Annotated in this window: 59 protein-coding genes and 1 tRNA gene (2 of these 60 cut by a window edge); 32 read left to right on the plus strand and 28 right to left on the minus strand. The window is 64.1% G+C overall.

Going from position 1 to position 55,858, the window contains the following annotated elements:
* The 11 genes from rnhA to BMX92_RS00840 form a co-directional block, all read left to right on the plus strand.
* Window positions 1-405, plus strand: partial view of a ribonuclease HI gene (gene rnhA / locus BMX92_RS00790; RefSeq protein WP_093010503.1) — the 3' portion only. 42 nt of this gene lie to the left of the window's left edge; 405 of the gene's 447 nt are visible here — the last part of the coding sequence; the start codon falls outside the window, past its left edge; it ends in the stop codon at window positions 403-405.
* Between the two features lie 432 nt (window positions 406-837).
* The gene (locus BMX92_RS00795) at window positions 838-1,428 is read left to right on the plus strand and encodes a M17 family peptidase N-terminal domain-containing protein (RefSeq protein WP_256213229.1); all 591 of its coding nucleotides are present in this window, start codon (window positions 838-840) and stop codon (window positions 1,426-1,428) included.
* 60 nt (window positions 1,429-1,488) lie between these two features.
* On the plus strand, window positions 1,489-2,151 hold the full coding sequence (locus tag BMX92_RS00800) for a response regulator (RefSeq protein WP_093010507.1): 663 nt from the start codon (window positions 1,489-1,491) through the stop codon (window positions 2,149-2,151).
* 272 nt (window positions 2,152-2,423) lie between these two features.
* A complete protein-coding gene (locus BMX92_RS00805; protein WP_093010509.1) occupies window positions 2,424-3,083 on the plus strand; it encodes a hydrolase in 660 nt (219 codons plus the stop codon).
* A gap of 89 nt (window positions 3,084-3,172) precedes the next feature.
* Window positions 3,173-4,009, plus strand: coding sequence for an alpha/beta fold hydrolase (locus tag BMX92_RS00810; RefSeq protein ID WP_093010511.1), 837 nt, complete (start codon window positions 3,173-3,175; stop codon window positions 4,007-4,009).
* A gap of 23 nt (window positions 4,010-4,032) precedes the next feature.
* Window positions 4,033-4,281, plus strand: a complete 249-nt coding sequence (locus tag BMX92_RS00815) for a DUF1427 family protein (RefSeq protein ID WP_093010513.1) — start codon at window positions 4,033-4,035, stop codon at window positions 4,279-4,281.
* 80 nt (window positions 4,282-4,361) lie between these two features.
* Window positions 4,362-6,206 (plus strand): amidohydrolase, encoded by a 1,845-nt coding sequence (locus BMX92_RS00820; protein WP_093011261.1) that lies wholly within the window; start codon window positions 4,362-4,364, stop codon window positions 6,204-6,206.
* 146 nt (window positions 6,207-6,352) lie between these two features.
* Window positions 6,353-7,258 (plus strand): VOC family protein, encoded by a 906-nt coding sequence (locus tag BMX92_RS00825; protein ID WP_256213230.1) that lies wholly within the window; start codon window positions 6,353-6,355, stop codon window positions 7,256-7,258.
* 1 nt (window position 7,259) lies between these two features.
* Window positions 7,260-7,688, plus strand: coding sequence for a DoxX family protein (locus BMX92_RS00830; protein WP_093010515.1), 429 nt, complete (start codon window positions 7,260-7,262; stop codon window positions 7,686-7,688).
* On the plus strand, window positions 7,681-9,057 hold the full coding sequence (locus BMX92_RS00835) for an alginate export family protein (RefSeq protein WP_093010517.1): 1,377 nt from the start codon (window positions 7,681-7,683) through the stop codon (window positions 9,055-9,057). The genes BMX92_RS00830 and BMX92_RS00835 overlap by 8 nt, the downstream gene beginning before the upstream one ends.
* A gap of 20 nt (window positions 9,058-9,077) precedes the next feature.
* Window positions 9,078-9,779 (plus strand): YoaK family protein, encoded by a 702-nt coding sequence (locus tag BMX92_RS00840; protein WP_093010519.1) that lies wholly within the window; start codon window positions 9,078-9,080, stop codon window positions 9,777-9,779.
* A 1-nt stretch (window position 9,780) separates the two neighbouring features.
* Here BMX92_RS00840 and BMX92_RS00845 read toward each other — a convergent pair whose 3' ends face one another.
* Together BMX92_RS00845 and BMX92_RS00850 are read right to left on the minus strand one after the other, a co-directional pair.
* Window positions 9,781-10,356 carry a TMEM175 family protein gene (locus tag BMX92_RS00845; RefSeq protein WP_093010521.1) on the minus strand — a complete coding sequence of 192 codons (576 nt, stop codon included), beginning with the start codon at window positions 10,354-10,356 and terminating at the stop codon, window positions 9,781-9,783.
* Window positions 10,353-10,964, minus strand: coding sequence for a helix-turn-helix domain-containing protein (locus BMX92_RS00850; RefSeq protein ID WP_093010523.1), 612 nt, complete (start codon window positions 10,962-10,964; stop codon window positions 10,353-10,355). Before BMX92_RS00850 ends, BMX92_RS00845 begins: the two co-directional genes overlap by 4 nt.
* Before the next feature lie 189 nt (window positions 10,965-11,153).
* Between BMX92_RS00850 and BMX92_RS00855 the strand changes: the two genes are divergently transcribed.
* Window positions 11,154-14,084 carry a sensor histidine kinase gene (locus BMX92_RS00855; protein ID WP_256213231.1) on the plus strand — a complete coding sequence of 977 codons (2,931 nt, stop codon included), beginning with the start codon at window positions 11,154-11,156 and terminating at the stop codon, window positions 14,082-14,084.
* A 33-nt stretch (window positions 14,085-14,117) separates the two neighbouring features.
* On the opposite strand, the gene BMX92_RS00860 is transcribed toward BMX92_RS00855, so the two are convergent.
* Together BMX92_RS00860 and BMX92_RS00865 are read right to left on the minus strand one after the other, a co-directional pair.
* Window positions 14,118-14,900 carry a nucleotidyltransferase family protein gene (locus tag BMX92_RS00860; protein ID WP_093010525.1) on the minus strand — a complete coding sequence of 261 codons (783 nt, stop codon included), beginning with the start codon at window positions 14,898-14,900 and terminating at the stop codon, window positions 14,118-14,120.
* Between the two features lie 158 nt (window positions 14,901-15,058).
* Window positions 15,059-16,585: a M23 family metallopeptidase gene (locus BMX92_RS00865; RefSeq protein WP_093010527.1), complete on the minus strand. Its 1,527-nt coding sequence runs from the start codon at window positions 16,583-16,585 to the stop codon at window positions 15,059-15,061.
* A gap of 223 nt (window positions 16,586-16,808) precedes the next feature.
* Here BMX92_RS00865 and BMX92_RS00870 point away from each other — a divergent pair, with 223 nt between their 5' ends.
* The 7 genes from BMX92_RS00870 (at window position 16,809) to BMX92_RS00900 (ending at window position 23,107) form a co-directional block, all read left to right on the plus strand.
* Window positions 16,809-19,628 (plus strand): helicase-related protein, encoded by a 2,820-nt coding sequence (locus tag BMX92_RS00870; protein WP_177184906.1) that lies wholly within the window; start codon window positions 16,809-16,811, stop codon window positions 19,626-19,628.
* Entirely contained in the window at window positions 19,621-19,917 is a 297-nt protein-coding gene (locus BMX92_RS00875; protein ID WP_093010529.1) for an RNA-binding S4 domain-containing protein, read from the plus strand. The genes BMX92_RS00870 and BMX92_RS00875 overlap by 8 nt, the downstream gene beginning before the upstream one ends.
* Window positions 19,918-19,988: 71 nt before the next feature.
* Window positions 19,989-20,246, plus strand: a complete 258-nt coding sequence (locus BMX92_RS00880; RefSeq protein WP_093010531.1) for an antitoxin — start codon at window positions 19,989-19,991, stop codon at window positions 20,244-20,246.
* Window positions 20,243-20,566: a type II toxin-antitoxin system RelE/ParE family toxin gene (locus BMX92_RS00885; protein ID WP_093010533.1), complete on the plus strand. Its 324-nt coding sequence runs from the start codon at window positions 20,243-20,245 to the stop codon at window positions 20,564-20,566. Before BMX92_RS00880 ends, BMX92_RS00885 begins: the two co-directional genes overlap by 4 nt.
* Before the next feature lie 134 nt (window positions 20,567-20,700).
* The gene (fdxA, locus tag BMX92_RS00890) at window positions 20,701-21,039 is read left to right on the plus strand and encodes a ferredoxin FdxA (protein ID WP_004211101.1); all 339 of its coding nucleotides are present in this window, start codon (window positions 20,701-20,703) and stop codon (window positions 21,037-21,039) included.
* Between the two features lie 254 nt (window positions 21,040-21,293).
* A complete protein-coding gene (locus tag BMX92_RS00895) occupies window positions 21,294-21,821 on the plus strand; it encodes a CarD family transcriptional regulator (RefSeq protein WP_093010535.1) in 528 nt (175 codons plus the stop codon).
* 128 nt (window positions 21,822-21,949) lie between these two features.
* Window positions 21,950-23,107 carry a pyridoxal phosphate-dependent aminotransferase gene (locus BMX92_RS00900; protein WP_093010537.1) on the plus strand — a complete coding sequence of 386 codons (1,158 nt, stop codon included), beginning with the start codon at window positions 21,950-21,952 and terminating at the stop codon, window positions 23,105-23,107.
* Window positions 23,108-23,267: 160 nt separating this feature from the next.
* Here BMX92_RS00900 and BMX92_RS00905 read toward each other — a convergent pair whose 3' ends face one another.
* The 10 genes from BMX92_RS00905 to BMX92_RS00950 form a co-directional block, all read right to left on the minus strand.
* Window positions 23,268-23,522 carry a hypothetical protein gene (locus BMX92_RS00905; protein ID WP_093010539.1) on the minus strand — a complete coding sequence of 85 codons (255 nt, stop codon included), beginning with the start codon at window positions 23,520-23,522 and terminating at the stop codon, window positions 23,268-23,270.
* A gap of 80 nt (window positions 23,523-23,602) precedes the next feature.
* Window positions 23,603-24,106: an asparaginase domain-containing protein gene (locus BMX92_RS00910; RefSeq protein WP_093010541.1), complete on the minus strand. Its 504-nt coding sequence runs from the start codon at window positions 24,104-24,106 to the stop codon at window positions 23,603-23,605.
* Between the two features lie 159 nt (window positions 24,107-24,265).
* Window positions 24,266-25,093, minus strand: a complete 828-nt coding sequence (proC, locus tag BMX92_RS00915; RefSeq protein WP_093010543.1) for a pyrroline-5-carboxylate reductase — start codon at window positions 25,091-25,093, stop codon at window positions 24,266-24,268.
* Between the two features lie 4 nt (window positions 25,094-25,097).
* The gene (locus BMX92_RS00920) at window positions 25,098-25,604 is read right to left on the minus strand and encodes a type III secretion system chaperone family protein (protein WP_093010546.1); all 507 of its coding nucleotides are present in this window, start codon (window positions 25,602-25,604) and stop codon (window positions 25,098-25,100) included.
* A gap of 42 nt (window positions 25,605-25,646) precedes the next feature.
* The gene (locus BMX92_RS00925; RefSeq protein ID WP_093010548.1) at window positions 25,647-25,946 is read right to left on the minus strand and encodes an accessory factor UbiK family protein; all 300 of its coding nucleotides are present in this window, start codon (window positions 25,944-25,946) and stop codon (window positions 25,647-25,649) included.
* 42 nt (window positions 25,947-25,988) lie between these two features.
* Entirely contained in the window at window positions 25,989-26,537 is a 549-nt protein-coding gene (locus BMX92_RS00930) for a TspO/MBR family protein (RefSeq protein WP_093010550.1), read from the minus strand.
* 24 nt (window positions 26,538-26,561) lie between these two features.
* Window positions 26,562-29,666, minus strand: coding sequence for an efflux RND transporter permease subunit (locus BMX92_RS00935; RefSeq protein WP_093010552.1), 3,105 nt, complete (start codon window positions 29,664-29,666; stop codon window positions 26,562-26,564).
* A gap of 4 nt (window positions 29,667-29,670) precedes the next feature.
* Window positions 29,671-30,729: an efflux RND transporter periplasmic adaptor subunit gene (locus tag BMX92_RS00940; RefSeq protein WP_093010554.1), complete on the minus strand. Its 1,059-nt coding sequence runs from the start codon at window positions 30,727-30,729 to the stop codon at window positions 29,671-29,673.
* Between the two features lie 97 nt (window positions 30,730-30,826).
* A complete protein-coding gene (locus tag BMX92_RS00945; RefSeq protein ID WP_093010556.1) occupies window positions 30,827-31,564 on the minus strand; it encodes a TlyA family RNA methyltransferase in 738 nt (245 codons plus the stop codon).
* A complete protein-coding gene (locus tag BMX92_RS00950) occupies window positions 31,564-33,594 on the minus strand; it encodes a protein-disulfide reductase DsbD family protein (protein ID WP_093010558.1) in 2,031 nt (676 codons plus the stop codon). The genes BMX92_RS00945 and BMX92_RS00950 overlap by 1 nt, the downstream gene beginning before the upstream one ends.
* Before the next feature lie 77 nt (window positions 33,595-33,671).
* Here BMX92_RS00950 and BMX92_RS00955 point away from each other — a divergent pair, with 77 nt between their 5' ends.
* On the plus strand, window positions 33,672-35,339 hold the full coding sequence (locus BMX92_RS00955; protein ID WP_093010560.1) for an alkaline phosphatase family protein: 1,668 nt from the start codon (window positions 33,672-33,674) through the stop codon (window positions 35,337-35,339).
* 166 nt (window positions 35,340-35,505) lie between these two features.
* Here BMX92_RS00955 and epsC read toward each other — a convergent pair whose 3' ends face one another.
* From epsC to BMX92_RS01000, 9 genes are all read right to left on the minus strand, one after another.
* Window positions 35,506-36,513, minus strand: coding sequence for a serine O-acetyltransferase EpsC (gene epsC, locus BMX92_RS00960; protein WP_093010562.1), 1,008 nt, complete (start codon window positions 36,511-36,513; stop codon window positions 35,506-35,508).
* Window positions 36,514-36,604: 91 nt separating this feature from the next.
* A complete protein-coding gene (locus tag BMX92_RS00965) occupies window positions 36,605-37,933 on the minus strand; it encodes an ATP-binding protein (protein ID WP_093010563.1) in 1,329 nt (442 codons plus the stop codon).
* Window positions 37,930-38,640, minus strand: a complete 711-nt coding sequence (locus BMX92_RS00970; protein WP_093010565.1) for a response regulator — start codon at window positions 38,638-38,640, stop codon at window positions 37,930-37,932. Before BMX92_RS00970 ends, BMX92_RS00965 begins: the two co-directional genes overlap by 4 nt.
* Before the next feature lie 177 nt (window positions 38,641-38,817).
* Entirely contained in the window at window positions 38,818-39,675 is an 858-nt protein-coding gene (locus BMX92_RS00975; RefSeq protein WP_093010567.1) for a TorF family putative porin, read from the minus strand.
* Window positions 39,676-39,970: 295 nt separating this feature from the next.
* Window positions 39,971-41,467 (minus strand): SulP family inorganic anion transporter, encoded by a 1,497-nt coding sequence (locus BMX92_RS00980; RefSeq protein ID WP_093010569.1) that lies wholly within the window; start codon window positions 41,465-41,467, stop codon window positions 39,971-39,973.
* A 3-nt stretch (window positions 41,468-41,470) separates the two neighbouring features.
* Entirely contained in the window at window positions 41,471-42,169 is a 699-nt protein-coding gene (locus BMX92_RS00985; protein WP_093010571.1) for a carbonic anhydrase, read from the minus strand.
* A gap of 179 nt (window positions 42,170-42,348) precedes the next feature.
* Complete coding sequence (locus tag BMX92_RS00990; RefSeq protein ID WP_093010573.1) at window positions 42,349-43,059, minus strand: response regulator; 711 nt, start codon at window positions 43,057-43,059, stop codon at window positions 42,349-42,351.
* Window positions 43,059-43,502: a hypothetical protein gene (locus BMX92_RS00995; protein ID WP_093010575.1), complete on the minus strand. Its 444-nt coding sequence runs from the start codon at window positions 43,500-43,502 to the stop codon at window positions 43,059-43,061. Before BMX92_RS00995 ends, BMX92_RS00990 begins: the two co-directional genes overlap by 1 nt.
* 121 nt (window positions 43,503-43,623) lie before the next feature.
* Entirely contained in the window at window positions 43,624-44,148 is a 525-nt protein-coding gene (locus tag BMX92_RS01000) for a hypothetical protein (RefSeq protein WP_177184891.1), read from the minus strand.
* A 235-nt stretch (window positions 44,149-44,383) separates the two neighbouring features.
* Here BMX92_RS01000 and BMX92_RS01005 point away from each other — a divergent pair, with 235 nt between their 5' ends.
* The 4 genes from BMX92_RS01005 (at window position 44,384) to map (ending at window position 49,661) form a co-directional block, all read left to right on the plus strand.
* On the plus strand, window positions 44,384-45,352 hold the full coding sequence (locus BMX92_RS01005; protein WP_093010579.1) for a magnesium and cobalt transport protein CorA: 969 nt from the start codon (window positions 44,384-44,386) through the stop codon (window positions 45,350-45,352).
* 374 nt (window positions 45,353-45,726) lie between these two features.
* Window positions 45,727-48,528, plus strand: coding sequence for a TonB-dependent receptor (locus BMX92_RS01010; protein WP_093010581.1), 2,802 nt, complete (start codon window positions 45,727-45,729; stop codon window positions 48,526-48,528).
* Between the two features lie 150 nt (window positions 48,529-48,678).
* Entirely contained in the window at window positions 48,679-48,891 is a 213-nt protein-coding gene (locus BMX92_RS01015; RefSeq protein ID WP_093010583.1) for a ParD-like family protein, read from the plus strand.
* Window positions 48,888-49,661, plus strand: coding sequence for a type I methionyl aminopeptidase (gene map / locus BMX92_RS01020; RefSeq protein ID WP_093010585.1), 774 nt, complete (start codon window positions 48,888-48,890; stop codon window positions 49,659-49,661). Before BMX92_RS01015 ends, map begins: the two co-directional genes overlap by 4 nt.
* 78 nt (window positions 49,662-49,739) lie before the next feature.
* On the opposite strand, the gene BMX92_RS01025 is transcribed toward map, so the two are convergent.
* Window positions 49,740-49,816: transfer RNA gene (locus BMX92_RS01025), tRNA-Arg, on the minus strand.
* A 522-nt stretch (window positions 49,817-50,338) separates the two neighbouring features.
* Here BMX92_RS01025 and BMX92_RS01030 point away from each other — a divergent pair.
* The 3 genes from BMX92_RS01030 (at window position 50,339) to BMX92_RS01035 (ending at window position 51,119) form a co-directional block, all read left to right on the plus strand.
* The gene (locus BMX92_RS01030) at window positions 50,339-50,644 is read left to right on the plus strand and encodes an antitoxin Xre/MbcA/ParS toxin-binding domain-containing protein (RefSeq protein WP_093010587.1); all 306 of its coding nucleotides are present in this window, start codon (window positions 50,339-50,341) and stop codon (window positions 50,642-50,644) included.
* 11 nt (window positions 50,645-50,655) lie between these two features.
* Window positions 50,656-50,784: a hypothetical protein gene (locus BMX92_RS27850; protein ID WP_256213232.1), complete on the plus strand. Its 129-nt coding sequence runs from the start codon at window positions 50,656-50,658 to the stop codon at window positions 50,782-50,784.
* A gap of 80 nt (window positions 50,785-50,864) precedes the next feature.
* Window positions 50,865-51,119 carry a hypothetical protein gene (locus tag BMX92_RS01035; RefSeq protein ID WP_093010589.1) on the plus strand — a complete coding sequence of 85 codons (255 nt, stop codon included), beginning with the start codon at window positions 50,865-50,867 and terminating at the stop codon, window positions 51,117-51,119.
* An 80-nt stretch (window positions 51,120-51,199) separates the two neighbouring features.
* On the opposite strand, the gene BMX92_RS01040 is transcribed toward BMX92_RS01035, so the two are convergent.
* The 4 genes from BMX92_RS01040 to BMX92_RS01055 are packed head-to-tail and all read right to left on the minus strand — an operon-like array spanning window position 51,200 to window position 53,570.
* A complete protein-coding gene (locus tag BMX92_RS01040) occupies window positions 51,200-51,685 on the minus strand; it encodes a DUF1178 family protein (RefSeq protein ID WP_093010591.1) in 486 nt (161 codons plus the stop codon).
* On the minus strand, window positions 51,682-52,512 hold the full coding sequence (locus tag BMX92_RS01045; RefSeq protein ID WP_093011270.1) for a carbon-nitrogen hydrolase family protein: 831 nt from the start codon (window positions 52,510-52,512) through the stop codon (window positions 51,682-51,684). The genes BMX92_RS01040 and BMX92_RS01045 overlap by 4 nt, the downstream gene beginning before the upstream one ends.
* A gap of 8 nt (window positions 52,513-52,520) precedes the next feature.
* A complete protein-coding gene (gene grxC, locus BMX92_RS01050; protein WP_093010593.1) occupies window positions 52,521-52,778 on the minus strand; it encodes a glutaredoxin 3 in 258 nt (85 codons plus the stop codon).
* Between the two features lie 42 nt (window positions 52,779-52,820).
* Window positions 52,821-53,570 (minus strand): ComF family protein, encoded by a 750-nt coding sequence (locus BMX92_RS01055; RefSeq protein WP_093010595.1) that lies wholly within the window; start codon window positions 53,568-53,570, stop codon window positions 52,821-52,823.
* A gap of 41 nt (window positions 53,571-53,611) precedes the next feature.
* On the opposite strand from BMX92_RS01055, the gene BMX92_RS01060 reads away from it, so the two are divergent.
* From BMX92_RS01060 to BMX92_RS01075, 5 genes are all read left to right on the plus strand, one after another.
* Entirely contained in the window at window positions 53,612-54,463 is an 852-nt protein-coding gene (locus tag BMX92_RS01060) for a class I SAM-dependent methyltransferase (protein WP_093010597.1), read from the plus strand.
* A gap of 76 nt (window positions 54,464-54,539) precedes the next feature.
* Complete coding sequence (locus tag BMX92_RS27855) at window positions 54,540-54,662, plus strand: ribbon-helix-helix domain-containing protein (protein WP_256213233.1); 123 nt, start codon at window positions 54,540-54,542, stop codon at window positions 54,660-54,662.
* A gap of 15 nt (window positions 54,663-54,677) precedes the next feature.
* Window positions 54,678-54,806, plus strand: a complete 129-nt coding sequence (locus BMX92_RS27860; protein WP_256213234.1) for a hypothetical protein — start codon at window positions 54,678-54,680, stop codon at window positions 54,804-54,806.
* Entirely contained in the window at window positions 54,803-55,096 is a 294-nt protein-coding gene (locus BMX92_RS01070; protein WP_093010599.1) for a type II toxin-antitoxin system RelE/ParE family toxin, read from the plus strand. Before BMX92_RS27860 ends, BMX92_RS01070 begins: the two co-directional genes overlap by 4 nt.
* A gap of 126 nt (window positions 55,097-55,222) precedes the next feature.
* On the plus strand, window positions 55,223-55,858 hold the 5' portion of the coding sequence (locus tag BMX92_RS01075) for a type I restriction endonuclease (protein WP_093010601.1). Its footprint extends 435 nt past the window's final position; the window shows 636 of its 1,071 coding nt (coding positions 1-636); the start codon lies at window positions 55,223-55,225; its stop codon lies beyond the right edge, outside the window.

Below are 55,858 nucleotides of genomic sequence, written 5' to 3' on the forward strand. Positions count from 1 at the left end.
TGCAAGGGCAATCCCGGCCCCGGCGGCTGGGGCGCCGTGCTGCGCTTTGGCGACACGGAAAAGGAAATTTCCGGCGGCGAAGCGCAGACCACCAACAACCGCATGGAAATGATGGCGGCGGTCGAGGCGCTGAATCTGCTCAAAAAGCCCTGTCAGGTAACGCTCTATACCGACAGCAAATATGTGATGGACGGCATCACCAAATGGATTTTCGGCTGGCAGAAGCGCGGCTGGAAGACCGCCGACAACAAGCCGGTCAAGAATGTCGAAATCTGGCAGGCGCTGGTGAAGGCCGCCGCGCGCCACAAGGTGACCTGGCAATGGGTGAAGGGCCATGCCGGCCACCCGGAAAATGAACGCGCCGACAAGCTCGCCTGCGCCGCGGCGGAGAGTTTTCGCCGATAGTGATTGCCATTTCGTAAGTTGAGCGAAGGCGAACTAGCTGGCCCGGTCGATCGCCACTGGAGACGGAGCGGCCCTTTGGCCGTCCGCATTTCGGCGATATCAATGTGGAAACAACCGATCGGGCAGATCTTGAACTTGCGTTCCGGCCCCTTGTCGCCTGTCACGTCAGGCAAGCGGGGACAAGGATCACGCCCTGCTCACGCTAAAGCAGCGTCGAATGCGCGCCTTTCCGGGTCGATGGTCCGATCTTTGGTTTTCGTGCGAGCGCTCCCGTGTAAAACGCACCGCATAGCGCATCCCTTCCTTCCTGACCGAATAGGTCAATAATCTACAAATCGCGTTCGGCCTGACCGCGACGGAGGCCTGCACCTCCCATATCCCGGCAGAGGGGCCGTCATGCAGCATGGTTCCCGATGGAAGGATGGAGCATCTTTGACTGGCATCGCAACGCAGCATGTGGGCAGTTTTCGCGCCATGCACTTCCACACGGGCAGCGTCGATCCGGTTGCTGATCGCGTTGATCTTCTGATCGTGGGCATGCCCGAGATATCCTGCGCATCACAGATCGGAGGCATCACCTGCGCGCTTGATGCGGCACTTTCCGGCACCTTGTCGCATTTGCGGGCTGGCGGCGTGTTCGAGGGCAGATTTGGTGAGACATTGATTTTATCCAGTCCACCTTCGCCCGTGAGATCGAATTCCCTGCTGGTTGTCGGGATGGGAGATGCCGACCAACTCGATGCAGCGAGACTGGGTCGCCTGGCCGCCGTAGCAATGCGCGCAGCAGTGCAACTCGACGTTCGATCCATGGCATGTCTTTTGGGGCCAATCTCGATCGATGCATCGGCAAATGATGTCGCGCAAGCGGCGCGCGAAATGATGATCGGCGTTCTGGGAGCGCTCGACAAACATCAGGATCGCCGAAAGGTCGACGACACTATCTGCATCTTCGATCTTCGGACCCTCCATGCCGACATCGCAACCGACCGATTCAAGGCTGTGCTCAATCAATGGGACTTTTAGCCCGCCCTGGCGTCACACAGATGCATGGACAGTTCCGGCGCAGCGGGCTTAGTTAGAGCCATGCATCCGCGTCCGAATCCTAGTCCGGATATGCCGCATCCAGTATCACCCATCTCGATCCTGGTTGTGGACGACCACGCCCTGCTGAGGGAGGGCGTTCGCGCCATGCTGTCCACGCAGGCCGACATGCACATCGTCGGGGAGGCGGACAACGGCGTGAGCGCGGTTGAGGCCTACGATAAGCTGCTGCCCGATATCGTCCTCATGGACTTGCAGATGGCCGACGGCTCGGGACTTGATGCGATCAAGGCGATCCGGGCCAATCATGCCGATGCCCGTATCATCGTACTGACGACCTATTCGGGCGACGGTCGCGCGCTGAGGGCGCTGCGGTCCGGCGCGATGGGCTACCTGCTCAAGGCCAGCCTCAGGAAGCAGCTTCTCGATGCCATTCGATCGGTCCATGTAGGCGGCAAGCATCTGGATGCCACTGTCGCGACCGCGATCGCCCTGCACGTTCTGGAAGATCCGCTGACCGACAGAGAGATTGCGATTCTGTCGCTGGCCGCATCTGGAAATTCCAACAAGCTGGCCGGCTCGATGCTCGATATCACCGAAGAGACGGTGAAGGGGCATATGAAGTCGATCTTCTCCAAACTGGGCGCCCGGGACCGCACGCACGCCGTCACGATCGCGATCCAGCGGGGCCTCATCGAGGTCTGATCCAGCATGCACAGCGGCAACGCTTTTGTCGTTATGCTCTCTATCACCGCAGCTTGATCCAATACCCCGAACGTCGCGGGAGGCATCATCTTGCGCGTTGGACATCGGGGGCCGGACAGCAACGAATCACCCGTTGCTGAACTGTCACTCCATCTGACATTTCGAAAAATTCGAACATATCGGATAATTTTATCCGAGTATTTCAAATCAAACCTGCGAGCTATCCAATGCTTGCCGCAGCGAGATGCTGCCCGAACGCAAGGAGCCGACTTATGACGATCACCGCCACGCCGACCCCCGGAAAATCCCTCCTCTCGCCCAGCGACCACACCCTCATTCTGATCGATTTCCAGTCGCAAATGTCTTTCGCGACCAAGTCGATCGCACCTGAACTGCTGCGCAACAATGCTGCCCTGATCAGCCGCGCCGCCAAGTCCTTCAACGTGTCGACCATTCTGACGACCGTTGCGGAGAAGAGCTTCTCCGGCCCGATGTTCGATGAGATCACCGATGCCTTCCCCGGTCAGCCCCTGCTCGATCGCACCAGCATGAATACCTGGGAAGATGCCGGCGTGATCGAGGAAGTGAACCGCATCGGCAAGGAACGCATCGTGTTCGCCGGTCTTTGGACCAGCGTCTGCATAGTCGGCCCGGTCGCCTCCGCGATCGATCAGGGCTTCGACGCCTATTTCATCGCCGACGCCTGCGGCGATATCAGCGAAGAAGCCCATGAACGCGCCGTGCAGCGCATGATCCAGCTGGGCGCCAAGCCGATGACCTCGCTCCAGTACATGCTGGAACTGCAACGCGACTGGGCCCGCACCGAAACCTATGACTCCACCACCGGCATCGCCAAGCAATGGGGCGGCGCCTATGGCCTGGGCATCAAATACGCCAAGACCATGTTCGGCGCCTCCGAAGGCAGCCACTAAGTCTGGCGCGGACCGGCGGCTTCTCTCCCTCTCCCCCGGGGCCGCCGGTCCCCCTCCTTCTTCCCCCGACTTTGACAAAGGATCATCCCATGAGCTTCGTGACCACCGACGATGGCGTCGACATCTTCTTCAAGGACTGGGGCAGCAAGGACGCCCAGCCCATCATGTTCCACCATGGCTGGCCGCTCTCGTCCGACGACTGGGACGCGCAGATGCTGTTCTTCCTGTCGAAGGGCTATCGCGTCATCGCCCATGATCGCCGCGGCCATGGCCGTTCGGCACAGGTGAGCGAAGGCCATGACATGGCCCATTATGCCGCCGACGCCGCCGCCGTCGCCCGTCACCTCGACCTGAAAAACGCCATCCATATCGGCCATTCGACCGGTGGCGGCGAAGTCGCCGCCTATGTCGCCCGCTATGGCTTGCCCGAAGGCCGCGTGGCCAAGGCCGTGCTGGTCAGCGCCGTGCCGCCGATCATGCTGGCGACCGATCGTTATCCCGATGGCCTGCCGATGGCTGTGTTCGACGGCCTGCGCGCTGGCCTTGCCGCCAATCGCGCGCAATTTTTCCGCGATGTCGCCGCTGGTCCCTTCTACGGCTTCAACCGGGAAGGCGCGGACGTGAAGCCCGCCGTCATCGACAATTGGTGGCGTCAGGGCATGATGGGTAGCGCCAAGGCCCATTATGACGGCATCAAGGCTTTTTCCGAAACCGACCAGACCGATGATCTGGCCGCCATCACCGTGCCGACGCTGGTGCTGCATGGCGACGATGACCAGGTCGTGCCGTACAAGAATGCTGGCGTGTTGCAGGCGCAGATCCTGCCCAATGCGACCCTCAAAATCTATGAGGACTACTCGCATGGCATGCTGACGGTGAATGCCGACGTGCTGAACGCCGACATCCTCGCCTTCATCCAGGCCTGATAGAACCGAAAAGGAGACCGGCGATGAAAGTCTATCTTCTCTCTCTGGGCGCCGGTCTGCTGGTCGGCATCGTCTATTCGCTGCTGGGGGTGCGCTCGCCCGCGCCCCCGGTGGTGGCCCTGATCGGCCTGCTCGGCATATTGATCGGCGAACAGGTCATCCCGCTCGCAAAGCGCTGGGCCGACAGCCATGAACTGGCCCGCTTCGCCCGCAACGAATGCCGCGACCATGTGCTGGGGCGCCTGCCCGATAATCAAAAGGGCGACGCATGATTACGCGCCGCGACGCCATGGCCGGGGTGGCCGCCTCCGCCCTCCTCTCCCCCTTCTCTGCCAACGCCAAGGAACGCCCCATGACCGACACGATCATCGTCAATGCCAAGGTGACGACGCTGGACCGGAGCAATCCGGTGGCGGAAGCGGTCGCCATCCGCGACGGCAAGTTCCTGGCGGTGGGCAGCGAAGCCGAAGTCCGCGCCGCCGCCCCCGGCGCGACCGTGATCGACGCCAAGGGCCATCGCCTGATCCCCGGCCTGATCGACAGTCACATGCACATCATCCGTGGCGGCCTGAATTTCAACATGGAACTGCGCTGGGATGGCGTGCCGACGCTGGCCGAAGCGATGGATATGCTGAAAGCCCAGGTCGATCGCACCCCGGCCCCGCAATGGGTGCGCGTGGTGGGCGGCTTTACCGAGCATCAGTTTGCTGAAAAGCGCCTGCCGACGATCGCCGAACTGAACGCCGTCGCGCCCGACACCCCGGTCTTCATCCTGCACCTCTATGACCGCGCGCTGCTCAACGCCGCCGCGCTGCGCGTCGTGGGCTATACAAAGGACACGCCCAACCCGCCGGGCGGCGAGATCGTGCGCGACTCCGCGGGCAACCCGACCGGCCTGCTGCTGGCGCAGCCCAATGCGACGATCCTTTATTCGACGCTGGCCAAGGGGCCGAAGCTGCCGCAGGACTATCAGCTCAATTCCACTCGCCATTTCATGCGCGATGTCAATGCGCTGGGCGTGACCGGCGTGATCGACGCCGGCGGCGGCTTCCAAAATTATCCCGACGATTATGAGATTATCGAGAAACTGCATCAGGACGATCAGCTGACCGTCCGCATCAGCTATAATCTCTTCACGCAGAAGCCCAAGGAAGAGCTGGCCGATTTCTCCGGCTGGGTGAAACAGGTCACGCCGGGGCAGGGCGACGATACCTATCGCCACAATGGCGCAGGCGAAATGCTGGTCTATTCGGCCGCCGACTTCGAGGATTTTCGTCAGCCCCGGCCGGACATGGCGCCCAGCATGGAGGGCGACCTCGAACCCGTCATCCGCCTGCTCGCCGAACATAAATGGCCCTGGCGCCTGCACGCCACCTATGACGAAACGATCGGCCGGGCGCTCGACGTCTATGAGAAGGTGAACCGGGACATCCCCTTGCAGGGCATCAACTGGTTCTTCGACCATGCCGAAACCATCAGCGACCGCAATATCGACCGCATCGCCGCGCTGGGCGGCGGCATCGCCGTGCAGCATCGCATGGCCTATCAGGGCGAATATTTCGTCGAACGCTATGGCGCGAAGGCGGCCGAGCGCACCCCGCCGATTTCCCGCATGATCGCCGCGGGCATTCCTGTGGGCGCCGGCACCGACGCCACCCGCGTCGCCAGCTACAATCCGTGGGTGTCGCTGAGCTGGCTCGTCACCGGCCGCACCGTGGGCGGCTTCGCCCTCTATCGTGGCGACAATCGCGTCAGCCGGGAAAAGGCGCTGGCCATGTGGACCCATGAAAACACCTGGTTCTCCAACGAAATCGGCAAGAAGGGTCAGATCAAGGCCGGGCAACTGGCCGACCTCGCGCTGCTGTCCGCCGACTATTTCTCCGTGCCGGAGGATCAGATCGTCCATATCCGATCGGTCCTGACCCTGCTGGGCGGCAAGGTGGTCTTTGGCGAGGGCGACTATGCCCCGCTCGCACCCGACCTGCCCAAGCCCATGCCCGACTGGTCGCCGGTCGCGACCTTCGGCGGCTATCACAAGACCCGTGAAGCCCGCGCGCAACTGGCGTCGGCCTGTGGATGTGCCAGTGCTTGCGGCGTCCATGGCCACGACCATGCCGCCGCCCTTGGCGCCGATGTTCCGGCCGCCGATGTGCAGACCTTCTGGGGATCACTCGGCTGCGGCTGCTGGGCCGTCTGATCGGGTTCCGGCCCCTCCCACAGCGGAAAGGCCGGCTACCAATCATTCCATTAATTCGAACATGATGGTCGATTTTATTCGGATCGATCGAGCGATGCTTGCTGCCTAGAACCCGTCTTGCCCCCTGACTAACCGGAGCCACAGACATGACCCGCGTCACCATGATCCTCGCGACCCTGATGGTCGCCGCCACCCCGATCGCTGCTGTACCGGCAACAGCCAAAACTGCCGCCACCACTGCCGATTATTCGGTCGGCCCGCAATATGACACCACCCATGTCTATGTGCCCGAAGGCCAGTTCGACGCCTTCGTCGCCAGCTTCGTCGCGACCTTTGGCGGCAAGACGTCGAAGCAGGGCGAATTTCAGGTGACGCCCACCCCCAGCCTCACCAAGTCGCAACTGGCGCTGACCCCGGCCGGCACCGTCTCGGTCTTCGGCTTCAAGACGCCGATCCCCTATCCCTTCGGCGATGAACGTACCGGCTATCTGGTCAGCGACATGGACGCAGCCGTCGCTTCCGCCATGAAGCATGGTGCCGTGCGCCGCATCGCCACCTTCCCCGATCCCATCGGCCGCGACGTGGTGGTGCAATGGGCCGGCGGCGTGAACATGCAGCTTTACTGGCACACCGCCAAGCCCAACTATCCCGCGCTCACCACCGTTCCGGAAAACCGCATCTACCTGACCGCCGACGTCGCCGACACATTCATCAAGGACTGGACCGGCTTTGCCCATGGCAAGATCGTCTCCGAAGACCGCGCCGCAAAAGGTGAGGAAATCGGCCAGCCCGGCAAGAGCATCCGCCGCGTCGCCATCGACAGCGGCTATGGCAAGATGACCGTCTTCGTCTCCGACGGCCAACTGCCCTGGCCCTATGGCCGCGACATGACCGGCTATGAAGTCGCCGACCTTGACGCCACCTTGGCCAAGGCGTCGGCGGCTGGCGTAGAAACACTGGTCGCGCCACAGACCGTCGCTGGCCGCCAGAGCGCCATCCTGCGCTTCCCCGGCGGCTATATCGCCGAAGTCCACGCCCCGGAGGCGAAGTAAGATGCGGCCCGACCGCGACCCGCGCTTCGTCGACGCTATCCTCGACTGGAAGCCAACCTGGTTCATCGCCCGGCTGTTGCTGGTCGGCGCCTATCTGCTGGGCGGCATCGTCAAACTGACTGACTGGTCGGCGGCGGTCGCGGAACAGGCGCATTTCGGCATGAGCCCGCCAGCGCTCTGGGCGGCGCTCACCATCGCGCTCGAACTGGTCGGCCCGCTGCTGATCCTGACTGGCCGGCTGGTCTGGCTGGGCGCGGGCATGCTGGGAGTCTTCACCCTGCTCGCCGCCTTCACCGCCAACGCCTTCTGGACGATGCCGATGGGGCAAGATCGCTTCATGGCGACAAATGCCTTTTTCGAGCATCTCGGCCTGATCGGTGGCTTCATCCTCGCGGCGCTCGTCGCCGAACAGGCGCAGCGCCGTGCTTAAGAAAACTGCCTGCCTAGCCCTTTCGCTCTGCGCGTCCGGCCCGCTGGCCGCGCAGACGACCGAGGCCTGGCAGGCGCCGACCCTGTCGATCACCCGCTATGATGAGGACTGGTCCGATCTGGCCGACGCGGAAAAGCGCGGCCACCACTGGACCGGCCCGTTCAAATATATCCCGCTTGGTGATGACAATTGGCTCTCGACCGGCGTGGAAGTCCGGTTACGCAATGAGAATTACCGCAACAACCTGTGGGGCGGAGCCGACGCCCCCGACGACTCCTATCTCTGGGCGCGGGCCATGCCCTATGCAGACCTGCATGTCGGCGCGCCCGACGCGCTCCATGCCCGCGCCTTCGTTCAGCCGATCATCAGCTATGCGGTCGGGGTCGCCCCCGCAGCCGGCCCGATCGACCAGAGCCGCGTCGACATGCTCCAGAGCTTCGCCGAAGTGGGCGTCGGCCCCGTCACCCTGCGCGGCGGGCGGCAGATGCTTTCGCTCGGCACCGAAAGGCTGGTCGGCACCCGCTATGGCCCCAATACGCCGCTGGCCTTCGATGGCGTGCGCGGCAGCCTATTGCTGGGCAAAGGACGCAAACTCGACCTGTTCCTGCTGAACCCGGTGCAACCCGGTCCCGCCAGCTTCGACGATCGCACCTCCGACACCCGCAAATTGTGGGGCGCCTATGCGACGCTGCCAGAACTGGACCTCTATTATCTGCGCTATCGCAACCGCGCCGCGCGCTTCGGCGGGCTGACCGGGCGGGAGGAACGTCACAGCATCGGCGCCCGATCGCATGGCGTGCGCGGCGACTGGCACTGGAATGTCGAGGGCGTCTACCAGTTTGGCCATTATGAAGGGCAGCGCATTGCCGCCTGGACGATCGGCACCGAAGTCGGCCGCACCCTGCGCCGCCTGCCGTTATCCCCCGACGCGACGCTGCGCTTCAACATCGTCAGCGGCGATCGTAACAGCGAAGATGACAGGTTGGGCACGTTCAACGCGCTGTTCCCCAAAGGCAAATATTTCGGCGAACTCTCACCCGTCGGCCCGACCAATATCGTCAGCCTCAATCCCCGCCTCAGCGCGCCGCTGGGCAACGGCTTTTCCGCCAGTCTCGCCGCGATGGCCTATTGGCGCTACGCCCGCAATGACGGCGTCTACGACATTCCCGGCAATCTGATCCGCGCCGCTGGCGACAGCCGCTCCCGCTTCATCGGCAAGGAAGCCGAAGCGACGCTTGCCTGGCAGGCGACGCCGGAGCTGGAACTGTCCACTTCCCTGTCTCTCTTCGCGCCGGGCGCCTTCATCCGCGACACCGGCCCGGCCAGGACCATCGCCATGACCGGCTTCGAAGCCAATTTTCGTTTCTAACCCTTCAAAGGATTTTCCCCATGCCGCCAGCCCCGCAAAATTCCTCCCCGCTTCCCGGCCTGCTCCTGCTGCTGTCGACCACGACCGGCCTGGTCGATGCCGTCAGCGTGCTGGGCCTGGGCAAGGTGTTCACCGCCAATATGACCGGAAACGTCGTGTTCCTTGGCTTCGCCGCCGCCGGGACGCCCGGCTTCAAGGTCGCACCCTATCTGGTCGCGCTGCTGACCTTCTTCATCGGCGCCCTCATCGCCGGCCGCGTCGGGCAGGGTTTCGGCAAGCGACCGTTGCGGCACTGGCTGACCGTTGCCGCCCTGATCGAAGCGGCCTTGCTGTGGATCGCCGCCATCGTCGCGCTCGGCTTCGACATTCCCTCGCTCAAGCCGACCGTCGCGCTGTTCGCGATCATCGCGCTGACCGCCATCGCCATGGGTTTCCGCAATGCCACCATCCGTCAGTTGAAGGTGCCCGACCTCACGACCACGGTGCTCACCCTGACGGTCACGGGCATTGCAGCGGACTCCAGTCTGGCCGGGGGCAATAATCCCAATCTCGGCCGTCGCATCGGCGCCATCGTTGCGATCTTCGCGGGCGCGGCAGCCGGTGCACTGATGGTCACGCATATGGGCCTTGCCCTGCCTCTGCTGGTCGCTGGCGGCGTCGTGCTGCTGGGCACCCTGCTGTGCGTGCGTCATCCTGCGGCCGCCCTGCCGCACGGCGCATGAATCAGCGCGCGGCAACCCGCGCAAAGCGCCGATCCGGGACGAACCAAAGAGCGATGACAAGGATATAGAGGCCCACCGCGACCCAGCGGCTCACGAAACTCAGGGGAATAGCTGCGCCATAGATGGCCAGCGTTCCCCAGCCTTTCCAGTCCATCCCCAGCGCCCGTGCCAGCTTGGATTCGGTCCCGTTGCAGGCCACGATCGCCCGCTCGGTGAGGAAATAGCCGATGGCGGCCCCGCCCAGCACGATGCCATAGGTCGCCGTCGCGCCTGTCGAATAGGCGCTGTCATCCAGCCAGCGGATGACGAAGGGCACAAGGCTAAGCCAGAAGAGCAAGAACAGGTTCGCCCACAACACCCGCCCGTCGATACGCGGGTTGAGCTGGAACAGATGATGGTGATTATTCCAATAGAGGCCGACATTCACGAAGCTCAATATATAGGCGATCAGCAACGGCAGACGTTGCGCCAGATCGGCCAGAGAGCCGCCGCTCGGCACCTTGAGTTCCAGCACCATGATGGTGATGATGATGGCGATCACACCGTCCGTGAAAGCCTCAAGACGTTTGCTGTTCATGCGACCGCTCTTTGCCAGGTTCGTCGCCATAGCAAGGGCGTCGTGCCAACCAGCCGCTTGAACAGGCGCGTCAGATGCGCCTGATCGGCAAGGCCACAGGCACTGGCGATGTCCGACAGGCTGTTTCCGGTTTCCAGCATCAGCCGTTGCGCGCGCCGGATGCGCTGGCGGATCACATAGGCATGCGGCGTTTCGCCCACGCTGACCTTGAAGGCGCGACAGAAATGTCCGGGGCTCAGGCTCGCGACCAGCGCCAGCTCCTCGACAATGAGGGGCCGACCCAGCCGATTTTGAACATAAGCCGTGACTTCTCTCAACTGCCATCCGGCAAGGCCTCCGGCCTGCGGCGCCTGATGGGTGTCCGGTTGCGATGGAATGAGCGGCAGCGAAGAATCTTGCGGACGACTTGCCTGCCGTAACAAGCGGCAGACCCGATCCAGATAATGTCGTGCATCCTGCGGGTCGTTTTGCAACGCATTCTGCGCCTTGTTCAACAGGCCCAGAAGATAGTCGGGATCGATTGCCTCTGCCGACCTGTTCTCGCCTGATGCGGAGGCCCCTCCTCGATAGGCTGGCGTCAAAATATGGGCATTTGAACGATCCAGCATATCCGGAATGATGCGGCAGCGTTATGATTCGGCAAAGCCCCGAAGGAGGGGGCGATCGCCCCACTATAGGGGGACTTGTGCGCCGGACGCATGGCGCTAGGTCTGTTCGCTTGCCGCTTGCCGCTTGGCGGTGTCGGCATCCGCCCTCGACCCGAGAAGCCCCGTTAGCATGATGCAATCGACAGTAGGATGGTAAGATATTGGGCGCTGATCGCCTCCCTGTTGCTTGCCCCTCTTACCGGGGAGGGGCGGGCGCAAGGCCCGGCTCAATCCCTGTCCCAGATGCGCCATACCGGTTGGAGCCTGAAGGACGGCGCACCCGGCAATATCAGGGCGCTGGCGCAGGGAAAGGACGGTTTTCTCTGGCTGGGATCATCCACTGGTCTTTATCGCTTCGATGGCATTCGGTTTGACCGGATTCTGCCTGACCGTGACGATCCCCGCAGATCGCTTCAGGTCACCGCACTTCTTGCGGCGCGCAATGGCGATATCTGGGTCGGTTATGATTTCGGCGGCATCGCCGTCTATCGCGACGGCAGGTTGCATGACGCCAATCCCTGGCCACCACAAGGCGGCGTCAGTGCGATCGTACAGGCGCGGGACGGATCGGTCTGGGTCGCGGCGGATGCGCGCGGCAAGATACTCCTCTCCAGATACGCCCATGGCCGCTGGAGCCGCTATGGCGCGCAGCAGGGTCTGATCGACGGGATGATGGGGCCGCTGCTGGCCACGTCGGACGGCAGCCTGTATGTGGCGCTGCCTCCGCATCTGCTGCGCCTCGCGCCAAACGCGTCGCGCTTTGTCAAATTGAACGAGCAGGTCGCATCCTACGCCGCCTTGGCGGAAGACGATGCCCATCGGCTGTGGCTGGCAGATGACAAGGGCTTGAGGGCGCTCGTGCCAAACAGCCCGCGCATCCGTTTGCCCGCGGTCAGCACCCCTTACATCACGCGCCATGTCACCATCGATCGCTATGGCCATATCTGGATCACCGGGCAGAATGAAGGCCTGGGCTACCTTCCAAAGGCACTGCCCAGGCTCGAAATCGCGGGAAAAGCGGCCGGACTTATCGACGGGTTGAGCCTGTCGGCGCTTGAAGATCGGGAAGGCAATATCTGGGTCGGGACCGAGGCAGGCCTCGACCGCTTTGCCAAAGCCAATCTCATCCAGGCTGGCGATGATACGGTCGTGACCGGCTTCGTGAAGCCACCGCGTTCTGCGCGTTTCTTTTATGCCGGCACTGCGGGCGTCTATCGCGTTGCGGCGGATGCCAGGCCGAAGCTGATCTTTCGCAAATCCGATGTCGGGGTCCTGTGCGGCAACGAACGCAGGCTGTTGGCGATCAGCCTGTCGGGCGCCTTTCTGCTGGATCTGACCGAAAAGGGTGAGGTCGGACGCCAGACGGCGGTCGAAGGGCCGTTGTCGGTCAGTTGCGCAGTGGATGCCAAGGGGCAATTCTGGGCAGGCATGGATCGCCTCTATCGCCTGGAGGGCAATCACCTTCTGCCGACGGCAGGCCCGGCAGGTCAGCCCGGCGGAACGATTACGTTGCTGCGAGCAGCGGGCGATGGAGGGCTGATCGCTGCACGCAGCCGCCAAGGGCTTTTCCGTATCGATGGCGCCACCGAAACGCTTTTGCTCCCGCGTGCAACCAGCCTTATCGGTTCGGTCAACACCCTGTTGCAGGATGGCGGCCACCTGCTCGTGGGCGGGCAAAAGGGCCTGACCTATCTGGGCGGTGGCAAGACCCAGACGCTGACGGAGCGTATCTATCCTTTTCTCGCCGGCATAACCGGCATTCACCGCACGCGCGATGGATGGACCTGGCTGAATGGCGCGACCGGGATCGTGCGGATCAGAAACGCTGCGCTTGAGGCTGGCTTCGCCCATCCCGGCCGGCCCATTCCCTATGAACGCATCGGCCATGAAGGCAATTATCGCGCGCGATCCAATCTGTTCGATGCCAATGACATGGTGGAGGATGATAAGGGCCGGCTCTGGTTCGCGACCAACCAGGGTCTTGCCTGGACGGCAGCCTACCGCCTGACGCAAAATTCCATGGCACCGCCGGTCGTGATCAAAGCCGTGCACGTCGATGCTGTGCGTTACGCGATCGGGAATGGGCAAATCATGCTGCCCGCTCATAGCCAGAGGGTCCAGATCGACTATAGTGCGCTCAGCCTGACGGACGCGGAGGAAAACCGCTTCCGCTACCATCTGTCCGGCGCGGGCGCAGGCTGGTTTGACGCAGGCACGGAAAGGCAGGCCCTCTTCACCAACCTTGCACCGGGCCGCTATGCGTTTCGCGTCATCGCTGCAAATAATGATGGCATATGGAACAAGGAGGGCCAGCTCCTGTCCTTTGAGATCGCTCCCGCCTTCTACCAGACAAGGTGGTTCCTCGCCTTTTGCCTCGCCATTTTGCTTGGCGCATCATGGCTGCTGTATCGATGGCGATTGCAGGTGGTCGCGGAACGGGCGCGCGGCCGGGTCGAAGCGCAACTGCTCGAACGCGAACGCATCGCACGCGAACTGCACGATACGCTCCTCCAAGGATTTCAGGGCCTGATGCTGCGCTTTCAGGCCGTGGTCGAACTGCTTCCCCGCGGCCAAAGAGCCAGAGCCGAACTCGAAACGACCCTCGACCGCGCAGAGGAGGTGCTGATCGAGAGCCGGGAGCGCGTCCACACTCTGCGTCAGGATCTCGAACCAGTCGTGCTTGCCGAGCGGCTCGATGCCTTGCTCCGCGATCTTATCGGCGAACGACTCCATTGGACGATCGAAGAACTGGGCGTCGTCCGTCTGGTTTGCGGTCCGGTGGCTGATGAAGCTGCCTGGATCGTGCGGGAAGCGGTCAGCAACAGCCTTCGCCATGCGTCCGCGTCGACCATCCTCCTGCGCATCTCTCACGGAACGGAACGGCTGTCCGTTGCAGTCGTCGATGATGGCAGCGGACTGCCATCGCCTGTCATCGAAACAGGCATGCGCGAAGGCCATTATGGCATGGTTGGCATGCGTGAACGCGCGTGTCGGCTGACCGGGACATTGGAAATCAGCTCTGTAGCCCGGCAAGGCACAGAGATCCGGCTCATCATACCCGCGCGGGTCGCTTACCAATAGTTTTCCGGTGCTGACGGGGACGTGCCGGAAGGCCTATCGCCGCGCCAAAATCGACTCGATCAGCGTGACGTCATCCGGCTTGTCCGCGTCGATGCAGGCTTCCGGGCTCTCCATCGCCACCAGCCGCGCGGTCAGGCCGAATTTGCGACCGATCCGCGCGATGCCGCCGCGCAGCGTCAGGATGCGCAGTAATGCGCCCAGCAGCGCGAACGGCCCGAAGGCGGCCAGGATCTTCCAGCCCTTCTTGCGGTCCTGCTCTACCTCCTGCCACAGGGCGATGACCGGGCGGGCCTTGTCGCTGCCGAACCAGAAGATGTTCGCGCCCGACCACCAGCCATCGCGGAATTTGAGCCATGTGCGGCGCGATCCCGGATAGCGCGCCAGCAGCGTGTCCCGCTCCACCATGGCCACGGCGATATCTGCCCCGGTCGCTTCGGCGACGAACTGGTCCAGCATTGCGGCGTCCAGCAGCACATGATCGGCCGTGGTCAGCAGGATCGGGAAAGGCAGGTCGCCCTTTTCCAGCAGCGCCAGCAGCGACGAGGCGATCCCCTGCCCGCCCGTTTCGAACCGCACGCGCGGATCGGTCGCCAGCCAGCCGGTGGCGGGATCATCCGCGAACAGGTCGGGCCGCTGCGTCAATATGATCACCCGGTCGATCGCCGGATGCGCAAGCAGCGCGCGCGCCGGCCGGTTGATCATCGGCTCCCCGCCGACCGGCACCAGCGGCTTGACCGCAACGCCAGCGGCCTGCGCCAGCGGATCGGGAATCGGGCGGGCGCCAGCAAGCAGGATGGCGGTAAAGGAACCAGTCATGGCAGCGCCCTAGCCCAGTAGACGATAAGCGGAAAGAGCCTCTCCATTTCCGTTCGCCCTGAGCCTGTCGGGCCGGCAGGCGACCGCAGGTCAACGGCGCGCGCAACGCCCTTCGACGACAGGCTCAGGGCGAACGGGATTTGTTACTATTCTGCGCCTTATTTGCCCTGTGCCACCGGGGCGGCCGGGGCCTTTTGCGCGAAACTGTCGTGCAGCCCCACGCGCAGCCCCTGATATTGCGCCAGTTTCGCGCGGAAGGCGGCGAGTTCGCTGCCCGCCAGCTGGGCGGTGGTGGTGAACTTCACCGACAGCGGATTGACCACCTGCCCGTTGCGATACAGCTCATAATGGAGATGCGGGCCGGTCGACAGGCCGGTCGACCCGACATAGCCGATCACCTGACCCCGGCGCACCCGCTGGCCCGGCGCTGCCGCGATCCGGCTCATATGGGCATAGCCGGTGGCAAGGCCGCTGCCATGTTCGATGCGGACATAATTGCCATGGCCGCCATGGCGCCCGGCATAGGAAATGACGCCGTCGGTCACGGCATAGATGGGCGATCCATAGCGAGCGGCGAAATCGACGCCGGCATGCAGTCGCCTATAGCGCAGTATCGGGTGGCTCCGCATACCGAAACCGGATGATATGCGCCCGGCCACCGGCGAGGTCAGCACGCCGCGCCGCTCGCCCACGCCCGACGCCTCGAACCATTCGGTGCGGCCGTCCTTCGTCCATTTGAGCATGTCGACCGACTTGCCGCGCGCGCGCTTCAGGCCCGCATAGAGCAGTTCGCCCACTTCCACATCGCCGGTTTCGGCGCGATGATAGTCGGTGACGATGTCATAGCGGTCGCCCGCCGCGATGCTGCCCAGATCGACCTGCTGCGCGATCACGCGCAGGAATGCCTGCACCGCGCTGGGCGGCGCGCCCGCCGCACGGGCCGAGCGATAGATGCTTTCGCCGACCACGCCCTGAATGCGCAGCGGCGTATTGTCGACCCGGATCGGGATGCGCTTGACCGACAGCACGCCACCGGCCCGCGTCAGTTCCACGCTGAGGTCCAGCCGCGCGCGGAAGGCCAGCCTGTCGAGCGGACGCGGCCGATCCCGGCTGGCGCGGCGACCCAATAGGATGTCGAGCCGGGTGCCGGGCTTCACTCCGCCGTCAATGTCGCCGCTGACCATCGCCATCACGGTGGAGACGTCACCGCTGCTGACCCCGGCGCGGGACAAAGCGCGGGGCAGACTGTCGCTGCTGCCCACCTGTGCATTGAGTTCGATCTGCGGCCGCTCGGGCGTTTCGCGCAGCGGCTGGACCGCGTCGGTCGGCCCCATGCGATGGCCGCTGTCCGCGCCCAGCGCCAGCGGCGTGATCATCTGGCTGCGCACTTCGTCATAGTGCGCGTCGCTCAGTTGCGGTCCGGGCGCGCCGGGCACCGGCTGGAAACCGGGGGAAAGATAGAGGGCGGTGGCGCACAGGCCGAAACAGGTTGCGAGGCCACGGAACCAGGTGAGGCTGCCGATGCGCTGGCCCAGATCAGGGGCCAGCTCCACCTCATCCGCCCAGTCGCGCAGGCGGCTGCGCCAGTCCTGCGGCGTTACCGGCGTGCGGGCGAGCGAATCGGCCAGCCACAGGGATACGGGTGCGCCGCCCTGCTGCGATCCGAACTGACTATCCTGAAACAAACCCGCGACCCTTAAGGCTTTTTCATTGCCGCATCGGCAACGTCCCCCGCGCCATGCGTGGTGGGACTGTTGTGAACGTACAGGGTTAAAGTCAAATAAAGACGATGCGATGACGGCGATTGGTGCGACGAACCGTGCCGGCGGCCCGACGGGCACGGCTTGTCGGGCGGAACATGGAAATCTCCTTGCTCCCCGGCGCATCCTGCCCGACATAGGCGGCACAATGGTCCAGTTCGCCCGTTCTTCCATCACCGCCGTCCTGGGACCGACCAATACCGGCAAGACGCACCTCGCCGTCGAGCGGATGTGCGGCCATAGCAGCGGCATGATGGGCTTCCCGCTGCGCCTGCTGGCGCGCGAAGTCTATGACCGGGTGGTCGCGATCAAGGGCGCTAACCAAGTCGCCCTCATCACCGGCGAGGAAAAGATCGTGCCGCCGGGCGCCCGCTATTTCCTGTGCACGGCCGAATCCATGCCGATCGGCGGCGGGCGCGAATCCGGCGTGAAGGAGGATTTCGCCTTCGTCGCGCTGGACGAGGCACAACTGGGATCGGACCCGGAACGCGGCCATATCTTCACCGATCGCTTGCTGCGCGCACGCGGCCGCGAGGAAACGATGATCCTCGGCTCCGCCAGCATCGCCAAGCTGGTGAAGGCGCTGGTGCCCGACGTGGACATCATCGGCCGCCCGCGCTTTTCTACCCTCTCCTATGCGGGTGCGAAAAAGCTGTCCCGCTTGCCCAAGCGATCCGCCATCGTCGCCTTCTCCGCCGAGGAGGTCTATGCCGTGGCCGAAATGCTGCGCCGCTTCCGGGGCGGCGCGGCGGTGGTGATGGGCGCGCTCAGCCCCCGCACCCGCAATTCCCAGGTGCAGATGTTCCTGAATGGCGAGGTCGATTATCTGGTCGCGACCGACGCGATCGGCATGGGCCTGAACCTGGACGTCGCCCATGTCGCCTTCGCCTCGCTGCGCAAATTCGACGGCCGCCGCAGCCGTCGCCTGACCGTCAGTGAAATGGCGCAGATCGCCGGGCGCGCGGGGCGACATCATAAGGACGGCACCTTCGGCAGCCTCGGCCATGAAGATGGCGACGCCGCCTTCACGCCCGAAGAGATTGAAGCGATCGAGGCGCATCGCTTCCCGCCGGTGGAGCAGCTTTTCTGGCGCAACGGCACGCCGCGCACCGACCGGCTCGACCATCTGCTGTTCGATCTGGAGCAGAAGCCGGAACGGCCGCAACTGCGCGCCGCACCCGAGGCGGTCGACCATGCGGTGCTGCGCCGCATGGCCGACGATCCGCTGGTGATCGAGCGGGTGAAGGGCAAGCGGCAGGTCGAGCGGCTCTGGGGCGCCTGCGGCCTGCCCGATTTCCAGAAGCTGGGCGCGGACCATCATGCCCGCATGGTCAGCCGAATCTGGCGCTTCCTGTCCGAAGGCACCGGTCACATCCCGCGCGACTGGTTCGCGCAGCAGGTGGCCCGGCTCGATTCGGTGCAGGGCGATATCGACACATTGTCCGGCCGGATCGCCGCCGCGCGCACATGGTCCTATATCGCCCATCGCCCCGACTGGCTGGCGCATCCGGTCGAAATGGCCGAGCGCACCCGCGCGCTGGAGGAGAAGTTGTCCGATGCCCTGCACGCCGCGCTGACCCAGCGTTTCGTGGACCGTCGCACCTCCGTTTTGTTGCGCGATATCGGCCAGAATGCCAGCAGCCTGCCGGTCACGGTGGAGCAGGACGGGACGGTTTGCGTCGATGGCGAGACGATCGGACGACTTGACGGATTTCGATTCTCGGTTGATCCCGCTACGCGGCATCAGGACCGAAAGATGTTGCTGGCGGCCGCGGAACGGCGCCTTGGAAAGGTATTACGAGTGAAGGCTGAAGAACTGATTGCAGCGGCGGATACGGATTTCGCCCTGCTGGACGAGGCGGGACAGGCGCCGGGGATCGCCTGGGGAGAGACGGTCGTGGCCGCTCTGCTGGCGGGGCCAAGCCTGCTGGCGCCCGAAATTCGGCTGGATCGTGCGTTACTTAGCCTGGGTCAGGACGTGCAGAAGCAGGTTGTCGCCCGCCTCGCCACCTGGTTCGACGCGCAGAAGCAGAAGCATTTGTTGCCGCTGGTGAAGATGGCGGAAAGCGCCGCCGATCCGGCCGTGCCCGCCGTCGTCCGCGCCGTATTCGCCCAGTTGGGCGACGCCGCCGGCGTGATCGCGCGCACCGATCTCGATTCGGCGCTGGGCCATCTGGACAAGGAACAACGCCATCTGCTGCGCAAGGCGGGCATCGATATCGGCGTGCTCGACATTTATCATCATGGCCTGCTGAAGCCCGGCGCGGCGCGCTGGCGCTCCGCCTTGCTGGCCGCGCGCATCGCCAAGCCCTGCCTGCCGCTGCCCGGCCCCGGCCTGACGCTGATCCCGGCGGGCGAAAAGACTGCCCAGATGGGCGCACGGATCGCGGGCTTCCGGGGCTTTGGCGATCAGATGCTGCGCATCGACATGGCCGAACGCATGGCACGCGCCGCGCATGAGGCGATCGCGAAGAATGAAGCCTTCACCCATGCCAGCCCACAGATCGTGTCGCTGGGCCTGTCGGAAGCCTCCTTCCTGACGCTGATGCGCCTCGCCGGTTTCCGCCCGATCACGCCCCAGCCGATCGCGCCCGAACCGATCGCGCCAGTCGCCACGCCGGAAAGTCCGGCCGAAGAGACAGAAGCGGAGGCCGCACCGGCCATCGCAGCGGAAGGCGAAGAGGTCGCGGCAGCAGCCGAAGCGCCCGTCGAAGCCGCCCCGGTCGCAACCGGCACCAACTGGGCTTTCAAGGGCCGACAGAAGCCCCGCAATGATCGTCCGCAGCATGGCCGTCCGCAGGGGCAGCAGCCGCGTGGCCCGCAGTCGCGCGACGGGAAGCCCAATGGCGGCAATCGTCGCCCCGGCAAGGATGGCGGCTCGCCCCGTCCGGCGTCGGCGGGCAGCAGCCCCGCCCCGGTCAACAACGCCTTTGCCGGCCTTGCCGACCTGCTCGGCCGCAATGGCTGATCCGATCGCGGGCGCCGGCCACGGCCCTAGCCTGCGCATCGACAAATTTCTGTGGTTCGTGCGGCTCTGCAAGAGTCGCTCGACCGCACAGAAGTTGGCCGAGGACGGGCATGTCCGCCTCAACGGCCGCCGCATCGACCGCGCCCACGCCCCGGTGCGCGCGGGCGATCTGATCACCTTCCCCCATGGCGACACCGTCCGCGTGGTCCGCGTGACGGCATTGCCCTTGCGACGTGGCCCGGCACCGGAAGCGGAAGGCTGCTATGAGGAACTGACGGTCGGGGAGTAGAGACGCTGCCCATCATTTGGCGCGCTCCCCACATTTGTGATAATGTTCGCACCAACGCCATAGAGGTGCCTATGAGCCGCCTGACCATCGATATGACCGACCAGCAGCATCAGAGCCTGAAGGCAATGGCCGCTCTGCAAGGCAAGACCATTAAGCAATATGCGCTGGAACGCCTCTTCCCCCAGCAGAAGTCGGACGCCGATGACGCATGGCAGGAATTGCGGCAGTTGCTCGATGCGCGCGTTGAAGAAGGACTGGCAGGAAAAGTTTCGCCACTTTCCCCCTTACAAATCATTGAACAGGAACTCGGGCCGGACTGGCGAGATTGAGCCCCGCTTATGTCCTGACGTCAACAGCGGCGGCGGAACTCAGGGCGATCGTCAGTCATACCCGCCGTCATTGGGGCCAAAGGCAGGCGGGCGTTTATGCCGACCAACTGCTGACCGCGATGGACGGACTGACCGCTGGTCTGGGCGCCTACAAAGATTTGCATGAATTGCGCACCGGCCTTCGGGCAATTCGCTGCGGCCATCATTATATTTATGTCGTCATCAGGCCAGAAGTCCCTGCTCTTATCATTGTCATCCTGCATGAACGCATGGACCTGATGACCCGACTGTCCGGGCGGATCGACACGCCGAAGAAGTAGCCAATAGCCGCCCCGAAATTGCGAGTCGCTCGCACCAAACAAGCCCTAAACCCCTGGCAACAATATCCTCATTGACCTTCGCGCGCGGCGGGCATAGCAGGGCCGCGTTTTTCCAAGTCAAGAGTGCCCAGACAATGACCTATGTCGTGACCGACAACTGCATCCGCTGCAAATATATGGATTGCGTCGAGGTCTGCCCCGTGGATTGTTTCTACGAGGGCGAGAATATGCTGGTCATCAATCCCAACGAGTGCATCGACTGCGGCGTGTGCGAACCCGAATGCCCGGCCGAGGCGATTCTGCCGGATACCGAAAACGGCCTTGAAAAATGGCTGGAGCTGAACACCAAATATTCGGCGGAATGGCCCAACATCACGGTCAAGGGCGAGGCCCCGGCCGATGCCGACGCGATGAGCGGCGTCGAGAACAAGCTGGAGCAATTCTTCTCCCCCGAACCGGGTGAAGGCAGCTAAGCCAAGGGCGGCCCTTCGTCCCAAATTGCGCCATATTTACCGGCCCACCCCCAGACATTGTGTCCGGGGGTGGTAATTTTGTTACGAATCTGCTAAATAGGGCCGCAACGGTCGGATATATCCCCCTTATATCCCGCCCTGGAGAATAAGCTTCATGTCTTGACGGTGGCGCCGTGGACTTCCCGGCATTTGCTTTTCTCGCGCATCTGCCTCCGCGTTCGTCCCGTTCCCCGGTTGAATTGGAAAGGTATCAAATGGCTGCCAAGGCGCTGTCCTTTGACGTTGGTGATTATGTCGTTTATCCCAAGCATGGCGTAGGCCGTGTGATCGAACTCCAGAAGGAGCAGATTGCGGGCATGGAACTGGAGTTGTACGTGCTCCGTTTCGAAAAGGAGCGGATGACGCTCCGCGTGCCGACCAACAAGGCCGAAGGCGTGGGGATGCGCAAGCTGTCCTCCAACAAGACCCTCGAAGAATCGATGGAAACCTTGAAGGGCAAGCCCAAGGTCAAGCGCACCATGTGGTCGCGCCGCGCCCAGGAATATGAAGCGAAGATCAATTCGGGCGACCTGGTGTCGATCGCCGAAGTGACCCGCGATCTGTTCCGCGCCGACGATCAGCCGGAACAGAGCTATTCGGAGCGCCAGATCTTCGAAGCGGCCTCCAGCCGCCTCGCCCGCGAACTGGCTGCGATGGAAGAAACGGACGAGCCGGCCGCGCTCAAGAAGATCCTGTTCATCCTGAACGAAGCCGCGCCCAAATATGCGAAGGTCGAAGGCTGACCCCTTCCCTTTCATGACGAAAACCGGAAAGGGCGCTCCGCAAGGGGCGCCCTTTCTCGTATGACGCTGCGGAAATCCGGTGCTCGTCCGTTGATCCCCGGTGACATCGTCATGAGGGGAAACAGGCCATGCACGACCAGATTGAAGCCAAAGCAGACCTTATCCAGCGCGGCTATTCGCGCCGTCAGGCCGCCCGCATCCTGAGCGTGCTGGGCGCAGGCGTCGCCGCCGCGACCGCCGGAACGCCGGTCTGGGCCCAGCGCAACGATGGCCCGGAGGAAGGCAATTTCCCCAAGGTCCGCATCGGCTCCAACGAATGCTGGACCGGCCCCTTCCCGGTAGCGCAGGCCGAAGCCGCCAGGATCATCGGCCATGCCAATTTCTATCATCCCGGCACCGAAGTCAGTGATTTCAAGAAGACGCTGGCCACGATCGAGGCTGTGCCCACCGACCATATCCTGCCCTGGCCCGGCTCCAGCGATCCGCTTTCGCGCATCGTCGTCGCCTTCTGCTCACCGCAAAAGGGGCTGGTGACGGCGGATGTCAGCTATGAACAGCCCTGGGGCACGGCCGAATGGGCCGGTGCGAAGGTGACGAAGGTGCCGCTGACCAGCGATTATCGCCATGATGTGAAGGCGATGCTGGCGGCCGATCCCAATGCCGGCCTCTATTATGTCTGCTCGCCCAACAACCCCACCGGCACGCTGACGCCGATCGACGATATCGAATGGCTGGTCGCCAACAAGCCGGCCGGATCGGTCGTGCTGGTGGACGAAGCCTATCTCCATTTCTCGCACGGCAAGTCCGCCGCCTATCTAGCCGCCAAGCGCGACGATGTGGTCGTGCTGCGCACCTTCTCCAAGCTGTTCGGCATGGCCGGCATGCGGCTGGGCGCGACCATCGCCTCGCCCAAGCTGCACGAACAGTTGATGCGTTATGACGGCAAGCGCATGTCGACCAACCTGCCGCTGCCCTCGGTGGTGTGCGGCACCGTCGCCCTGACGCAGAAGGCGCTGATCGAGCAGCGCCGCGCCGAAATGATCGCCGCCCGCGACTTCACTTTCGCCCATCTCAAGAAGCGCGGCATCACATTCATCCCGTCGGACGCAAACATGTTCATGGTCGACTGGGGCAAGCCGGCCAAGGGCGTGCAGGAGCAGTTCCTGGCGGCGGGCGTGGGCATCGGTCGCAACTGGGCACCCTGGCCCACCATGTCGCGGATCACGGTGGGATCGATGGCGGACATGCAGGCTTTCTGCGCCGCCCTCGACCGCATCATGGTGTGACGGGCTACTGGTTAAACCATCGAACCTTAACCAAGCCCCGTTCGGGTTGAGCCTGTCGAAGCCCTGCCCTTTTCTTAAAGAAGAACGGCCCTTCGACAGGCTCAGGGCGAACGGATACAGAAGTGATCCCTAATTGGCGAACGATGCCTGATCCGACAGGTTACTGCCCCTTCACGCTATCGGCGGCGTCCTTTGCGGCGTCGCCGACATCGCTCGCCGCCTGACCGACCTGCGTCGCGGCGGTCGACACTGCATCATCCTTGCGGCTCTGGCTGCTGATCAGGAAGAAGGCGGCCACCGCCACCACGACGACCAGCAGCAGGACGGCGAACATCGTGCCGCCGCCACCGCTGCGCCGTTCGATGATCGTGGTGGTCGTCGCCGGACGTTCCTGTTCGACCTGATAATCGGCCATGTCTCTAACTCCTCCTCAAGCCACCCGCGCGGATAAATGCGCAGGCCGGTGGCAAGGTTCCGGGGAGGAAGGCGGCGCGATCAGTCCTGTATGGGGACGAAGGCGCCCTTGGCGCGATCCTTGATCACCTTGTCGGCGCGGAAGACCGATCCGCTCATGGTGATATAGACGCCCGGTTCGGCGACCTGCGCCGTAGCGAACGCCATGCCCAGGTTGAAGCTGGCGTCACTCTCGCCAAAACGCGCCGGGGCCAGCGCGCCGACCAGCACGACCGTCTTGCCGGGAATGTCCTTCAGCAGCTTCGCCGTCTCGGTCATGGTGTCGGTGCCATGGGTGATAACGATATGCTGTTCGCGCGCGGCGGCCACACGCGCAGCGATCAGCGCCCGGTCGCCATCGTCCAGTTCCAGACTGTCCTTGCGGGTAATTTCCTCGATCCGGAAGGGCCGCTTCACGCGCGCTACTTCCAGCAGCTTGGCCATCACCGTTTCGCCGACCTGATAGTCGGACAGGGCGTCGAAATAGATTTTGTCGATCGTCCCGCCGGTGGTCAGCAGCAGGATGGGGGTTTCAGGGGACAGCATGGCGCGACTCCGGATCAGTTTGCGCGGCCATTAGAATATTTGCCGCTGACGTGAAACCCACGATCCCGCAACCAAGCTGCTCCTGCGGAAGCAGGAGCCCAGGATGCAGGGCACATCGTTCGATGCTGGGCTCCTGCTTCCGCAGGAGCACCGGGCCTTCTACGCCCCGCGCGCCATCGCCTCGCCACGGTCGCGCGCGGCGGCGAGCGTGTCGGTCAGCAGGGTCAGCAACCTGTCGTCAGCATCAAGGACATTCAGCCCCTCGCGCGTCATGCCGCCGGGGCTGGCGACCCGGTCGGCCAGTGTCGCGGGGTTATCTGCGGCGCGGGCAGCCATGTTCGCCGATCCCTGCACCGTCGCCAGCGCCATGCGCGCGGCCTGATCCGCCGGAATGCCGATCGCTTGCCCCGCGCGCGCCAGTGCATCGGCAAAGCGGAACAGGAAGGCCGGGCCACAGCCCGACAGCGCCGTCACCTGATTGAACAGGGTTTCGTCGCTGATCCATTCGGCCAGGCCCAGCGGCTGGATGAGCGCATCCACATCCGCCTTGGCAGCGGCATCGGTGGTCGCATCGGTGAAGAGCGCCGTCACGCCCTCCCCCAGCCCCACCGGCAGGTTGGGCATGGCGCGCACGATATCGCGCGCGCCGGGGAAGCGGCTGCGCAGATCGGCCAGCGTGGTGCCCGCAAGGATCGAGACGATCGGCGTGCCGGCATTGCACAGCGGCGCCAGCGCGGCGGCGACATCGGCAATCTGATAGGGCTTCATGCCCAGCAAAATCGTCGTTCCGCCCGGCAAGGCGGCGGGATAGTCCGTCACGACCGTCACGCCATCGGCCACCGGCCGGCCGCTGGGGCGCAGCACGGTGACGCGCGCGGGATCGAGGCCGCAGTCCAGCCAGCGCGACAACATCTGCCCCGCCATATTGCCGCAGCCGACAAGGAAGAGATGGCCGGGGAAGAGATGGTCGGGCCAGATCATCGTCACGGGATCAGGCCTCCCCACGGGTTTCGATCAGGCTGGCGGAAATCGCCTCCGTCGGCGACTTTCCGCCCCACAGGACGAACTGGAACACCGGATAGAAGCGTTCGCATTCGTCGATCGCGGTTTCCACCAGCAACTGCGCCTGATCCAGCGTCAGCGTGCCGCCAACACCCAGCAGGGCGCCATGACGGAACAGCACGATGCCGCTGGACGACCACAGCTCGAAATGGCCGATCCAAAGCTGCTCGTTGATCAGGCCCAGCGTTTCATAGACGGTGGCGCGCTTGTCTTCGCTGACCCGGATATCGGGCATGGCGAGCAGTTGCAGCACCTGATCCTCATCACGCCAGATGCCGCGCAGCTCATATTGCGCCCACGACCCTTGCGTATGCGCAACGATCTCATCCTCGCCGATCTGCTCGTAGCTCCAGCCATGCGCCTCGTAAAAGGCCGCCAGCATATCGATCGGCGCGGCCTCCTGACCGCCATGTTCAAATTCGTCGCTATCCATCATCGGCGCGCCTTATCACCGCATGCGGCGAAAGGACAGAAGCGATCAGTTCGCGTCGCCGGCCTTGGGCTTGGCGATCTTGACGCTCTTGGTGATCGGCTCGGGCGCCTTGCCTTCCAGCGCGTCGAGGCGGGCCTTCAGCAATTCCACCTCTTCGCGCGCGGCGGCGGCGACAGCCTTGACCGCATCAAATTCTTCGCGCGACACGAAGTCCATGCCGCCGATCCAGTCCTTCGCCCGTTCGCGCGCATTGGATTCGAATTCGCGCGTCATGCCCGCCACCGTACCGGCAGCGCCGTTCACCAGCTTGGCCAGATCGTCGAAAAAGCGGTTTTCGCTCTGCATTGCACTTGTCCTCGTTGCGGCGCGCGGATCACGCGCCCGTCATCATATCTGGGTCTTGAGCGCCGGTGCGACAAGGGTCGCCGCATCCGGGTTCAGGCGGCCGATCTCATAGTTGAGGAAAGAGGCGAAAGCCAGCCAGACCAGATAGGGTAGCAGCAGCACGCCCGCGAACCGGCGAATGCGCCAGAAGAGCGCCACCGTCACGGCCACGAGGACGAACAGAAACAGGATCAGCGCCAGCGCGCTGCCCACCTGATGCGCGCGAAAAAAGAGCGGCGACCAGATCAGGTTGAGCAGGAACTGGACGATGAACAGCGCGATCGCCGGCCCCCGCCCCTTCGCCCCGCGCGCATGCAGCACGATGGCGAAGGCCAGCGCCATCAGCACATAAAGGATGGTCCAGGCGACGGCGAATGCCCAGCCCGGTGGCATCAATGCTGGCTTTTCCAACGCATCGAACCAGCGATTGCCATAGCCGCTATTGGCCATCTTCCCCGACAGGAAGCCCAGCGCGACGATGACGGGAACGGTGAACAATGCCCATCGCAGATAGGCGAGACGTAACTGACCCTGGGACGCAATCTCGTTCATCGAAAGCAAAACTCCCCGCGCATGTCATTCAGCCGGTTCGGGCGAATCCTTCAGCGCCGAATCCAGCTTCCGGCCCACGGTTTGCGGAGAAACCGTCCGCTTCGCAACGCGGGAATAGAAGATCGGGATCAGGAACAATGTGATCAGCGTCGCCAGACTGACGCCGAACACGACGACCGTGCCGATCGAATGCCGCGCCGCCGCCCCCGCGCCCCCGCGCAGGACCAGCGGCACCGCCCCGATCACCGTCGCGATCGACGTCATCAGGATGGGGCGCAGGCGACGCTTGGCCGCTTCGCGAATGGCTTGCGCAATCTCCAGCCCCTCGTCGCGCAACTGGTTGGCGAACTCGACGATCAGGATGCCGTTCTTGGCCGCCAGACCGACCAGCATGACGATGCCGATCTGGCTGTAGAGATTGACCGTCCCGCCGGTGATCGCCAGCCCCAGCACGCCGCCCGCCACGGCCAGCGGCACGGTGGCGATGATGACGCCGGGATGGATGAAACTTTCGAACTGGGCGGCCAGCAGCAGGAAGACGATCAGGATGGTGAGGCCGAACACCAGCCAGATCGCCCCGCCCGTCTCGCGCAGCGACTGGCTTTCGCCGCGATAGCCGATCGCCAGCACTTCGGGCGACTGGCGCGCCTGATCCTCCAGCCATGTCAGCGCCTGCCCCAGCGACGTGCCGGGCGCCAGCGCGGCCGTCAGCGTAATGGCGCGCAGCTTGTTATAACGGTTGAGCTGGCGCGGCCCGGCGACTTCGCGGATCGTGACCAGAGTCGACAGCGGCACCAGCGCGCCGGTGCGGCTGCGCACATTGATCCGCTCCAGATCGGCCACGGTGCGGCGGCCATCATCCTCTGCCTGCACCAGCACGCGATACTCCTCGCCCCGGTCGACATAGGTGGTCACGCGGCGCGACCCCAGCAGGCTTTGCAGCGCCTGACTGATGTCATTGACCGAAACCCCCAGATCGCCCGCGCGGTCCAGATTGGTTTCGATCCGCATCTGCGGCTTGGTTTCCTTATAATCGCTGTCCAGGTTGATGAGGCAGGGATAGTCGGCGGCGGCCGCCATGATCCGGTTGCGCGCGGCGACCAGCCCTTCATAGGTGGAACCCGCCAGCACGATATTGACCGGCAGCCCGCGTCCACGCCCCAGCCCCGATCGCGGCGCCGCGTTGCCACGCACGCCCGGCTGATCGGCAATCACCTTGTTGACGATGGTCGCAACCTGCGCGGTGGTGATCGTGCGATCCTCCCACGGGCGCAGGAAGGCGATGACCTGACCGCTGTTGAAATCGTCCGTCGTGCCGAAGCCGCCGGGGGTGCGGATCACCAGATTCTGAAGCGTGCCATCCTTGCGCAGAAAGGCCAGATCATCCTCGATCTTCTTCATATAGGCCATCATCCGGGCAAAGCCGGTGCCTTCGGGCGCGTTGATGCTGGCTTCGACCACGCCGGTATCTTCCGCCGGGGCAAGTTCGCTCGGCAGGCGGGTGAACAGGAAACCCGCAACCGCCAGAAAGACGATGACGCCCAGCACCGGCAGCAGCGGCTTGTTCAGCGCCCCGTCCAGCCAGCGGGCATAGCCATTTTCAAGGCCCTGGAAACGATCGTCGATCCAGCGCGCCAGCCGCCCGCGCTCCGCGGTCTTGAGCAGCTTGGAACAGAGCATCGGCGCCAGGCTGAGCGAGATGAAGCCGGAAAAGGCGATGGCCGCGATCATCGCGATCGCCAGTTCGCGGAACAGCAGACCGGTCTGGCCCGCCAGGAACATCACCGGCACGAACACGGCGCACACGACCAATGTGGTCGAAATGATCGCAAAGCCCACCTGCCGCGTGCCCAGATAAGCGGCGACCAGCGGATCGTCCCCCTGTTCGACGCGGTGATAGACATTTTCCAGCACCACGATCGCGTCGTCCACCACCAGACCGATCGCCAGCACGAAGGCCAGCAGCGTCAGCAGGTTGATCGACAGGCCCAGCAGCCACATCACCGCGCAGGTCGCGAGCAGACAGATCGGCACCGTCACCGCCGGCACGATCGTCGCCCGCACCGATCCCAGGAACAGGAAGATGACCATGATGACCAGCAGCGCGGCTTCGATCAGCGTGTCGTACACATTGTCGATCGCCCGTTCGATGAACAGGGATTCGTCGGTGCCGATGGCGATCCGCATCCCTTCCGGCAGGGTCGGTTCCAGCTCCTTGATCAGCGCCTTGGCCTTTTGCGCGACCTCCAGCGTGTTCGCGCCGGACTGACGGATGATGCCGATGCCGATCGCCGTGCCCTGATTGGAACGGAAGCTGCTATAGGGATTTTCCGCCCCTTCCTCGATCCGGGCGACATCGCCCAGCATCACCTGATGCCCGTCCGCGCCGCGCCCGACCACGAGCCGGGCAAACTGGTCCGGCGTGGCGAAGGGTCGCTCGACACGCAGCGTCTGGTTCTGATCCTTCGATTCAAAACGACCGGCGGGCAGTTCGACATTCTGCGCGCGCAACGCGCTTTCGATATCGGCCGGGGTCAGGCCGAACGCCGCCAGCTTCTCCGCATTCAGCCACAGCCGGGTCGAAGGCCGCGCTTCGCCGCCGATGGTGACGCGCGCGACCCCGTCGATCGCGGCGAAACGGTCGGCGATATTGCGGTCCAGGTAGTCGCTGATCCGGATCGGCGACCAGCCTGGCCGGGAAAAGGCCAGGAACAGGATCGACCGCGCATCGGAATCGACCTTGCGGATCTCCGGCGCCAGCGCGTCTTCGGGCAGATCCTCCGTCACCGACCCCACACGGTCGCGCACGTCATTGGCGGCGCTGTCGATGTCGCGCGACGGATCGAATTCGATATTGATGTTGGACGTGCCGTCCTGCGACGTGGAGGTGATGGTCTGGATGCCCTGCACCCCCGCCACCGCATCCTCGATGATCTGGGTGATGCGCGTTTCCACCACCGACGCGGCGGCGCCGGTATAGGTGGTTTCGACCGACACGACCGGCGGATCGGTATCGGGATATTCGCGCACCGACAGGCTGAAATAGCCCACGATGCCGACGATGCACAGCAGCACCGCGACGACGGCGGCGGATACCGGCCGGCGGACGGACAGGTCGGAAAGCTGCATGGGGTCAGCCCGCCGTCTTACCGGGGCCGGACTTGTCCGGCGCAGCCTTGTCACCCGCCAGACGCACCTTCACCCCGTCGGTCAGCTTGACCACGCCGTCGGTGACGACGATCTGCCCCGGCTTCAGCCCGCCGGTGATTTCCACCAGCCCATTTTGCCGCACGCCGGTATTCACCTTCACCCGCTTGGCGGTGCGCCCTTCCAGCACGAAGGCGAAGCGATCGTCGCCATCCCCCACGATCGCCAGTTCCGGCATGGACAGCGACCGGCGCTGGCGCGCCAGCACATTGACCGTCAGCAACATGCCGGGCTTCAGCGCATGATCCGGATTGGGCAGGATGGCGCGCACCTTGACCGCGCGGGTAGTGGCGTCGACCACCGGGTCGATCGTCGCGATCGTGCCGTTGAACGGACGGTCGGGCCAGGCGGCGGACACAGCCCTGATCGGCATGCCTTCGCGAATCATCGACAGCCGGGTTTCGGGAATGGTGAAGTCCAGCTTGATCCGGCTGATGTCGCTGACCGTGGCGATGGCGGTGCCGGCGGTGACGATCGCGCCGGGCGATACGGTACGCAGCGACACCCAGCCGGCAAAGGGTGCGCGAATGATGCGGTCGCCGATCGATGCCCGGGCCAGGTCGGCGCTGGCGCGCGCGGCATTGGCGGTCGCGACCTGCTGTTCCAGCGTGGCGCCGGTGGCAAAGCCGCGCGTCTTGAGCGCCTGAATGCGCTGCAACTGCTGGCTGGCCTGCAACGCCGTGGCTTCGGCAGAGGCGAGTTCCGCCTTCTCCTGCCCGACCGCCAGCGTGGCGACCACCTGTCCCTTGCCGATATAGCCGCCGTCGGAAAAGTTGAGCGACGTGATCCGCTCCGTCACCGGGGCCGACAGCACCACCTGTTCATTGGCGAGCGCCGTGCCCACCGCTTCCAGCGCATCGGTGAAGTCGGCCGATGCGACCGGGCCAGCCTCGACCATCGGCAAAGTACGCGGCTTTTCCGCTTTTTTCGCGCCGCATCCGGCAAGGCAAAGGGCGGTGAGAATGAGAGGCAGGAACGGGCGCATGGCAGAGGGCTATCGGGCCTTTCAGCGCAACACAATAGAGGCCTGTGTCGCAGCGTTTATCATTATCTATCGGGGGCGGAAAACGAACCGGGGTCCATTATCCGCCAAGGCGGGCGTAAAGAAGAAATTCGACATTGCCCTGCGGCCCGGTAATCGGGCTTTGCGTCAGGCCTGCGACAGTCCAGCCCTGCGCGACGGCCCAGTCCTGCACTTCCGCGCAGACCCGTTCATGCACGGCGGCATCGCGCACGACGCCATTCTTGCCCACTTCCTCGCGCCGCGCCTCGAACTGCGGCTTGATCAGCGCGATCATCTGCGCGCCGGGCCGGGCAAAGCCGATCGGCTTTTCTAGCACCTTGGACAAAGAAATGAAGCTGGCGTCGCACACGATGATGTCAACGGGTTCGGGAATATGCGCATCGGTCAGGATGCGGGCGCTGGTCTGTTCATGGACGATGACCCGATCGTCGGACCGCAATTTCCACGCCAGCTGGTTGGTGCCGCTGTCCACCGCATAGACTTTGGCCGCGCCGTTGGTCAGCAGCACGTCGGTAAAACCGCCGGTCGAGGAGCCGACGTCGATGGCGACGAAGCCGGTCACGTCGATCGCAAATTCCTCGATCGCATGGGCCAGCTTGATGCCGCCGCGCGACACCCAGGGATGGTCGCGCCCGCGCACGTCAAGATCGGCGTCGGACGGCACCTGCTGCCCCGCCTTCTCGACCTTCTTGTCACCCAGATAGACGAGGCCCGCCAGGATCAGCGCCTGCGCCCGCGCCTTGCTTTCGGCCAAGCCATTGTCGACGAGCAACTGGTCGGCACGCATCTTCGCCATCAGCGCAGCAGTCCGGTCAGGGTGGCGGGGGTCAGCAATTGCGGCAAGGTCTGGGCCTCCTTGCCCGGCGCGTAGAAGAGATAGAAGGGCACGCCCGAACGGCCCTGACTTTCCAGAAAGCGGGTAATGGCGGGATCGGCATTGGTCCAGTCCCCGACCATCACGGTAACGCCCGCCTTGTCGAAGGCCGCGCGGGTTTCGGCCCGGTCGATCGCGGCGGCCTCATTCGCCTTGCAGGTCAGGCACCAGTCGGCCGTAAAATAGAGGAAGACCGGCTTGTTGGCGGCACGCAGCTCGGCCAGTTTCGCGACATCGAAGGGAACAGATGTTGCGCTGTCTGCCGATGCGGCCGGCGCACTGGTCGGCAGGGCATAAGCGGCCCCCGCCAGCACGGCGAGCGCGGCGATGGCGACGATCACCCCGCCGCCCTTGCCGATCCGCTGACGCCCGCCCAGCCACCACAGCAGCAGCGCCAGAAGCAACGCCGCGCCAAGGCCGATGGTCATGCCCGGCACGCCGCGCTGCTGCCCCAGCAGCCAGGCAAGGCCCAGCGCGGTCAGGAACATGGGCAGGGCAAGGATCTTCTGGAACCGCCCCATCCAGCCGCCCGGCTTTGGCAATCGCCGCCGCAGCGCCGGGATATAGGCCAGCAGCAGGAAGGGCAGCGCAAGGCCAAGTCCCAGCCCGGCAAACACCGCCAACGCGGCGGCCAGCGGCAATAGCAGCGCCGCCCCCATCGCCGCCGCCATGAACGGCCCGGTGCAGGGCGTCGCGACAAAGGCAACCAGCGCGCCGGTCCAGAAGGAACCGGCAACCCCGCTTTTTCCCGCCAGCCCTTCGCCGCCGCCATAGGCGCGCAGTTCGAACAGTCCGGCGAGGTTGAAGGCGATCCCCGTCACCAGCAGCAACAGCGCCAAAATGATGCGCGGGTCCTGCAACTGGAAAGCCCAGCCGACCGCGCTGCCCGCCGCGCGCAGTCCCAGCAGCGCACCGCCCAGCAACAGGCAGGTGGCGATGACGCCCAGCGTATAGGCCAGCGCCTCCCGCCGGACCGTGCGTTCATCGCCGCCCGCCTTGGCCAGCTTCATGGCTTTCAGGCCCAGGATCGGGAAGACGCAGGGCATGATGTTGAGCAGCAATCCGCCCAGCAGCGCCCCGCCCAGTGCGGCCAGGATCGCGCGCCACGGTGCGCCACCGCCCGATGCCCCCGCAAGCTCGCCCGGTTTGGCGGTCAGCAGGAAGCCGACATGATCGCCGGTCCGCAGCACGGCCTGCACCGCGCCACCCTTGCCGCCTTCCGCCGCCGCCGTCTCGATCAGCAAGCGGTCGCCCTCGCGCGTCACCGTCTGCGGCGCGGCATAGGTCGCCAGTCCTTCGGCCAGCGGGAAGAGGTGGATGTCGCTTGCCTGCGCGCTGGCCGGGAAAGGCACGGACAGGCGCAACCGGCCATCCTTCACGCCATAGCTGGCTTCCGATCCCAGCGGCCGGGGCAGATGGGTGCGCCAGCTATCGAACCGGGCGCGCGTGGCCGCTACGACCATGCCGTCTCCCGCCACCAGATCGATCGCCAGTTCACCGCTTTCGGGCACGCACACCTTGTCGGTACAGGCCAGCCATTGCGCCTTCGCCCGCACCGGCAAGCGCGTGCCCGGCGCGATGTCCGCCGCGACCTTCAGGCTGGCCAGCACCGCATAGGGGCCTTCATAGACATGGTTCATCAGCCCCGAAATCAGCAATGTTTCAGGCACCGGATAGCGCAGCGGGCCGACACTGACCCCCTTGGGCAGGGTCCAGTCGACGGTCATGCCCAGACCCGCGTCACCCGGATTTTCCCAATAGCCATGCCATCCGGCCTGCGGCGCCATGGCGAAGGCGATCATCGTCCCTTCCCCGGCCCTGGGCGCATCGCTTTCCGCCACCAGTTGCGCCGCGATATGCGCTTGCCCGCCGCCAAAGGCATTTTGCGCATGCGCGGCGGGCAGCCCCGCCAGCAGGGCAAGTGTCATCAATATGACTTGAAAAATGCGCATCGGGCCTCTGGTCGCGTGGATGCAAGGGGGCTAGGTCCGTCCCCATCCGCCGTCAAGGCATGAGAAGGTTATAGAATATGTTGAAACGAGTCGCCGCCGCCCTGTTGCTCGCCACCGCGCTGGCCGGAACCGCGCCGGTCGTGGCGCAAAGCCCCGCCCCCGCAACAGCCGCACCCGCGACGCCTCCTAAGCTGATCGTCGCGATCAGCGTCGACCAGTTTTCCGCCGACCTGTTCGGCGAATATCGCCAATATTATAGCGGTGGCCTCAAGCGCCTGACGGCCGAGGGCGCCGTCTTCCCGCGCGGTTATCAAAGCCATGCCGCGACCGAAACCTGCCCCGGCCATTCGACCATCCTGACCGGCAGCCGCCCGTCGCGCACCGGCATCATCGCCAACAACTGGTTCGATCTCGACGCCAAGCGCGAGGACAAGAATATCTATTGCGCCGAGGATGAGACGCAGCCCGGCAGCAGCAGCGACAAATATGAGGCCTCCCCCCTGCACCTGAAGGTGCCGACGCTGGGCGGCCGGATGAAGGCCGCCAACCCCGCCACCCGGGTCGTCTCCGTCGCGGGCAAGGATCGCGCGGCGATCATGATGGGCGGCGCCACCGCCGATCAGGTCTGGTGGCTGGGCGGCCCGCAGGGCTATGTCAGCTACAAGGGCATCGCCACCCCGCCGCTGGTGGCCAAGGTGAATGAAGTCATGGCCGCCCGACTGGCCCAGCCCAATTCCGGCTTCGAACTGCCGCCCCAGTGCGTAGCGAAGGATTTCCCGGTGCAGGCCGGCGACCGGACCGTGGGCACCGGCCGCTTCGCGCGCGATGCCGGCGATTACAAGGGGTTCCGCATTTCGCCCGAGCAGGATGCGATGACGCTGGCCTTCGCCGCCGCCGCAATCGAAAGCATGCAGCTTGGCAAGCAGGCGCAGAGCGACATCATCTCGATCGGCCTGTCCGCCACCGACTATGTCGGCCACACCTATGGCACCGAAGGCACCGAAAGCTGCATTCAGGTCGACCGGCTGGACCGCGAACTGGGCGCTTTCTTCGACCGGCTGGACAAGGACGGAATCGACTATGTCGTGGTATTGACCGCCGACCATGGCGGCCATGACCTGCCCGAACGCCACCGGCTGAACGCCATGCCGATGGAACAGCGCGTCGACATGGCGCTGACGCCCAAGGCGCTCAACAAGACGATCGCCGACAAGGCCGGCCTGCCCGGCAAGAAGGTGATCTGGAGCGACGGCCCGGCCGGCGACCTCTATTTCGACAAGGGGCTGACCGCCGCGCAGCGCGCCCGGGTCGAGGCCGAGGCGCTGAAATATCTGCGCGCCCATCCGCAGGTGCAGACCGTCTTCACCAAGGCGGAAATCGCCGCCACCCCCTCCCCCTCCGGCCCGCCCGAAAGCTGGAGCCTGATCCAGGAAGCGCGCGCCAGCTTCTACCCCGCCCGGTCGGGCGACCTGCTGCTGCTGCTCAAGCCCCGCGTCATGTCGATCCCCGAACAGGCCACCATGGGTTCGGTCGCGACCCATGGGTCGCCCTGGGACACGGACCGCCGCGTGCCGATCCTCTTCTGGCGCAAGGGGATGCAGCATTTCGAACAGCCGCTGGGCGTGGAAACGGTGGACATCCTCCCCACGCTCGCGGCGCTGATCAAGCTGCCCGTGCCGCAGGACCAGATTGACGGCCGCTGCCTCGATCTGGTCGCCGGCAATGGCGATAGCTGCGGGAAGTAAGTGCCTGCCTTCCTTCTCCCGCAGGCGGGAGAAGGATAGGAAGCCTTAGCGGCGAAGCCGCTTAGGCGAAGTTGGATGAGGGCAAGCGAGCCGACCACACGCGCTTGTCCATAAGACCCTCACCCTTCCCTCTCCCGTGAAGACGGGAGAGGTGTATAGCCTTGCTTCAGATATTCTCCCCCACCCCGTCCGTGCTGCCCACCAGCGCATGGACGCGGTGCGGGGCCGATACCTCGACCCGGCTCGTCACTTCATGCCGGGCCTTGGCCTGCCGCACATTGCTGTCGGCTGGCACGCTGTCCGTCAGCCAGACATTGCCGCCGATCACCGACCGGCTGCCCACGATGATCCGCCCCAATATCGTCGCCCCGGCATAGATGACGACATCATCCTCAATGATCGGATGGCGCGGCTGCGCCTTTTCCAGCTGCCCCTTCTCGTCCGCGGGAAAGCTGCGCGCGCCCAGCGTCACGCCCTGATAGAGGCGCACCCGGTCGCCCACGATCGCGGTTTCGCCGATGACGACGCCGGTGCCATGATCGATGAAGAAGGACTGGCCGATCGTCGCGCCGGGATGGATATCGATCCCGGTCTTGCCATGGGCGATTTCGGAGATGATCCGCGCGACCAGCGGCGCGCCCAGATCATAGAGGCGATGCGCCAGCCGGTGATGGATGATCGCCAGCATGGAGGGGTAGCAGATCAGCACCTCATCCACGCTGCGCGCGGCGGGATCGCCCAGAAAGGCGGCATCGACATCGGTATCCAGCAGCACGCGCAGTGCGGGCAGACTCTGCGCGAAGCCCCCGATGATGCGCGCCGCTTCCCGGTCCACCACCGCCGCCGGTTCGTCCTTCAATGCATAGATGAGTTCGAGGCGTATCTGCCCATAGAGGCGGCTGAGCACCGTCTGGAGCGTTTCGGCGACATAGGCATCCTCATTGCTCAGCCGCACGAAGCTGGGGCCGAGGCGCAGCGGGAACAGCGCGCCGCACAGCGACTGCATGATCTTGGTCAGGTTCGCGCGCGACGGGAAACCCTCCGCGCCATATTCGGCATGATGTTGTTGCGATTGCCGCCAGCGGCTGCGCGCCGCGCTCAGATCCGCGACCAGCTGGTCCAGATTCCAATAGCCTTCGACGATTGCGTCATCGTCCGGTCCGTCCGCCATCATATCCGCCTCTTCACCCTTATCGCACCCGTCATAGCCGCCTCGCGGGCGCGCCGATAAACGAGTTTTGCTTGGGGCCGGACAGATTCTCTTTTTAGCCGCGCGTCGCCGATCGCGGCAGATGCAGGCAGATTTCGGCGCGCAGGCCGCCTTCGGGCCGGTTCGCCAGGGTCAGTTGCCCGCCCTCCGCCGCCACGGCCTTCTGCACGATGGCGAGGCCGAGGCCCAGCCCGCGCGTATTGCGCTGGCGCGCATCGTCGAGGCGAGAGAAAGGCCGCAACACCTCCTCCAGCCGCTCGCGCGGAATGCCGGGGCCGTCATCATCGACCCGGATCAATATCTCCGATCCGACCCGCTCCAGCGACACCCGCGCCCGCTCGCCATAATGGAGCGCGTTTTCAATGAGGTTGCGCACGGCGCGCCGCAGGGACAGGCCACGCACCTCGATTTCCAGATGATCCAGCCCGTCATAGCTGACATCGCGGCCATCATCCTGAAAAGCGTCGACGATGGTGGCGATGCTGACGGCAATGTCGGTGCGGACAGACGGCTCGGGGTCTTTCTCCCCGCCCAGAAAGGCGAGCAGGGATTCGAGCATCGCGCCCATTTCCTCCAGATCGCCGCCCATCGCCTCCTGCACTTCGTCATCCTTCACCATTTCCAGCCGCAATTGCAGCCGGGCGAGCGGGGTGCGCAAGTCATGGCCGACAGCGGCCAGCGTCTCGGTCCGCTCGTCGATCAGGCGATGGATGCGCGCCTGCATCGCGTTGAAGGCGGTGATGAGGTTGCGGACGTCGTTGGTGCCCGCTTCGGGCACCAGAACCTCGACGCCCCGGCCGATCTTGTGCGTGGCGTGGGTCAGGTCGCGCAACGGCGCCAGCGTCTGGCGGATCAGCAGCCAGCCGGCGATCAGCAACGCCAGCACCGGGATCAGCGCCAGCCCCATGCGACCGATGGTGAAGGCCCATTTGCCGCCGCTATTATGCATGGCGAAATAGAGCCAGCTGCCATCGTTCAGCCGCAACCCGCCATTGATTTCCGAATGGCGGTTGGGCGTCAGCCGCAGCCACAGGCTCGACCGTTCCAGACTGGGTTCCCAGTCCACGACCTGCCGCCGCATCCGCTCCAGTTCGGGCGACAATTGCGGCGGGGGTGGCGCGGAGGGCGACCAGTGGACATCATAGCGATCAGTGGTCAGTTGCAGGCCCAGCGCGGGCCGGTCCAGCCGTGGCTGCTCGGTCAGCAGCTTGCGGGCGATGACCAGATGCTCGGCCAGACGCCGGGCCTCGTCATCCTGCAACGATAACTGGCTGGCCCGCTCATAGATGAGCGTGCCGACCGCAAATTCCAGCATAACCGTCAGCAGCAGGATCGCGGAAAGCCGCCCGAGCAGCCCCAGCGATCCCCTGACATGCCGTCTCAAGCGCGGCTGACCTCTGCATTGAACATATAGCCGACGCCCCGGACGGTGGTGATGGGCGCCGCCTTGTCCGCGGTGGTGAGCTTGCGGCGCAGGCGGCTGACCAGCACGTCGATGCTGCGGTCGCTGCTGTCGCCCATGCGGGTGCGCGACAATTCGATCAGCCGTTCGCGCGCGATGACGCGCTGCGGATGACTGAGGAAGGAGCCGAGCAGGTCGAATTCCGCGCCTGTCAGTTCCACGATCGCGCCCGTAGGCGAGCTGAGCTCGCGGCGCGGGAAATTGACGCTCCAGCCATCGAAGCGGGCTTCGCTCTCGCGATGCTCGTCCGGGCCGCGCTCCACGCCGACACGGCGCAGGATGGCGCGGATGCGGGCGATCAGTTCGCGGGTGCCGAACGGCTTGGGCAGATAATCGTCGGCGCCCAGTTCAAGGCCCACGATACGGTCCGTCTCGCTGCCCTTGGCGCTGATGAAGATGATGGGAACATCGCTCTTGCGGCGAATCTGACGGCACAGGTCGATCCCGTTGGTGCCCGGCAGCATGACGTCCAGCACGACCAGATCGACCGGCCCGGCATCGAAGGCCACCCACATTTCCGGCCCCGAAGAAGCGGGCCGAACCTGATAGCCATGTTCCTGGAGCGCCCGCGCGGTCAGGGTCCGCAGCGGCGGATCGTCTTCGACGAGGATGATCGACGGGGCGGTCATGCGGCAATCTGCGGGACTGAAATCATGGTAGCGAGATAGGGCTCGCCGGAACAAGGGTCAACCGCAGCGCTCTGTGGAAACAGCCCGCCAAGGCGATAGCAACAATTTGTCACGGCTGGGAAAAGCGCGAGCCGGACAGGAAGCCGGGCCTGACGAAGCAGGCCCGGCCCTTTTGGATCAGAAGGCGGCCGAGAGCGAGAAGACCACCTGGCTGCCGACGATCGACTTGCCGGCATTGTCGGAGTCCGCGACCGACAGGTTCGGACGCAGATAGGTCTGCTCGACGCGGGCGATGTCGGTGTCGACATAGGCGACGCCCAGCGTCAGCGGCGTACCGGGGATGGCGAGGTCGGCGCCGATCATCCAGTCGGCATATTTGCCGGTCGGCGCGACCGAGGTGCCGTTCGGGCCAAGACCGCTATTACCCTTCGACCAGCCCAGATGCGCCTTCAGCGTGATCGGGGTGTCGGGGATGGCGCTGCTGACATCGCCCCAGATGTAGAAATTGTCATTCTTCTTGCCCGGTGCGTCGGGGATGCCGGTGGCATAGCTGTCGGCGCTGTTATACCATTTGCCCAGCGCCTGCTGCTTGGGGGCATAGGCGACGCCCAGCAGGCCCTTGACCGGACCGAACTGGCTCGACAGCTTGACATAGGGTTCGGCGAAATCGGTTTCGTCCGCACCCGACGGATACATGTACCAGGTCAGGCCGACGTCCAGCGTCGTGGTTTCGTTGAGCGGAACGGCATAGCCGGCGAACAGGTCCAGCTCGATGCCGGCGCCGCCAAAGGTGCCCCAGCCAGCCAGGTTCGATGCCCAGGTGCCGACATAGGCACCGCTTTCATGGGTTGCGGTGATGCCGCCCTGCACGGCCATCGCCTTGTCCGACTGCGACACGCCGCGGAAACGATAGTCGGACACGAGGCCGACGCTGCCGGTTACGGTGACGGGGCTGGCGGGTTCTTCCTGCGCAAAAGCCGGCGCGCTGGAAAGAAGCGCGAGGGCGGCACAGGCGATTTGATACTTCATGAACATTCCCCTTAACGTTGGAATGTTCCGTCCTGCATCCGTTCCAGTCCGAAGATCTTTGGTTGATCGTCTCCGATACCGGCGGATGACTATGGCCTATTCTTTCCAGACGATGAGGCAAACCGCTTTTACCGCAGATGCGAAAGGATTGGGACTGCTGTGATATGCGCAACACGGTTATTTGCCAATTTGGCAACCAACATTGCTATTATGTTTCCATATTGAAACATGACAAAGAAAAGCCGCCGTGCCGGGGGATGGCACGGCGGCGCAGATCGTCGCCCGGGAAGACTGGGAGGGGTCAGGCGACGAGTTGACGCATCCGTCCGGTGGCGCCGAACAATTCGACCGGCGCACCCGCGCCACGGCGGCGATCGACCCATTCGCGCAGCATTTCCGCGCAGGTATGGTCGATATGGCCAAGGCGCTCGACGTTCAGGATGACAAGGCCGGCGGCCGGCAGCGATTCGAGCCGCGCCGACAGGCTGGGCAGGCTGAGGAAAGTCGCGGTGCCGCGCAACGCCACTTCATGCGCATCGGCGCGGCTTTCTTCTTCGACCTTCAGGCGCAGCTTCTTGGCGTGCGGCAGCAGTTCGATCATCGACAGGCCGATGCCCACCAGCACGCCGGTCAGCAGATCGGTCGCCACGACGCAGATCAGCGTCGCCGCCCACACCACGGCCGGGAGCGGACCGTAGAGGTGGAACAGATGCTTCACATGCGCCACGCTCACCAGACGTACGCCGGTGATGACGAGGATGCCGGCCAGCGCCGCCATCGGGATTTCGCGCAGCAACCAGGGCAGCAGGGCGACGAAACCGAGGATCCACACGCCATGCAGGATCGCCGACAGGCGGGTCTTGGCGCCCGCCTGCACATTGGCGGAGGAGCGGACGATCACGCCCGTCATCGGCAGCGCACCGGCAAAGCCGCAGAGCAGGTTGCCCACGCCCTGTGCGCTGAGTTCCTTGTTATAATTGGTGCGCACGCCATCATGCATGCGGTCGACCGCAGCAGCCGACAGCAATGTTTCGGCGCTGGCGATGAAGGCGATGGCAAAGGCCGTCGTGATGACCGCCGGGCTCATGAGCTGCGCCAGCAGCCCCTGTTCCGGCAGGCTGACGGCCGCGACGATGGATTCGGGCACGACGACGCGGGCGACCGACAGGCCCAGCGCAAAGGCGACGATCGTCGCCAGCACCACGCCGACCAGCGCGCCCGGCACCAGCTTCATCGATGCGGGGCGGAACTTCTCCCAGCCCAGCATGCCGAAGATGGTGACGAGGCCAACCGCGAAAGCCGTCGCGGCATCGCCATTGGACAGGCCCAGAATCTGGCCCGGCATCGCGATCAGATTATGCAGACCGCTGGCCAGTGGCTTGTCGTCGAACAGGACATGGAACTGGCCGACCACGATCAGCACGCCGATGCCCGCCAGCATGCCATGCACGACGGCCGGCGAAATGGCGCGGAACCAGCCGCCGACCTTCAGCAGACCGGCAACGACCTGAATGGCGCCGGCCAGAATCAGGATCGGGCCAAGGGCGGAAAGCCCCTGTTCCCGAACGATTTCAAAGACGATGACGGCCAGACCAGCGGCCGGGCCGCTGACCTGCAACGGCGATCCCGCCAGCAGGCCGACGACGATGCCGCCGATGATGCCGGTGATCAGGCCCTTTTCCGGCGGCACGCCGGACGCGATGGCAATGCCCATACAGAGCGGCATCGCCACCAGAAAGACGACGATCGACGCCGTAAAGTCGCGGCCGAAAGCGCCGCCGGAAAGAGCCTTCAGCATGATTTACTCCGCCGCTTGGGCATAGGCCGCTGCGCCGGCAAGGCGACGGCCGTGGGGAAGCGCGACCGGCATGGGCTGGTCTTCACGCAACGCTGCGAACTGGCCGGTCTCGCCGTCCAGACCCAGCACCTGACCGGCATGAATGTCGACATACCAGCCGTGCAGCGCGATTTCGCCACGGGCGATGCCCGAAGCGACCGACGGGTGGGTGCGCAGATGCGCCAGCTGCACGACGACATTTTCCAGCGCCATGTTGCGCAGCTTGTCGGCGGCTTCCAGGTCGGTCGGATAATTGTCGCTGCACACCTTCTGCGCGGCATGGCTGTGCCGCAGCCAGGCGGCGACATTGGGCATGGCGGTCAGGTCGGCATTGGTCGCCAGCGCCTTCATCGCGCCGCAGTCGCTATGACCGCATACGATGATGTCGCGCACGCCCAGCACCATGACGGCATATTCGACCGTGGCGGTCACGCCGCCCAGCTGGCTGTCATGCGGGGGGACGATGTTGCCGGCGTTGCGGCACACGAACAGATCGCCGGGCGCGGCCTGCATGATCTGTTCGGGCACGATGCGCGAGTCGGCACAGCTGATCATCAGCGCCTTGGGGCTCTGACCATGATTGGCCAGCTGATTGTACAGCGTGCTTTCGCCGGGGTAGACCTTGGTTTCAAAGTCAAAAACACGACCGAGTAGCTCGTTCATGGAGTCTATCCTCTTCTTAAATGCTTACCGGCCAGGGGGCGGACCGGTGTAGTTTGAAGGATAGAGGCGCGACTTTGCTGCAACGCAGCGGATTTGTTAAATAATATGTCTGACTGATAAAGGCGGGGCGGCCTGTGCCGAATGGCGGAAATCCGCCATTCGGCACGGTAATCGGGGCTTCAGCGCCGGTCCACGACCGCGCTGAACATGTAACCGACGCCCCGAACGGTAACAATCGGCGCGGCCCGGCCGCCCTCCCCCAGCTTGCGGCGAAGGCGGCTGACCAGCACGTCGATGCTCCGGTCGGACGAAGGCGCATCGCGCACCCCCGCCAGTTCCATCAGCCGGATGCGCGCGATCACCGTCTGGGGATGATCGATGAACACCGCCAGCAGCGAGAATTCGGCGGCGGTCAGCTCGACCAGCCCGCCTTGCGGATCGACGACCTCCCGACGCGCGAAATCCACCACCCAGCCGTCGAAGATCGCCTGGGTCTGTCGGCGCAGGCCCAGCACCCGCTCCCCCCGCCCCCGGCGCAGCACGGCGCGCAGGCGGGCGGCGAGTTCACGCGCCGAATAGGGCTTGGCCATATAATCGTCGGCGCCCAGTTCCAGCCCGACCACCCGGTCGACCTCCGAACTATTGGCGCCGACCAGAATGATCGGCACGTCGCTGCGCTCCCGCACGTCGCGGCACAGGTCCAGCCCGTCCGATCCGCGCAGCGATGCATCCAGCACCACCGCGCCGACCGGCGCGCTGGTCAGAGCACTGAAGAGGTCGTTCGCCGAAACCGCAGGCAGAGCGCGAAATCCGCTCTGTTCCAGATATTCGCGGACATTATGCCGCAAATCCTGCTGGGTTTCGACGATCAATACCAGCGGTGGATTCATCAGCCCTGCACGGTCAGCGCGCGCACGCCGTCCAGTTCGTTCACCAGCACGCTGCGGTCCTGCTGCGCCACGGCAACGGCTTCGGCGGCCTTGGACGCGGTGTAGCGGGCGACCTGCGCGTCGATCTGGCTGCGGGCGGCGGTGCAGCTGCCGGCATAGCTGCCCGACAGCGGAGCGAAGCGGTGGATCGCCTTGCCAAAGGCGGGAACGGCGCGGCCCTGCGCGGCGACGGCGCGATTGACGGTCAGGTCCGCCTGCCAGCGGCAGACCGGCGTCGCGTTGCGATTGGCAAAGCGCGGTTCGACTTCGCGCAGGCTGATCGACGGCTGGGCATGATAGCTGGCGCTATAGGCCTGCGCGCCATGGCTGATTTCGGTGCTGTGAACGGGGGCGGTGGTGGCGGCCAGAACGGCCAGCGTCTGCGATGCAATGGTCAGGAACATGGGACTACTCCTTGTGCGGCCCAACCGTCTGCGGCCGGGGATTGCGTCGGGTGTAGGTGCGATGAATGTCTGCCTAATGGGCTGGGTGTAACAAATTATTGCTGATCGATGAAAGTCCCTATCACTGCGCCGCCAGCAGGACAGGCATCGGCTGCGCGCCAGAAACATGCCCGCACAGATGATCGACCAGCGCCGCGAGCCACAGCGCGTCGCCTGCCGCCCGGTGCCGCATGCTGCCCTGCCCGTCGGCATGGGCCACCGCCGCCGCGATCCGCGCCTCGTCCGCGCGCTGTTCATCGAACAGGGTGGACACATGTTCGATGCGGAATGGCCTGGCTTGCCCGACCGCATGCGCCAGCGTGTCCAGCCAATATTGGTCGATCAGGCTGTCGGCGATCACCCGCCGCCCGACAGTGGCGGCCGTCAGTTCGGCCAGTACGACCGCGACCGGCTGCCCTTCGTGCCTGATCCGCTCGCGGCTCAGGCCATGCAGCGCCTCCGCCTCGGCCGTCCAGTCCCAGCTTTCCCAGCTGTCGTCCGGCCGAATCAGCCAGCTGCGCGCCAATCCCTCGCCCGCGATTCCGACCTCGATCGGGAAGGAACGGCCATGGCGCGGCAGACAGGATGCCTCGAAATCGATGGTCATTATGGGTGGCAAGGCACGGCTCCGGTCCTGCGTGCGACCTGCCCTCTCCAGCATGTGTCGCGCGCTTCGTGATGCGCCCCCTGTCGGCTCCAACTATGTCACGCCGATGTCAGGCGCTACCCCCTTTGGCAAAAATCATATGAGCCGAAGCGCGAAACACGTGAACCGCAGCCAAGGCGCGACGACGCCGCCATCTTTTGCTAATCGCCCGATACAGCAAGGAAACAGAGCGCCCATGACCGTCATCGCCGCCTATCTCTATCGCCATGGCCAGCGCGTGCGCGAAGTATCGATCGACGAGCGAATCGCCTGCGCCGCCGACAAGTCCGAATTCGTCTGGATCGGCGTCGCCGACCCCAGCGTTGACGAGATGCAGACGCTGGCCGCCACCTATGGCCTGCATCCGCTGGCGGTCGAGGACGCGATCAAGGCCAATCAACTGCCCAAGGTCGATATCTATGGCGACCAGCTCTTCGTAGTCGCGCGCACCGCCCATGTCGAAGGCGATTCGATCTGTTACGGCGAAACGTCCCTGTTCATCGGCCACAGCCATATCGTCAGCGTTCGCCACGGATCGGCCCGCGCCCATGTGACGTTGCGCCATGAACTGGAGGCCGTGCCGTCGCGGCTGGCGCAGGGCGTCGACTATGTGACGCACGCCATCCTCGACTTCATCGTCGACGGCTATCTGCCGATCATCGAGGGGATAGAGGAGGAAGTGCTGACGATGGAGCAGCATATGATCGACCATTTCCTCGGCCGCGACGAAATCAACCGTATCTTCAGCCTACGCCGCCAGTTGATCCGCTTCCAGCGCATCCTGACCCCGATGCAGGAAGTGGCGACCAAGTTCGTGAAGGTCGACCTGCCCTGCATCGACCATGAGGCCCGCCCCTATTTCAGCGATGTGCGCGACCATGTGCGCCGGGTCCAGACGATGGTGGACGACCTGCGCGAAGTGCTCAGCAGCGTGTTCGAATCCTCCAACCTGCTGGAACAGCAGCGTACCGGCGACATCACCCGCCAGCTTGCCGCCTGGGCCGCGATCCTGGCGGTGCCCACCGCCATCGCCGGCATTTACGGCATGAATTTCGAACATATGCCCGAACTCAAGAGCGTCTATGGCTATCCCGTCGTGCTGGGCGTCATCGCGGTCGTCTGCACCCTGCTCTACACCCGCTTCAAGAAGCTGAAATGGCTTTAAGGCGACTGGTGCGTGCAGACATGCCCCTCCCGTAAACGGGAGGGGGAACATCACTGCGCCAGCTTATCGCCAAAGACCTCACCGCGATTCACGCCCCGCACCAGCGCGCTATCCGCCGTTCGCGACGCCCCCATCCCCCTGTCCGACTATTTCAGCATTTCGCCATGCATCGCAATATTTCGACAAAAAACGCAATAAAAAGAAATAGTTGTGCTGGAAATGACACAGGGATGACAAAAGCCAGTTATACAGATGAATAATATTTGACCGGGGCCTGACGCTGTCACAGGCCTGACGCATCGCACCGGTGCGACCAACATAATATGGTCACGGAAAGCCCCCAGTCGGCGCTTTCCGAAGGGAGAATTTCATCTATGCGCCCGTCTTTTCAACGACGCCTTCTGGCGTCGACGCTCCTGCTCGGCCTGTCGACACCGGCCTTCGCGCAAAATGCGGACAATGCTGATGCCCCTGCCGGCGACGAAACCATCGTCGTCACCGGTTCGCGCATCGCCCGGCCCGACCTGCAACAGGCGTCGCCCATCTCGATCGTCAGCAGCCAGGAATTGAAGCTCAGCGGCAAGCCCAATGTCGAAGCGATCATCAACGACCTGCCCCAGCTGATCCCCAGCACGACCGCCGCGTCGAACAATCCCGGCGGCGGCGTGTCGACCGCCGACCTGCGCGGCCTTGGCGCCCAGCGGACGCTGGTGCTGGTCGATGGCCGTCGCTACGTCTCCTATGACTCCAATCAGGTGGTCGATCTCAACACCGTGCCCGCCGGCCTCATCGACCATGTCGAAGTCGTGTCGGGTGGCCGCTCGGCCGTCTACGGGTCGGATGCGATCGCCGGCGTCATCAACTTCGTCCTGAAGAAGAATTTTTCGGGCGTCGAAGCCAACGCCAATTACCGCCTGAACGAAGCGGGCGACGGCGGCACCTTCAACACCAACATCCTGCTGGGCCAGAATTTCGCCGGCGGCCGGGGCAACATCACCTTCTATGCCGACTATATCAAGCGCGACGGCGTGGATCAGAGCGCGCGCAGCTACACCAGGCAGACCTATACCGACGATGGCGAAGGCGGTCTGGCGGCCGGCGGATCGGGCACCATCCCCGCGACCCGCATGGCGCTGAACAACACGCAATATAAGTTCAACCAGGACGGCAGCCTGTCTTCCTACAACTCCGCGACCGACGCCTATAATTACGCGCCGTCCAACTATCTTCAGGTCCCGCAGAAGCGCATCCTGCTGAGCGCGCAGGCCCATTTCGACGTCAACGATCACCTGACCCTCTATGCCGAGGGGCAGTTCATCCGGAACAAGGTGCGCAACAAGCTCGCGCCCACCCCCTTTACCGGCACGGTCGAACTGGACACCGACTCCTCCTTCCTGTCGTCGGACGCGCAGGCCCTGCTGGCCGCAGCCGACACGGATGGAGACGGCTATACCTCCGCCAACATCTATCGCCGCATGACCGAAGTGGGCGAGCGTATTTCGGACGTCACCAACACCGCCTTCCGCACGATGATCGGCGCCAGGGGGCAGATCAGCGGCGACTGGAATTACGACGCTTATTACACCTATGCCCGCACCCGGCAGGTCGAAAAACAATATGGCAATGTCTCGCGCAGCCGCGTGGAACAGGCGCTCAAGACCAGCTATGACAGCGACGGCAATCTGGTCTGTTCGGACAGCAGCAATGACTGCGTCCCGCTCAACATCTTTGGCGAAGGCAATATCAGCGACGAAGCGGCCGACTTCATCTCCATCACCACCCGCAATGTCAGCATCATCACCGAACAGGTGGCGAACGTCGCGATCACCAACGGCAACCTGTTCGATCTGGGCGCCGGCCCGGCCGGCATCGCCTTCGGCTTCGAATATCGCAACGAACATGGCAGCTACAATCCGGACGAAGCGCTGTCTTCGGGCGACGTGGTCGGCTTCAACGCGGGCGAGGGCCTGAGCGGCGGCTATAATGTGAAGGAATTCTTCTCGGAAATCAGCGTTCCGCTGCTGGCCGACATGCCGCTGGTCCACAAGCTGGACTTTAACGGCGCCTATCGCTTCTCGCATTATTCCACCGCGACCAAGAATGTCAGCACCTTCTCGGCCGGGCTCATCTACGCGCCGGTCAAGGACGTCACCTTCCGCGGCCAATATAGCCGCGCGGTGCGTGCCCCGTCGGTGTCGGAACTCTATTCCGGCCAGTCGCAGGATTATCCGACCGCAACCGATCCGTGCGCGACCTCGGCCGCCACGACCAGTTCGACCCTTTCGGCCAGCTGCCTTGCCAGCGGCGTATCGTCCAGCGCGCTGGGCACCGACTTTTACGGCGGCAGCTCGCAGATCGAATCCGTCACCGGCGGCAACCCCGACCTGCGGGAAGAAACGTCGAACACCTGGGGCGTGGGCGTCATCCTGCAACCCAGCTTCGCGCCGCGCCTGTCGCTGACGGTCGATTATTACAACACCAAGATCGACAATTATATCTCGACCGCCGGCACCGCGAATATCATCCGCGCCTGCTATGGCGACGAAGCCAATGGCTGGACGCCCTATGACAGCAGCTATTGCTCGCTGCTGCCGCGCAACGCCACCAGCAGCGAAATCGAGGGGGCCGTCAATCTTCAGTCCAACACCGGCGGCCTCAAGACCTCCGGCGTCGACTTCGAACTGAACTACAGCGTGCCGCTCAACTTCGGCGTGTTCGGCGCCAAGTCCGGCAAGCTGGCTTTCCGCGTCGCAGGCACCCGCCTCATCGCGTTCGACCTCAATCCGGTCGCCGCGATCTCGGCCCTGAACCAGAATTGCGCAGGCAAGTTCGGCGTCAATTGTGGCGACCCCTATTCCAAGCTGCGGCTGAACAACCGCATCACCTGGACCAGCGGGCCGATCACCCTGGGCCTGACCCATCGCTATCTGTCGAGCGTGCGGGACGATGACGACACCACCACCTACACGGTAGAGAAGATCAAGGCCTATAACCTGTTCGACATCGGTCTTCAGGTGCAGGCGACGGAAAACTTCGGCTGGTCGCTGGGCATGAACAATATGTTCAACAAGAAGCCGCCGATCCTGGGCGACAACCAGCAGCAGTCGAACACCTATCCGTCGACCTACGACGTCTATGGCCGCGCCTTCTTCGTGAACGCTTCGGTCAAGTTCTGATCCTGCTTCGTCGGGATGGGCAACCATCCCGACCGCCAACACAAGGCCCGGTTCCCGCAAGGGCGCCGGGCCTTCGTGCGCAGGCCATTGCCCAACGCGCTCGCCTAGCATATATGAACCATATATGATTCATATATTCAGGATAGATTGATGGGCATCGTCAATATCGAGGACGAACTGCACGAACAGTTGCGCAAGGCCAGCAAGGCCTCCTACCGGTCGATCAACGCGCAGGCCGCCTTCTGGATCAGGATCGGCATGTTGAGCGAACTCAACCCGCAACTGACCTTCCAGCAGATCGTCCTGCGCGAATTGCGCGAAGCCGGGGTCGATCCGGCCGACATCAGGGCGCCAGCCTCATGATCAAGTCGCCGGAAGAGGTCGAGCTGATGGCGCAGGCCGGCCGTCTGCTCGCATCGGTCTTCACCCATCTGGATGGACAGCCGCTGGCGGGCCGCAGCACCATGGCCATTAACGATCTGGTCGAACGCTTCATCGTCGACGATCTCGCCGCCCGCCCCGCCAGCAAGGGCCAATATGGCTATGGCTTCGTCCTCAATTGCTCACGCAATGCGGTCGTGTGCCATGGCGTCCCGTCCGACGACGAATATCTGGCGGACGGCGACATCGTCAATTTCGACATCACGCTGGAAAAGAACGGCTATATCGCCGATTCCAGCAAGACCTACATGATCGGCGCCGTTTCTCCCACGGCCAGGCGGCTGGTGCGCACCACCTATGACGCGATGTGGCAGGGCATTCACACGGTGCGTCCCGGCGCCCGTCTGGGCGATATCGGCCACGCGATCGAGCGCCATGCCAAGCGCGCGGGCTATTCCATCGTCCGCGACTATTGCGGCCATGGCATCGGCCGCGAAATGCATGAAGAGCCGCAGATCCTGCATTTCGGCAAGCCGGGCACCGGCGTGATCCTGCGCGAAAACATGGTCTTCACGATCGAGCCGATGCTCAATCAGGGCCGCCGCATGGTGCAGACGCTGGATGACGGCTGGACGGTGACGACAGTGGACGGAAAACTCTCCGCCCAGTTCGAACATACGGTCGCCGTCACATCGACCGGCGTCCGCGTCCTGACCCTGCGCCCGGATGAAAGTCCGCCTGCGCGATCCTGACCGCGCCACTTCGAATCCGTCAGGGTTCGCAAGGCCGAACGGCCGCCCGAGCTTATGCGAGGATCAGAAATCAAATGATGGTGCACCCAACTGGATTCGAACCAGTGGCCTTTGGATTAGGAATCCAACGCTCTATCCTGCTGAGCTATGGGTGCTCTCCGAAAATCGGCTGATCTTCGCGGTTTTCGATAGTGTCGGCCACGATGGCCGTCAACCAAGATCGGACCGGGGCGGCGCCCCGTGGCACATTGCCCGTCACAGCGCGCGCAATTGCAATTGCGCCTCCTGCAAAATATAATGACAAAATATCGCGCCTGATCCTATAATGCAGGACAGGCTATTATTTACAGCCGTCGCGCCGACCACATTTATATTTTTCACGCTATTTCGGATCGACGGGCAATGTCCTATATAAGGACTATCGCTGATCAAAAGCCGTAGGCACCAGCGACTGAGAGACATGTGCTCCCGCTTACGATGCAGGAGCCTGTCCATGGACCTCAACTATCTTCTTTTTCGCCATCAGGCTTCGTTGATGCGGGCGGCGGCTTCGAATTGCCAGGGCGCGACCATGTCGCATCGACGTGACGTTGCCCATTATGCCCGGCAGATTGGCATATTGCGGGCCGCCATGGGTGCGACCGCGCTGATGCCCCTTCCCGTCGCCTGAATTTCTAATGGAAACGATCATCGCCAGAGAACGCACCGTCGAACCGGGGCAGCAGGCCGCCCGCACCAAGCCCAAACAGGGCGCGGCAAAATATCGCATGCCGAAAATGCCGGCTGAGGATGCGGCGCGACAGGGCCGCATCACGCTTCTTGCCTGGAATGCGATCGGACGCGATGCCGCGCTGGTCTTCCTCAACACTCGCAGCGAAGCCCTTGGCGGGCGACCGCTCGATATCGCGACCGCCAGCAATGCGGGCTTCGCACTGGTAGAGCAGGCGATCGCTGCCCAACGCCCCACAACCACGTCAGCCTGAAGGAAGAGATCATGGCCAAAGGACAGAAAAAGTCGAACCGCGAGATCAGGAAGCCCAAGGCGGAGAAGCCGAAAAAGGAAAATGCCTCCAATCCCAGCCAAAAGGCCGGTGCAGTCAATCTGGTCACGCTCAAAAGCTGAACCCGCGCATGGCGCCCTCCTGCCTTGGCCAGTTGCACTGGTCGGGCGGCAGGGCGTGCCAAGGATCAAAGGACATCGCCATGCAACCGACATTTGAATTCTGCCAAAATGAGGAACGGCGGCAACGCGCCATCGCTGCGGATGCGCCCCTTCAAAATAGCCGCGCTATTGCGACGAGAGCGGCGAACGCATGGGCGAAGGAAGGGCAATATGCCCTGAAGCGTGCGTCACGCAAGCACGGCCTGCTCAGCCGGGAGGATCAACTGATCGCGGAAGAATTCCGGTTGGAGGGCGATCGTTGTGACGATGCCCCGATCGCCGCAGGCACGACCTGATATCGATCCATCCGGGCCGTTTCCATCGCGCGACATCATAGCGCGCGCCGACGTGACGAGCCTGTCGCGCGCCGTTCGGGTCAATTCTTCGCATGCGGGGGAATGACGGGGAAAGGCAGCGGCGCCACTTCCACCCCTTCGGCGATCAGCGCCCGCGCCTCGTCCGGCGCGACATCGCCATGGATGCTGCTGCGATCCTGTTCGCCATAGTGCATGGCCCGCGCCTGATTGGCGAAGTCGCGCCCGACCCAGGTCGATTCCTCCAGCACCTTGCTCTGCGCCTGCGCCAGCGCATCGACAAAGGCCTGCATCTTCGCCTGATCGGCGCCGCTCATCGCCACCGGCGCGGCTTTTTCGGGAGCGGCAGCAGCGGGCGCCGGATCGGGGCGACTATTGCCCTTCGCCCCCACCGCCGGCGCCATCACCGCCTTGCCCACATCGGCGTCGCCGCACATCGGGCAGGTCAGCAGGCCGCGCGCCTTCTGCTGCTCATAATCCGCGCTGGACCCGAACCATGCCTCGAACACATGGCCCTTGCTCCCGCATTTCAGGTCGAAAACGATCACGAAACAGTCACGTCCTTCGGTATCACACGGCGGTTGGCGATAGCGGGCACGCGCCCGCGCACATCCCCTATCCGCGACAGGTCGATGTCCGCAAGGGCCATGCCCGCCGTCTCGCCCATATCCAGCAGCACCTCGCCCCACGGATCGATCACCACGCTATGGCCATAGGTGACGCGCCCGTCGGCATGTTGCCCCACCTGCGCCGTGGCGATGACATAGCATCCCGCCTCGATCGCGCGGGCGCGCAGCAGCACATGCCAATGCGCCTGCCCCGTCGGCACGGTGAAGGCGGCCGGCGCCAGCAATATCGTCGCCCCCGCATTGGTCAGCGCGCGATACAGGTCCGGGAAGCGCATGTCGTAACAGATGGAAAAGCCCATCCGGCCCCAGGGCGTGTCGGCCGCGACCACCTGTTCCCCCGGCCCATAGACGGAGGATTCGCGCCAGCTTTCCCCCGTCGCCAAGTCAACGTCGAACAGATGAATCTTGTCGTACCGCGCCCGGATCGCGCCCGTGTCATCGATCAGGAAGCTGCGATTGGCCCAGCGCCCGTCGGCCCGCTCGTCCTTCAGCGGCAGCGACCCGATATGCACCCACAGCCCCTCCCGCGCCGCCGCGTCCCGCACGGCGGCCAGCACCACATCTTCCGCCTCGTTGCGCAGCGTCGCCGCCGCCCGCGCCCGGTCACGGTCCAGGCAGCCCGCCATTTCGGGCGTGAACAACATGTCCGCGCCCTCCCCCTTCGCCCGCTTCACCATCTCCACGATGGCGGCGGCGTTGGCGGCGGGATCGATCCCGCTGGTCATCTGGAACAGGGCGGCGCGCATGATGCTGCTCATAGCCCCAGCAAGGCGTCCAGCTTGCCCTCGCGGTTCAGCGCGGACAGATCGTCGCTGCCACCGACATGGCTGCCGTCGATGAAGATTTGCGGCACGCTGGTCCGGCCCGGCGCCCGCTCCAGCATTTCCTCGCGCTTGGGTCCGCCCAGCGTGATATCATATTCCTCGAACGCGACTCCCTTGTCGCTCAGCAAGGCCTTTGCCCGCGCGCAATAACCGCACCAGTCCTTGGTATAGATTTCGACCTTCGCCATGATAACTCCTTTCCCCCGAAATTGGGGTAAAGTCGCACTTTGTCAATCAACCGGTTGGGCAACAGCATCGGGAAGCACCCGCGCCCAGCACAGCAGATGCACCTGCGCCACCCCGCCCCGCTTCAGCAACGTCGCACAGGCCGCCGCCGTCGCCCCGCTGGTATGAATATCGTCGATCAGCAGCACGCGCCGCCCGCGCAGCGCCTGCCCCGCCCCCAGCGTAAAGGCGCCGCGCACCGTTCGCGCCCGCTGCGCCGGGTTCATCCCCCGCAGCGGCGCGGTGCGCTTCACCCGTTGCAGCGCCCGCTTGTCCACCGGCCACCCGGTCATCCGCCCCAGATGATCGGCGATCAGCGCCGACTGGTTGAAACCGCGCTGCCACAGGCGCCAGCGATGCAGCGGCACCGGCACGATCACCGCTTCCTCGCGCCCCACATGGCGCAGCATCTGCCGCGCGATCAGCCGCGCCATGCCGATCCGCCGCCCATATTTCAGCCGCAGCGCCACCGTCCGCGCGACATCGCCATAGGCCAGCACCGCCCGCGCCCCGTCCCAGGCCGGCGGATCGGCCATGCACGCGCCGCACTCCGCCCCCTCCCCCATGTCATGCGGGAAAGGCAGGCCGCACCGCGCGCAACAGGGCTCACCCAGAAAGTCCATCCCGCCCCAGCAGGACAGGCAGAAAGCGAAATCCTCCGCCACGATCATCCCGCATCCCGGACAGCGCGGCGGCAGCGCATAATCGACCATCGGGCGCAGCGCACCCTTGAGAAGCGGGAGGACAGCCATCATCTGCCTTGTCCGCACTTCGCGCCCGATGCACAAGGCCCGCCATGGAATCCCGTCCCGACATTTTCGACCGCGCCCGCCGCGCCCGCCACCGCGACCGCATGCTGCCTAATTTCGCCGATCATGATTTTCTCCACCGCGCGATGCTGGACGAACTGCTCGATCGCCTGACCGACGTGCAGCGCGACCTGCCCGAAGTGCTGCTGATCGGCTGCCCCGATGGCAGCGCCCGCGCAGCGCTGGAGGCGATGGGCAAGCGCGTCGCCTGCGCCGACCCCGGCTTCCTCGCCGCAAAGGCCACAGGCGGGGTGCAGGCGGATGAGGACGCCCTGCCCTTTGCCGATGACAGTTTCGATCTGGTCATCGCCTGCGGCACGCTCGACAGCGTCAATGATCTGCCTGGCGCACTGATCCTGATGCGCCGCGTGCTGCGGCCCGATGGCCTGATGCTCGCCGCCTTCACCGGCGCGGGCAGCGTCCCCCGCCTCAAATCCGCCTTGCTCGCCGCCGAAGGCGACCGGCCCGGCCAGCATGTCCATCCGCAGGTCGATGTCCGCTCCGCCGGTGATCTGCTCAGCCGCGCCGGCTTCACCATGCCGGTCGCCGACGGCGATGTGCTGAGCGTGCGCTATGGCGACATCGTCCGCCTGATGCATGATCTGCGCGGCATGGGCGCGGGCAATATACTGGCGACCCAGCCCCCCGCCCTCACCCGCGACGTGCTGATGCGCGCCGCCGCCCATTTCGCCGCCGCCGCCGACCCGGACGGCCGCACGGCCGAACAGATGGCGATCATCTACCTGTCCGGCTGGAAACCCGATCCCAGCCAGGCCGCCCCCGCCAAACGCGGCAGCGCCACGGTATCACTGGCGGCGGCACTCAAGGGGAAGGAGTAGCGCCTTCGTCGCGGCGGCCTTGTGCCCAACCGGCCAAAAGATTAGATTCCAATCACACCGATTGGGAACCCATCTCATGGCCGCCACCCGCGTCATCACCGCCCATGTCCCCACCGATCTCGCCGATCAGGTCGATGCGCTGGCCGCACGGCTCGATCGGTCGCGCGGGTGGATCATGAAGCAGGCGCTGTCTGCCTAGGTCGATCAGGAAGAAATGCACCACCAGATGACGCTGGAGGCGCTGGCCGATGTCGACGCCGACCGGGTGATCGATCAGGCCGCGATCCGCGCCTGGGCGGACAGCCTGTCCACCGACAGCCCCCTGCCACCACCAGAGGCATGAAAATCGTCGTGACCGGCAAGGCCACCGCCGACCTTGTCCGCCTCCACGACCATCTGAAACCCGTCGCCCCCGATGCCGCCGCCCGCATCGTCCAGCCCCTCGCCAGGGCGCCCTCGCGCCTGATCGACTACCCCCGCCTTGGCGAAAGGCTCGACACCTACAACCCGCGCCAAGTCCGCCGCATCATCATCGGCCATTATGAAATGCGCTACGAAATAACAGGCGAACGGATCATCATCCTGCGTCTATGGCACGGCCGGGAAGATCGAGCGTCTGGCGAACCGGGATAAACCGACCTCCCATGGGTGGAATCAATATATTACAAAGTTCGATAAATTTTATACGACGTATGAATAGCGACTTGATCGATGACATCTTCCTCGTCACTCTGTATGAAAATCAGGGGGATAAACGTCATGGATCTTGGCACACGGCTGGCTGAACTCCAGAAACGGACGATCGAACATCGAGAGGTACTGCTGACGGAAGAAGCAGCGAAGACCGCTCTCGTCATGCCCTTTCTGCAATCATTGGGATATGACGTTTTTAACCCAAAAGAGGTCGTCCCGGAATTTACCGCCGATGTCGGGATCAAGAAGGGTGAGAAAGTTGACTATGCCATCTGCGCGGACGGCAAGGTCAATATCCTGATCGAATGCAAGCCATCCACATCCGAACTTAATGTGCATCATGCATCACAACTTTTTCGTTATTTCAGCGTGACGGATGCTCGCCTCGCCATCTTGACCAATGGCGTGAACTATCAGTTTTTCTCGGATGTCGAGAAACCTAACAAGATGGACGAACGTCCATTTTTCACCTTCTCGATGGATGCGATCAAACCGTCTGATACTCGAACTCTGGAGAAATTTGCCAAGACTGATTTCGACATAGACAAGATCATTCAGGAGGCGGGAAACCTCAAACTTCAATCCCTGTTGCGCAAGGCGATCGAACAGGAATTTTCCGAACCTTCAGATGAATTTGTGAGGCTGTTCGCCGCGAAGGTCGTCGAGGGTCGCCTGACACCTGCGACCAAAGAGAATATCGCG

The sequence above is a fragment of the Sphingobium sp. YR768 genome, assembly GCF_900111125.1.
GTDB lineage: Bacteria > Pseudomonadota > Alphaproteobacteria > Sphingomonadales > Sphingomonadaceae > Sphingobium.

What these genes read in the sequence shown, in the direction of transcription:
- map (WP_093010585.1), top strand. Translation starts at nt 48,888, where the DNA reads ATGATCAAGTCGCCGGAAGAGGTCGAGCTGATGGCGCAGGCCGGCCGT.
- BMX92_RS01010 (WP_093010581.1), top strand. Translation starts at nt 45,727, where the DNA reads ATGCGCCCGTCTTTTCAACGACGCCTTCTGGCGTCGACGCTCCTGCTC.
- fdxA (WP_004211101.1), top strand. Translation starts at nt 20,701, where the DNA reads ATGACCTATGTCGTGACCGACAACTGCATCCGCTGCAAATATATGGAT.
- BMX92_RS00875 (WP_093010529.1), top strand. Translation starts at nt 19,621, where the DNA reads ATGGCTGATCCGATCGCGGGCGCCGGCCACGGCCCTAGCCTGCGCATC.
- BMX92_RS00990 (WP_093010573.1), bottom strand. Translation starts at nt 43,059, where the DNA reads ATGAATCCACCGCTGGTATTGATCGTCGAAACCCAGCAGGATTTGCGG.
- BMX92_RS00920 (WP_093010546.1), bottom strand. Translation starts at nt 25,604, where the DNA reads ATGATGGATAGCGACGAATTTGAACATGGCGGTCAGGAGGCCGCGCCG.
- BMX92_RS00825 (WP_256213230.1), top strand. Translation starts at nt 6,353, where the DNA reads ATGACCCGCGTCACCATGATCCTCGCGACCCTGATGGTCGCCGCCACC.
- BMX92_RS00980 (WP_093010569.1), bottom strand. Translation starts at nt 41,467, where the DNA reads ATGCTGAAGGCTCTTTCCGGCGGCGCTTTCGGCCGCGACTTTACGGCG.
- BMX92_RS00895 (WP_093010535.1), top strand. Translation starts at nt 21,294, where the DNA reads ATGGCTGCCAAGGCGCTGTCCTTTGACGTTGGTGATTATGTCGTTTAT.
- BMX92_RS00870 (WP_177184906.1), top strand. Translation starts at nt 16,809, where the DNA reads ATGGTCCAGTTCGCCCGTTCTTCCATCACCGCCGTCCTGGGACCGACC.
- BMX92_RS00840 (WP_093010519.1), top strand. Translation starts at nt 9,078, where the DNA reads ATGCCGCCAGCCCCGCAAAATTCCTCCCCGCTTCCCGGCCTGCTCCTG.
- BMX92_RS00995 (WP_093010575.1), bottom strand. Translation starts at nt 43,502, where the DNA reads ATGTTCCTGACCATTGCATCGCAGACGCTGGCCGTTCTGGCCGCCACC.
- BMX92_RS01015 (WP_093010583.1), top strand. Translation starts at nt 48,679, where the DNA reads ATGGGCATCGTCAATATCGAGGACGAACTGCACGAACAGTTGCGCAAG.
- BMX92_RS01035 (WP_093010589.1), top strand. Translation starts at nt 50,865, where the DNA reads ATGCAACCGACATTTGAATTCTGCCAAAATGAGGAACGGCGGCAACGC.
- BMX92_RS00855 (WP_256213231.1), top strand. Translation starts at nt 11,154, where the DNA reads ATGGTAAGATATTGGGCGCTGATCGCCTCCCTGTTGCTTGCCCCTCTT.
- BMX92_RS00910 (WP_093010541.1), bottom strand. Translation starts at nt 24,106, where the DNA reads ATGCTGTCCCCTGAAACCCCCATCCTGCTGCTGACCACCGGCGGGACG.
- BMX92_RS00950 (WP_093010558.1), bottom strand. Translation starts at nt 33,594, where the DNA reads ATGCGCATTTTTCAAGTCATATTGATGACACTTGCCCTGCTGGCGGGG.
- BMX92_RS00935 (WP_093010552.1), bottom strand. Translation starts at nt 29,666, where the DNA reads ATGCAGCTTTCCGACCTGTCCGTCCGCCGGCCGGTATCCGCCGCCGTC.
- BMX92_RS00945 (WP_093010556.1), bottom strand. Translation starts at nt 31,564, where the DNA reads ATGGCGAAGATGCGTGCCGACCAGTTGCTCGTCGACAATGGCTTGGCC.
- BMX92_RS00905 (WP_093010539.1), bottom strand. Translation starts at nt 23,522, where the DNA reads ATGGCCGATTATCAGGTCGAACAGGAACGTCCGGCGACGACCACCACG.
- BMX92_RS00830 (WP_093010515.1), top strand. Translation starts at nt 7,260, where the DNA reads ATGCGGCCCGACCGCGACCCGCGCTTCGTCGACGCTATCCTCGACTGG.
- BMX92_RS00955 (WP_093010560.1), top strand. Translation starts at nt 33,672, where the DNA reads ATGTTGAAACGAGTCGCCGCCGCCCTGTTGCTCGCCACCGCGCTGGCC.
- BMX92_RS00900 (WP_093010537.1), top strand. Translation starts at nt 21,950, where the DNA reads ATGCACGACCAGATTGAAGCCAAAGCAGACCTTATCCAGCGCGGCTAT.
- BMX92_RS27855 (WP_256213233.1), top strand. Translation starts at nt 54,540, where the DNA reads ATGGCCGCCACCCGCGTCATCACCGCCCATGTCCCCACCGATCTCGCC.
- BMX92_RS00820 (WP_093011261.1), top strand. Translation starts at nt 4,362, where the DNA reads ATGACCGACACGATCATCGTCAATGCCAAGGTGACGACGCTGGACCGG.
- BMX92_RS00810 (WP_093010511.1), top strand. Translation starts at nt 3,173, where the DNA reads ATGAGCTTCGTGACCACCGACGATGGCGTCGACATCTTCTTCAAGGAC.
- BMX92_RS27860 (WP_256213234.1), top strand. Translation starts at nt 54,678, where the DNA reads ATGCACCACCAGATGACGCTGGAGGCGCTGGCCGATGTCGACGCCGAC.
- BMX92_RS01070 (WP_093010599.1), top strand. Translation starts at nt 54,803, where the DNA reads ATGAAAATCGTCGTGACCGGCAAGGCCACCGCCGACCTTGTCCGCCTC.
- BMX92_RS01005 (WP_093010579.1), top strand. Translation starts at nt 44,384, where the DNA reads ATGACCGTCATCGCCGCCTATCTCTATCGCCATGGCCAGCGCGTGCGC.
- grxC (WP_093010593.1), bottom strand. Translation starts at nt 52,778, where the DNA reads ATGGCGAAGGTCGAAATCTATACCAAGGACTGGTGCGGTTATTGCGCG.
- BMX92_RS01030 (WP_093010587.1), top strand. Translation starts at nt 50,339, where the DNA reads ATGGAAACGATCATCGCCAGAGAACGCACCGTCGAACCGGGGCAGCAG.
- BMX92_RS01055 (WP_093010595.1), bottom strand. Translation starts at nt 53,570, where the DNA reads ATGATGGCTGTCCTCCCGCTTCTCAAGGGTGCGCTGCGCCCGATGGTC.
- BMX92_RS00815 (WP_093010513.1), top strand. Translation starts at nt 4,033, where the DNA reads ATGAAAGTCTATCTTCTCTCTCTGGGCGCCGGTCTGCTGGTCGGCATC.
- BMX92_RS00985 (WP_093010571.1), bottom strand. Translation starts at nt 42,169, where the DNA reads ATGAACGAGCTACTCGGTCGTGTTTTTGACTTTGAAACCAAGGTCTAC.
- BMX92_RS27850 (WP_256213232.1), top strand. Translation starts at nt 50,656, where the DNA reads ATGGCCAAAGGACAGAAAAAGTCGAACCGCGAGATCAGGAAGCCCAAG.
- BMX92_RS00800 (WP_093010507.1), top strand. Translation starts at nt 1,489, where the DNA reads ATGCATCCGCGTCCGAATCCTAGTCCGGATATGCCGCATCCAGTATCA.
- BMX92_RS01000 (WP_177184891.1), bottom strand. Translation starts at nt 44,148, where the DNA reads ATGACCATCGATTTCGAGGCATCCTGTCTGCCGCGCCATGGCCGTTCC.
- BMX92_RS00975 (WP_093010567.1), bottom strand. Translation starts at nt 39,675, where the DNA reads ATGTTCATGAAGTATCAAATCGCCTGTGCCGCCCTCGCGCTTCTTTCC.
- BMX92_RS00925 (WP_093010548.1), bottom strand. Translation starts at nt 25,946, where the DNA reads ATGCAGAGCGAAAACCGCTTTTTCGACGATCTGGCCAAGCTGGTGAAC.
- BMX92_RS00880 (WP_093010531.1), top strand. Translation starts at nt 19,989, where the DNA reads ATGAGCCGCCTGACCATCGATATGACCGACCAGCAGCATCAGAGCCTG.
- epsC (WP_093010562.1), bottom strand. Translation starts at nt 36,513, where the DNA reads ATGATGGCGGACGGACCGGACGATGACGCAATCGTCGAAGGCTATTGG.
- BMX92_RS00845 (WP_093010521.1), bottom strand. Translation starts at nt 10,356, where the DNA reads ATGAACAGCAAACGTCTTGAGGCTTTCACGGACGGTGTGATCGCCATC.
- BMX92_RS00970 (WP_093010565.1), bottom strand. Translation starts at nt 38,640, where the DNA reads ATGACCGCCCCGTCGATCATCCTCGTCGAAGACGATCCGCCGCTGCGG.
- BMX92_RS01060 (WP_093010597.1), top strand. Translation starts at nt 53,612, where the DNA reads ATGGAATCCCGTCCCGACATTTTCGACCGCGCCCGCCGCGCCCGCCAC.
- BMX92_RS00850 (WP_093010523.1), bottom strand. Translation starts at nt 10,964, where the DNA reads ATGCTGGATCGTTCAAATGCCCATATTTTGACGCCAGCCTATCGAGGA.
- BMX92_RS01045 (WP_093011270.1), bottom strand. Translation starts at nt 52,512, where the DNA reads ATGCGCGCCGCCCTGTTCCAGATGACCAGCGGGATCGATCCCGCCGCC.
- BMX92_RS00860 (WP_093010525.1), bottom strand. Translation starts at nt 14,900, where the DNA reads ATGACTGGTTCCTTTACCGCCATCCTGCTTGCTGGCGCCCGCCCGATT.
- BMX92_RS00940 (WP_093010554.1), bottom strand. Translation starts at nt 30,729, where the DNA reads ATGCGCCCGTTCCTGCCTCTCATTCTCACCGCCCTTTGCCTTGCCGGA.
- BMX92_RS00930 (WP_093010550.1), bottom strand. Translation starts at nt 26,537, where the DNA reads ATGAACGAGATTGCGTCCCAGGGTCAGTTACGTCTCGCCTATCTGCGA.
- BMX92_RS00805 (WP_093010509.1), top strand. Translation starts at nt 2,424, where the DNA reads ATGACGATCACCGCCACGCCGACCCCCGGAAAATCCCTCCTCTCGCCC.